The organism is Thalassospira indica, from assembly GCF_003403095.1.
Lineage (GTDB): Bacteria > Pseudomonadota > Alphaproteobacteria > Rhodospirillales > Thalassospiraceae > Thalassospira > Thalassospira indica.
The window spans coordinates 285,660-341,715 of sequence record NZ_CP031555.1 but is presented as its reverse complement, the minus strand read 5'-3'; the positions used below and the strand labels follow the sequence as shown (position 1 = coordinate 341,715).

The following is a 56,056-nucleotide window of genomic DNA, read 5'->3' as shown; positions in this document are numbered from 1 at the left end:
CAAACCGGATTGCGGCCTCGTAATCACCGCTCATCCCCATGCTTTTTATTTTCAGACCATGACGATCGGCGATCTTGCCCAGCAGGGTGAAATGCGGGGCCGGTTCCTCATCGACCGGGGGGATACACATCAGGCCAATGACCGGCAATTTAAGCTCTTCGCGGCACATCGTAATAAAATCATCGGCATCCTTTGGCGCGATCCCGGCCTTTTGCTCTTCCTCGCCGGTATTGATCTGAATAAACAGATCCGGGCAGGTGCCGGTTTTATCTCGATGCTTGGCCAGCGCATTGGCAAGCTTCGGGCGATCCACCGTTTCGATCACATCAAACAGCGCGACCGCATCCTTGAGTTTGTTGGTCTGAAGCGGCCCGATCAGATGCAGCTCGATATCGGGAAACTCGGCGCGCAATCCAGGCCATTTTCCCGCAGCCTCCTGCACACGGTTTTCACCAAACACCCGCCTGCCATCCACAAGCGCCTTACGCACATGATCGGCATCGTGGTTCTTGCTAACACAAACCAGCGTCACATCACCCGGATCGCGATCGGCGGATTCGCATGCCGTATTGATATTGCTCTGGATTTCGGCAAGCTTGGCGGCAACATCGGTTTTGTCAGATGACAGATCATGACTGCTCATGGAGGGTGGTCCTTCATCGGTAACGCATTCAGGAACGGCAGGTATAGCTGCCAAGTCGGGAGTGTATCAATGGATAAGGCCCTGTTAAAGCAGGCACGCAGGCTCAATCTGCGCAATGGTGGCCCGAACTGCCCGATTCCACCGATTATCCTGATGACCGATGATCAAAGACTGCCAGATCCGGAACCCGCCATCCGCGCCCTGCCCCGCGACAGCATGGTCATTTTTCGTCATTACGATCATCCCAAACGGGCAAAACTTGGTGCACGCTTGCGCACGATCTGCCGTGCAAAGGCCATCCCCTTTCTGGTCGCCAATGACGTCGCGTTGGCACTGAGGCTTGATGCCGACGGGATGCATTTCCCGGAATACCGTGCACTTACCGATCCGGGTATTTATCGCCAAATCCCGCAGGATTTCCTGCGAACCTCTGCCTGTCACTCCGCGCAAACACTCCGTCAACTCGCCCTGCTTCCGAAGCATATTCGCCCCGTTGGTGTCCTGATATCCCCGATTTTCCCGACCCAAAGTCATCCGGGCGCAAATCCGATGTCACTTTCAGATATCCGCCAAATTTCAAGGATGTGTCACATGCTCGGCATCACGCCGATTGGGTTGGGTGGGATCACCGCGCAAACAATCGGAAAACTGCGGACTTCCGTACTTGCCTCCATCGCCGGGATCGGGTTTTCTGGTGCCAGTCACACGCCATCCACTTGACCGGAGTTCTCCCGCACAATGCCCCGGGCCCCACACCCATCACGCAAGACTTTTACCCGTTTTGCCTCCAAACAGCCTTTTCAGTTTGGCCTGCCAAACGTCAGCGCAAACCTTTCCCAGACGTCGGATAACAGCCCGATCTATTTCACGCGGGCGACATCCCTGCTGCGCCGTCAAATTCTGGCAACCGCACCGGGCGTCAAGATCAAGTCGGACAGTTACCGGTTTCAGGTCGTGCCACGTGAAGACTGGTCGGAACAGGATTTTTCAAACAAATCGGTTCTGTTTCTGATCCCGGATGATGCGCTGGGCGATTGTGTTGGCATGGCGCTGTTTTTCCGGGCGCTCAAACAACGGTTTGGCGATATCCGCATCGGGGTGCTCAACAGTGGCAGCGCATCGGATATCTTTGCACTGATACCTGATATCGAGATTTTCCAGTTGTTTATCTCATCCACCCAGCTCAAACGCTTCGATCACGTGATTGATCTCAGTGAAATGGAAGGCTGGCGTGATATCGCCACTATGCCCGTCAATCCGGAAGAGGCGCTCTGTGAGGCCTTTGGCATCCCTCCGCTCCCACTTGAGAAGCGACAGCTACCAAAGGGAACACGACTTAAAGTCGGGATTGTCCCAATGGCATCCTCACCGTTACGAACCTTGCCCCCCAAACTGGTCAGTGAAGTCACAAAGATGCTGACCAACCGAGATTGCGACGTCACCCTCGTGCTGAATGCCTATCAGGGCGTGATGAAAGCCTACAAGGCCGCCCTCGGTCCGCTTGCGGGCGACAGCATTCGGGTTGTCGATGGCTTCAAGACGATAGGCGATCTGGTCAAATTTGTCGGGGAGCAGGATTACCTCGTCGTTGCCGACAGCGGGCCCGCCCATATTTCCAAACTGTTCCAGACGCCGGGAATTGGCATTTACAGTTCCGCAGACGCCAAAACGCTGCAGGGCCGACATGCGAATTTACGCGCCTGGCAAAGTGATTTCACGGGACCGTATTGCAGTGCCCCCTGCGGGCTGGCAAAACTGCGCGCAACACCTGATGGTAAGATCGGCTGTATGGGTAGTCTTGGTCTGCCGATCAGCGCACTGCCAGACACACCGGAAAAAAGTGACCCCGAACTGGCCCGTGCATTGGTCACAACCAAGCCAGTGCCTTGCGTTGCCAAGTTGGAATCGGACATTCCAGCGATATGTGACGTGATATCCCAGGACCTTGCCCAAGCCTGATCCGACTGAATAAATCGGCTCGACAATCAGGCAAAAAGAAAGGGTGGCCAAAGCCACCCTTTCAAAGCCTTGAATAATTCCGAAGAATTAGAAGGTCAGCGCAATACCTGTAACGGCACCATAACCGTCGTTGTCTTCTGCACCTTCGACTTCGTTGTCGAACCAGAAGACAGACGATCTCCATGCAATGCCTGCACCAAGGGTGTAAGACAGGCCAAGATCAACCTGGTTCAGTTCACCTGCACCGGTACGGCCGCCTGAGGTGCTGCCATCGCCATAGTCAGCATAACCATAGGTCAGGGACACAGCTGCTGCATCCATTGCGTAGGATACACCAAGATCGAACTGGTCGGTGTCGCTTACACGTGCGGACTGACGTTCGTTACGACCATAGTCGTCTTCGGTGTGCGAGTAGGAACCACCGATGGTGAAGTTGGCAATACCAACATTCACACCACCGCCATAAAGGTTACCTTCGGCCCAGTTTTCACCCATTGCAGAAACGCCGAGCGATACACCGTTGAAGTCGCCGGAATATTCAAGACCGACAGAAGCGATGTTGTCGCCATCACCAGCGGTGTCGTCATGGTACCCGCCGATCGAACTGCCCGATACATCGGTGTCGAACGAACCATTGCGACCACTGTCATCCGCAAAGGATACACCAGCACGGAAACCACCGATGCTCGGGGTATAGTAAGTTGCACGGTTCTGGTCACCTGCACGCGAACTGGTATCGATCAGGTAAGAATCGACCCAGATTGACAAGTCGCCATCGTTGACGCCGACCGGGCCAACAGCCGGAGCTGCAAGCTGCATGGAGTCAGCTGCAGAGTCGTTTTTACCGAGTTCCAGACGACCGAAGCCACCGTTAATATACAGGTACTGTTCGTCGATCTGGTCAGAGGAAGTTTCACCTTCAAGTTCGACAACAGCACCAACTTGGATACCGTTATCTAGGGTGGTTTCACCGGTGAAGTGAATTTCAGTGTTGGACTGGAAAGCATTTTTACGCTCACCAACATCCTGGTCCGCTACACCAACCCACTGGTTCATGAAACCGCCAACCGAAAGCTGGATCGGCTCGGAAGCATGTGCGGAACCCGCAGCAGCAACAGCGACAAGCGCGCTGGAAGCAAAAAGAATCTTTTTCATCATTACCCTCGAAGAAAAACGTTTCGGGATGACAGGATCAGGAATAATCCCGCCGATCTCACGGGAATGATAAAGCCAGCGTAATGACCTCTGGTCAACAAAAGTAAATGACCAATGGTTATTTATTTCACACAGCGTTGCACAATTGCCACACTTGTTTCCATAACGCCGTTACACAGCGTTCTCCACCCATTTGCACACAGAGCAAACATATCTATCGCCATTATATGACCGGAAGTCACTTTTATGGAGAAGTAGTATATTGCACTGGTCGTAACCCTGGGCCGCTCTTGCTTGTATTCCCAATCGAGCTAATGAGTCTTGCCCCTAGTCCGGCAGAGAAACAAAAAAGAGACTTTGCGACAAAAATCAATCAGCTGCCTAGGTTCAGGACTCAAACTGCCGGCGATCAAAGGCGCTTATTATGCAAACAATAAAAAAAGGGGTGGCCAAAGCCACCCCTTTCGCCTGTTTCAAATTCCGAAGAATTAGAAGTCGAGACGCAGACCGGTAACAACACCGTATGCATCGGTTTTGTCGCCACCAGAAACGTCGTCTTCACCCCAGAAGAGGGACGAACGCCAGGAAACGCCTGCACCAAGAGCGTAACGGAGACCAAGGTCAATAGCCTGGGTTTCAGTCGGATCAAGGGTTGCGGTATCACGACCATCATCCTGGTAAGCATAGGACAGGGAGATGGAAGCGGCATCCATTGCGTAAGCGACGCCGAAGTCGAATGCATCGGTGTCACCACCGCGATCAGAAGCCGCATCTTCGGAAATACCGTAGTCATCTTCGATGTGACCCCAAGAAGAACCAACGGTGAACGCACCGAAGCCAACATTGGCACCAACGCCATACCAGTTGCCTTCGCCGCGGTTTTCACCTTCAGCCGAAACGCTGATGCTGAATCCGTCGAAGTCGCCGCTATATGCAACAGCAGCGGAAACGATGTTCATGCTGTCGCCAGCAGAATCGTCATTATAGCCACCTACGCTGGTTACAGTGCCGGTGGTCGAAGTGGTCGCGTCGAACGTACCGTTGGTGGTAGATTGGTCAGCGTAGGAAACGCCAGCCTGGAATCCACCGAAGGACGGGGTGAAATAGGTTACGCGGTTCTGGTCACCAGAGGAAGGAACAGTATCGATCAGCGAAACGCTGTCGGTCCATGCAGTCATGTCACCATCGTTCACGCCAACCGGGCCAACAGCCGGAGCGGTGATCGACATGGAGTCAGCAACAGAGTCGTTTTTACCGATTTCAAAACGACCGAAGCCACCGCTAAGATAGAGGAACTGCTCGTCGATCTGATCGGTCGAAGTTTCAGCTTCGAGTTCGATGTGCGCGCCAACCTGGATACCGTTATCAAGGATGGTTTCGCCATCGAAGTAAACTTCGGAATCAGACTGGAAGGCATTTTTCGCTTCACCGGTGTCGGAATCAGCAAAACCGGCCCACTGCTCCATGTAACCACCAAGCGACAGAGTGATCGGCTCGGAAGCCTGTGCGGCACCTGCGAAACCGAAAGCGGCCATCGCGCTACCAGCAAGAAGAATCTTTTTCATCTTTTCCCTCAACGTCTTTGCATGCGTTTTACGCAACAAATGTATTTGGACAGCTTTTACTGCCCGGTTCGGGAATGATGGAGCCACCAAAGAGCAGCGAAGTCAACACGCGCTGTTGCCGAAAAAGCACAAAACCAATCAACTGTTGTAAAAAAAACACACTCGTTTCCTTTGCCCCAAAACGAATTGCCGCATATATTGCCGCATATATTGCTGTCCAACGCGAATTATCAATTGCTAACCGGGGTAGAACAGACGTGCGTAATTCTATATTGAAACTCTCGGCACTTTGCTCACTCGTCGCTGTGCTCGCTGGCTGTGCCCCGGGCACCCAGGCTGATTATGACAGCTATCCCGGCTCCGCCCCAGGCGATCAAAGGGTCGGAACCGAAGGACGGGCTGCGACAAAAGCAGATGTAAAAGAGCGCGGTGGTCTGTTTGGCGGAGATGGCCTGAATATCTTTGGTGGAGAAGAGAAGAAAGAAGGCCCAGGATCAGGGATTGGCGTCAACAGCTTCTTGTGGCGCGCGACACTTGATACCCTGTCATTTATGCCGCTAAACTCTGCGGACCCGTTTGGCGGCGTCATTATCACAGACTGGTACACGCCACCCGAATCTGCCGATGAACGTTTCAAGCTGACCGCTTATATCCTTGGAACCGCTCTTCGTTCAGACGCGATCAAGGTTTCGGTCTTCCGTCAGGTAAGTGTCGGACCCAACCAGTGGCAGGATGCCGTGGTTGAACCGGGTACCATAACCTCCATGGAAGACGCCATCCTGACCCGCGCCCGTCAGCTGCGCATTGACAGCGCAAATGCCCAATAAGGCTGATGTCGCAAGACACACTATATATATCGCCTGAATACAACCCCCACTCGCTACAACGCGACTGGGGGTTTGTTGTATCGGCAGAACGACATGATGTTTTTGCGGTGATACCAGAGAGTCTTGCGACGATTCGCACTGCACTCTACTGCTCAGTTGTTGCGGCATCGCCACTGGATTTTTCGCCACCCCCCGCACAGCCCTGTCGGCCGGCCAAGGTCACAACCGACGAATCAGTGGGCAATGGCGAGCAACTCTATCAGGAAGTCGGGTTCGATATTATGTCACTCGCGTTGCTGGCCGATGTGCCTGCCCACCGACCCTTGCACCTGACGCAAAACAGCCTGATTGGTCATTGGCGTTGGTTACGTGACGTTTGGCGTGTGGGCTCGTCGCGCCCAAATTGTAGTGTAACCATGCCCGCCCAACAGAACGCGGTGACAGAGGCATTACGAAACGGCAAAAATAATCTCGCCATTGCCGAGTTGCGCAATCTGTTCAAAAAGGTGCAGCAGAATCCGGACAATGCCGGACTATACATTTCTTTCCTGAACAGCCTATCTCTGTTTTGCCCTTTTATCGCAACCGAACTATTGTGGCGCCAGGGCCGGATTGAGCATGATCCGATCGACCGGTCCCGGAAAAAATATAAAGAAGGTAAAGTTGAATGACATTGCGCGCGGCTCTTCCGATTCTTGCACTTGTGGCCCTGACAACGCTCGGCGCCTGCGGATTTCGCCCGCTCTATGCCACAACGGGTGATGACTACAACACCGCAGCCAATATGGCCCAGGTAAAGGTCGCCCTGATCAATGACCGTGTCGGCCAACTGACTCGCAATGCCCTGCTTGAGACCCTGACCCCGCGCGGTCAAAGCGCAACCCCGCTTTATGACCTGAAAGTTACCCTCAGCGAATCGACAAGTGAGCAAGGTTTTACCAAGGATAACGAGGCAACGATCGCCGATTACCTAATCCGTGCCAATTACGAACTGGTCCGCCGATCCGATACCAAGGTCCTGCGTAAAGGCTCGGTCCGTGCACGCACCAGCTACAACATCGTCGATTCGGACTTTGCCAGCCTTGAGGCCGAAGACGCCGCCCGTGGTGACGCCGCTCACAACCTTGCCCAGCAGTTGGCAAATCAGGTCGCAATTGGTCTACGCTCGCAATAACTGCCCTATCCAAACCAGACACGTTCAAACTGCATTCCATAGGAACCACAAGGCGCATCATGAAGCTCAAGGCAGCACAGGTTGAAAACTTCTTGCGCGCCCCGGATGCCAAGGCGCAGCTCATCTTGATTTATGGCGAGGACGAGGGCCTTGTGCGTGAACGGGCGACCAAACTGGCCAAAACCGTGGTCGAGGACCTCAAGGATCCCTTCCGCGTGATCGAGCTTGGCGCCGCACAGATTAAGGAAGATGCAAGCCGCCTGCGCGACGAAGCCGCCGCCATCAGCTTTGGCGGCGGCCGCCGTGTGATCCGACTCCGCGATATCGGTGACGCACAGGCGCCGGTGATTGCCGACTTCCTCAGTGATCCGGCCGGTGATGCCCTGATTGTCATTGAGGCCGGAAGCCTTCCGACTCGCTCAAAACTGCGTCAGGCGGTTGAAAAGGCCGGCAATGGCATCGCCCTGCCCTGCTATGCCGATGGCGCACGCGATATTGAGGCCCTGATCCAGTCGATCATGGAAGAACACAAACTGCGCATTGACCGCGATGCCACAAGCTATCTGGTCGCCAATCTCGGCTCGGACCGCATGATTTCACGCAGCGAGCTTGAAAAACTCGCCCTTTATGCGCTTAAGGACGGCCAGGTCACACTGGCCGATGCCATGGCCTGTGTCGGCGACAGTTCCGCCCGCCACTATGATGATGTCATTCAGGCCGTCTCACAAGGCAATGTGGTTAATCTTGATGCCGCCCTGACCCGCCTGGTCGAAGAAGGCCTCAACCCGGTCGGGGCTTTGCGCATGATGATCAGCTATTTTCAGAAGCTTCATCTGGTCAAGGGACAGATTTCCCAAGGTACCAGCGCCGACCAAGCGATGAAGTCGCTCCGCCCGCCGCTGTTTTTCAAGGCCGCAGATCAGTTTCGCGCCAATCTGAATTACTGGGCGGTCAATAACCTGCAGCGTGCCCTGCAAATCCTGCTGGAAGCCGAAAAGGACTGCAAAAGCGGCTTGGCGATCCCCGAAACCATCGCCCATCGTGCCATGATCAAGGTCGCGGTCGCCCGTCAGAAACAGGTCCGGCGCTAACCGCCTAATGCCTCTTCCGGCCATATGTACCGATTCGCGGCGCGACACCCTATATTCATCCAACCCCAAAAAGATAGGCATGCCGCTTCATGCGACATGCCCACTTAAAGATCAGATCTTTTCAAAGAATGACGGCGTTGTGGCTTAGAGAATCCGCTTTACCTCAACAGTTCCACGGCGTGCTTTCGCGTCTTCTTCCTTAAGATTTTTCAGCTGATTGATCTTTTCGCGATCAAGATCCTTCATGCTGGTTCTGGTTACGGCTTTTTTCCGATGCCATCCGTAACCTCCTCAAGCACGCCCTCATCGACCTCTTCCTGCTCAATCGGCATGTCGCCCTCGGGCTCGTCATCATCCATCAGGCTATCGTCCAAAGCGTCAAGATCGCGCCCGCCATCGACAACATCGGCAATCGATTCGAGCTCGCTGGTCAGCGCATCCTCGTCTTCGTTTTCAATATCATCAACCGATTCGACCTCAAACTCGTCGTCTTCGATAAACATCGAATCGAATTCGTTTTCATCCGGGCTACTCACACTCTCCTCGTCCTCAGTCATTTCCGCAGCCTTGCCATGGGTCAGGCGCTGCAGGATGTCATCAAGCTGCTCAAGCGTTTCATAGCGGATCGAGATCTTGCCCGCCGATCCGTCAAAGTCGATATTGACCGCCAACCCCAACATGTTGCTAAGGTCACGTTCCAGAGACACCGTATCTGGGTCTTTCTCGATCGAAGACCGGCCCGATGATTTCTTCGGCCGCGCAGCCTTGCCGCCATCCGTTTTCACAAGCTTTTCGGCCTGACGGACATTCAAACCTTTCTTGACGATCTGGGCCGCAAGCTCGACGGCATTATCCGCACCAAGCAATGCACGCGCATGGCCGGAGCTTAAAACCTTGTCTGAGAGCATCTGCTTGATCGGTGAAGGCAGGCCCAGCAAACGCAGGCTGTTGGCAATGTGGCTGCGGCTTTTGCCCAGTGCCTGACCAAGCGCTTCCTGCGTATGCGAAAACTCGCTCATCAGGCGGTTATAGCCTTCGGCCTCTTCCAGCGGCGACAGATCCTGACGCTGCAGGTTTTCAATCAGGGCAATTTCGGCGGTTTCGCGATCATCAAATTCGCGCACCAGCACCGGCACTTCATGAAGCTGTGCCCGCTGCGCGGCACGCCAGCGGCGTTCCCCGGCAATGATTTCGTATTTGGTTTCACCGGTCGAGGACGCACGTACCAGAATTGGCTGAATGATGCCCTTTTCCCGGATCGAGGCTGCCAGATCATCAATCGCGTCATCATCAAAATTGATGCGCGGCTGGAAAGGCGACGGTTTCAGATCAGTGATCGCAATATGCTGCGTCGTCCCGCCCGGTCCCGGGTTGGCTGCGACCGCGTTATCGCCACTGGCGGCGACGGCAACTTCTTCGTCCTCTTCCCCCAGAAGTGCAGACAGTCCCCTGCCCAACCCGCGTTTTTTTGCTTCGCTCATGCTTTCACCCCTTCGCGTTTCAGGACTTCGCTCGCAAGATTCAAATAGGCCCTTGAACCCGGGCACTTCATATCATAGACCAGCACCGGTGTTCCGTGGCTGGGGGCTTCGGAAACGCGGACATTGCGCGGGATCACCGTGCGATAAACCACATCCCCGAAATAATCGCGCACATCATTGGCGACCTGAGCCGACAGGTTGTTGCGCTTGTCATACATGGTCAGCACAATGCCCTGAATCTCAAGATTCGGGTTAAACGCCTTCTTGACCCGCTTGATGGTGCGCACCAGATGGCTGACCCCTTCAAGGGCAAAGAATTCGCATTGCAACGGCACCAGAACCGCATCGGACGCCACCAGCGCATTCAGGGTCAAAAGACCCAAGGATGGCGGGCAATCAATCAGGACGTAATCCACATCCTGCGGCAATTTGCCAAGCGAATCTTTAAGCTGTGTCTCGCGCCGTTCAAAATCAACCAGCTCAATCTCCGCCCCCGAAAGATCCATGCCCGACGGCACGATGCTCAGCCGCGGGATCGAGGTTTCCTTGCGCGCCTCTTCCAGGGTATTGCCGTTGATCAGCACGTCATAGGAACTGATTTCCCGGTCGGATGGACGCAGCCCCAAACCGGTACTGGCATTGCCCTGCGGATCCAAATCAACAATCAAAACCCGCTGGTTCACAGCCGCCAGTGCGGTTGCCAGATTGATCGTCGTGGTGGTCTTGCCCACACCGCCCTTCTGGTTGGCGACTGCGATGATGCGTGGACGATGGTTTCCATCCCCAGCCTTGGCACCCTCTGATTTCGTCGACAGCGGCAAATCAATAACATCCGTCACCGGCCCACTCCTTTTAAGATCATCACAACACCGTCCGGATCGACCAGGCTGGCATGCGTGGTTACATCAAATGTCCAACCGGCATCGCGTGCGTCCGCCAGTTCATCCTCAAAGGCACGTCCCTTCAGCAGCACATAATGGCCGCCGTCTTTCAAATGGCGCTGCCCCATTTCCAGAAGCTTGGGCAAGGGGGCAAAGGCCCGCGCCGTAATCACATCGGCCTGCCGTGGGGCTGCCGCCTCGATCCGTTCGCGGGCAATTTCAGTCTGACCCAGCACACCACACACCCGGGCGGCTTCCATCAGGAAGACCGTCTTTTTGGTGTTGGATTCCATCAGGGTAACGTTATTGGCGCCAAGAATCGCCAGAACGATGCCCGGGAAACCGGCACCCGATCCAAAATCAACGATTTTGCCGGTTGCGGCGATGTTCTGAAGATACGGCCAAAGCTGTGCAGAATCCTGTAAATGACGTCCCCAAACGTCTTCTGCCGTGCTGGCGCCAACGATATTGATGCGCGGCTGCCACTTCACGACAAGGTCTGCATAATGGTTCAGCCGATCCAATGTTTCACGTGAAACATTCAAATCCTGCTCAAACCATGTTTTTACGGGTGTGGAAATTGTCTGCATGTTTGAGTTATAGGCCTTGCCCAAAAAACACTCCAGTCTTGATTTTTATGCTTTTGTGTTTTTGGCCGCGTCGGATGCGATAAAACCGGAATAAAACACATCGAATGTTTCACGTGAAACATTTCCACGTTCAAAACGAATCTTCCCAGAACACTTTCACCGAATATTCGAGGAAATTGGTCACCTGATCCTCTGCCGAACGCCGAGTCGGATACGCCCGCGCGGTAAAACAGGCGCGACTCGGCGGAGGCTGGGTGCTGCGTGGGGATGTGAATGTAAACCTGATTACTCTGCCACTCCCCTACGCCTGGTGACCCGCGCGGGCATTTCAACGCCGCAAGCTCAATCGCATCCCATGGCGACATCACTGCCATGTCGCCAAGATGACGATGCCCGACAAGACAACACCCGGCCGATGGTCTGGCCGGGTGTTCGATCAGGATCAATTGCGTCTGGTGAGGACACTTTATATATAGTCTCACTCGGTGCTGCCCGAACGGCGGTTGATCAGGCGGTGTGGGTTACAGCCGCGCTCTGATGCTTGTGGCTTTTGATGTGGCCCAGCAATGCGGTGACAGCTGCCGGGGTGACACCCGGAATACGCGACGCGGCACCGATGGTTTCCGGCTGAATTTCTTTGAGCTTAAGCTTGATCTCTGCCGACAGGCCACCGACCTTATCGAAATCAAGACCACGTGGCAGACGCAATTCCTCGTCGCGGCGGAACGCGGCAATGTCAGCCGCCTGGCGATCGAGATAGCCTTTATACTGGGCATCAATCGACACCTGTTCCTTGATCGCCGGATCAAGCGCGCCCAACCGCGGCCAGACCTTGGTCAGGGTATCGAAGTCGATATCGGGATAAGCCAGCAGGTCATACGCCGAGCGGCGCACGCCATCCTGATTAATCTTGATGTCGAACTTGGCCAGACCATTCGGTGTTTCGGTCAGCTCGGAAACTTCTGCCTTGGCCGCATTCAATGCCGACTTCTTGGCATCCCAGGCCTGTTCGCGGGTCGATGCGATACAGCCGATATCAAGACCGCGATCGGTCAAACGTTGATCGGCATTATCAGCCCGCAGCATCAGGCGATATTCAGCACGCGAGGTAAACATGCGATACGGCTCGCGCGTGCCAAGGGTGACCAGATCATCGATCATCACACCGATATAGGCATCCGCACGATCGAGAACAAATTCACGTTCCGTCCCACCCGCAATCAGGGCGGCATTCACGCCGGCAATCAGCCCCTGCCCGGCTGCCTCTTCATAGCCGGTCGTGCCATTGATCTGTCCGGCAAAGAACAGGGCCGCGACCTTTTTGGTTTCCAGCGTATGGCGCAACTCGCGCGGATCGACGAAGTCATATTCCACGGCATAACCGGGACGGAAGATCTCGACCTTTTCCAGACCCGGAATGGTCGCCAGCATGGCCAGCTGGACGTCTTCGGGCAGCGAGGTCGAAATGCCATTTGGATAGACGGTTGGGTCATCGAGGCCTTCGGGCTCAAGGAAAATCTGGTGCTGATTTTTCTCGGCGAAGCGCACGACCTTGTCTTCGATGGACGGGCAATAGCGCGGACCGCTGCTTTGGATTTTGCCGCTATACATCGGCGCACGGTCGAGATTGGCCCGAATGATTTCGTGGGTCGCTTCTGTCGTCCAGGTCAGGTGGCAGGGAATCTGCGGCACCGTGATTTCCTTGGTCAGGAAGGAAAACGGATCGGGCGGTGTATCGCCCGGCTGTTCCTGCAAGCTGGCCCAATCAATGGTTCGGCCATCAAGACGGGCCGGGGTTCCGGTTTTCAAACGTCCTAATCGGAATTCGTATTTCGCCAGTGTTTCGGATAGGCCCGTTGCCGGGGCATCGCCCATACGACCGGCCGGCTCGGATTTTTCGCCAATATGGATCAGACCATTGAGGAACGTACCCGTGGTCAGCACCACCGCCCCGGCCGTGTATTCGGCCCCATCACCGGTGACGACGCCTTTAACGCGGTTGTTGTCATCAATGATCAGGTCCTCAACCCCGCCTTCGAGGATGGTGAGGTTTTCCTGCTCCGCCAGGATATCCTGCACCGCCTGGCGATACAGCTTGCGATCTGCCTGCGCACGCGGCCCACGGACTGCGGGGCCCTTGGAACGATTGAGCATACGGAACTGGATACCCGCGCGGTCAATCGCGCGGCCCATCACACCGTCAAGCGCATCGACTTCGCGCACCATATGCCCCTTGCCCAGACCGCCGATGGCCGGGTTGCACGACATTTCCCCGATGCGATCCGCACGGTGCGTGACCAGTGCCGTGGACGCGCCCATGCGCGCAGCGGCAGCGGCGGCTTCGCATCCGGCATGACCACCGCCGACCACGATGACGTCAAAGCGGTTATTTGGCACGTTCTGTGACATCGACTTCCTCACTCAATCCCCGCTGCTTGTCACGCGGCGGGTGTGAACCCTGTTTGGTTCGAATAGGTGTATATGGTCAACCTTGTGACGAATGTTTCACGTGAAACATTCTTGGGAGACAAGTCTAACGACTCTTCCCTAACTCTATTTACCGATACAGAAATCCCCGAAGATAATATCAAGCAAATCTTCCACATCGACGCGTCCGGTAATCTTGCCGATTTCGCGGACAGCAAGGCGTACATCCTCGGCCGCCAGTTCTGCGATATCGGTCTGCAATCCGCGATCCAGATGATCGCTGGCACTTTCAAGTGCCCGCCGATGGCGCAGCCGTGTCAGCGGCACGGGCCCGGCAAAATCGAGCCCCTCTTTTACGCGAGTCTCCAGCAGTTGCAAGAGGCTTTCCATCCCCTGCCCGGTCATGGCCGATATGGCTAAAACGGGAAGCTCCAGCGCCCGCCCGTCGACCGACGTTCCCTGCCAGCTTGCCGGAATGGCGCTGCTATCGGTCGCATCGACCTTGTTGATCAGGATCAGCGTCTTGTCATCGATCAGGCGGGCAGCCTCCGGATCGATATTCGGCCAGTCATTGCGATCAATCACCACCAAACGCAGATCGGCATTTTCCGCCCGCTCCGTCGCACGACGCACACCTTCTGATTCAATCACATCCCCGCTTTCGCGCAGGCCTGCGGTATCGACCATGGTCACCGGGAAGCCGCCCAGATCAAGATGCACTTCAATCATGTCGCGCGTGGTGCCGGCGATCTCGGACACGATGGCAGCATCACGCTGGGCCAGACGGTTGAGCAGGCTCGATTTTCCGGCATTGGGCGCACCAAGGATAACGATCTGGAACCCTTCACGCAGGCGCTCACCACGGCGGTTATCGGCCAGATGGCGCTTGACCTCGTCATTTACGGCCCGCAAATCACCGTGCACCACCGGCACGATGCCATCGGGCAAATCTTCGTCTGGGAAATCAATATCGGCTTCGATATGCGCCAGCGCCTTCATCAAACGCGCACGCCAGCCTTCATAAAGCGTCCCCAGCTCACCTGCCATCTGGCGCACCGCCTGACGGCGCTGGGCGGCGGTTTCGGCGTCAATCAGATCGGCGATCCCCTCGGCCGAGGTCAGATCCATCTTGCCGTTTTCAAACGCACGCCTTGTGTATTCGCCGGGGTCGGCCACGCGCAATCCGTCCTGACGTGACAGGCAATCCAGCACTCCTTCGATCACGGCGCGCCCACCATGGACATGCAGCTCCACCACGTCCTCGCCGGTAAAGCTTGCCGGGCCTTGGAAATAGATCGCCACCGCATCATCAAGCCGCTCATTGCTTTGCGGATCACGGATCGGGGCATAGATCGCATGGCGCGGTTTGGGCATGGTATCGCGGCCGAGCAACGCACACAGCACTTCGCCCGAACGTGGCCCGGATAATCGGATCACGGCAACACCGGCACGCCCGGCGCCGGAGGACAGGGCAAAAATGGTTTCTCGGCTGGCAATCATGGCGGATCCGTCAGTTCTCAATGTGTGCTGTTGCGTGGCAGAGGAGGATATCGTCCAGACAGCCCCAAAGGTCAACATATGGCAGAAAATAACCAACAGGGGTTTAATGAGCTTTGTGTTGGTTGCGCCGACCTTTCGGGGCGTTATTGGCACGACCATTGCCCGATCATAGACCCCCGCCTGCGCGGGGGTGACGATATTGCTGGGGATTGCAGGCGGCAGCTGGATATCGTTTCTGCTGCGGGCATCCAGCCTTATCTTAAGCCAAAATGCCTGAAAGACCCGTCATTCCCGCGCAGGCGGGAATCTATGTGCAGTAGGGCATAAAAAAACCGGCCACGCACATGTCACGGGCCGGTTTGTTTGAAATCTGTTGCCTATTGATCCGGGGTAAGCTTCAACCGTTCAACCACCTGCCCGCCGATCAGATGGTCATTGAGGATCTGATCGATATCTTCCGTCGTCTCATAGCGATACCAGGTGCCTTCGGGATAGACCACCATCACCGGGCCCAGTTCGCAGCGATCGAGGCATCCGGCGGTATTGATCCGGGTCTGTGGCAGGCCAAGTTCCTTGGCGCGCACCTTCATGTAATTGCGAAGTTTGGTCGCGCCCTTGGAATTGCAGCACCCGCGTTCATGGCCGGCGGGGCGTTCGTTCTGGCACACGAAAACATGTGCCTGATAGTAGTGTTCACGCATGATATCGGGTCTGCCTAGCCTTTGTCCTTGTCACCGGTACCGCCGGTACCCGCATTGAACTGGCCCCAGAAGGCTTTCTGAAGCTGTTCCCAGTTCTGAATGCCCTGTGGCAGCCAGGTATTGAGCATGGTTTCCGGATCCATCGCCGCCAGGTTGGCTTTCATGCGGTCTTCGATATCTTGCATCATCGCCTTTTGCATCGGCTGAACATCAGGAAGACCAAAGAAGGTCCGTGCCTCTTCCGGCGTGCAATCAATGTTCACGGTTACTTTCATCGCCCTGGTCTCCTGATCTGTTTTGTTTTTGGTCTCTGTCACTTTATGTGACTGGCTGTTTGCATGGCTGGCCCATTATCCCCACCAGAACCGCCTTCGCAATCACAATAACGCCAAGCTGCCCCTACCATATGGGAAGCAAGAGCATGCGGCGACCGCAACTTTCACAATATTGCGATAAAAGATTTCGGCCATTTACCTTTATGAATGAGACCATAACCCTTAGAATCACGCCAACAGCCTTATAAAGCATTGCCAGCACTGATGACTGGCGCGTGATTGCAGATCGCGCTACCGCAAACGATAAAGCCATCGGCTTAATGGATGGCACAGGACACAAAATGGAACTCGCACGCAACAATCTTGGTTCGGAAACCAGCCCCTATCTTGTTCAGCATCGCGACAACCCGGTGCATTGGCAGCCCTGGAGTACCGAAGTTCTCGCCAAAGCCAAGGAATTGAACAAACCGATCCTGCTGTCGGTCGGGTATGCGGCGTGCCATTGGTGCCATGTCATGGCGCATGAAAGCTTTGAGGATGAGGGTATTGCGGCCCTGATGAACGATCTGTTCATCAATATCAAGCTCGACCGCGAAGAACGCCCGGACCTTGATGCGCTTTATCAGAATGCGCTGGCCCTTCTGGGCCAACAGGGCGGCTGGCCACTGACGATGTTTTTGACCCCGGATGGCGAGCCGTTCTGGGGCGGGACCTATTTCCCCAAGGAAGCGCGCTATGGCCGGCCGGGATTTGGCGATGTGCTTAAGACCGTCGCCAAGATTTACACTGAGAAACCCGATGATGTCCGCCACAATGTCAGCCAGATTTCCAATGCGCTGATCAAAATGAACAGTGCGGCAGTTGGCGCGGTCCCCAGCCTTGAGATGATTGACCGCTGCGGCCATGGCTGCTTGCAGATCATGGACGGGGAAAATGGCGGCACATCCGGTGCGCCGAAATTCCCGCAGCCGAGCCTTTTGTCCTATATCTGGCGCACCGGTGTGCGCACCGATGATGACGGGCTGAAACGCATCGTCAAACACAGCCTGAATCGCATGTGCCAGGGCGGCATTTATGATCATCTGGGTGGCGGTTTTGCCCGCTATGCCGTCGATGACCAGTGGCTCGTGCCGCATTTCGAAAAGATGCTCTATGACAACGCCCAGCTGATTGATCTTCTGTGCGATGTCTGGCGGGTTGATCCCAATCCGCTTTATGCCAAACGGGTCGAGGAAACCATTGGCTGGATCTTGCGCGAAATGCGTATTCCCGGCGGCGCCTTTACCGCAAGCCTGGATGCCGACAGCGAAGGGGTTGAAGGCAAGTTCTATGTCTGGTCAGAGGATGAAATCGATCAGATCCTTGGCGCGGACGCTGACCTGTTCAAGAAATTCTATGACGTTTCCAAGGGTGGCAACTGGGAAGGCCATAATATCCTTAATCGCACCGCATCGGGGCTCGAGCTTACCGATGCTGCGACCGAAGAAAAGCTGGCCGAGCTTCGGGCCAAGCTTCTGACCGAACGGGCAAAACGCATTCGCCCGGGCTGGGATGACAAGGCGCTGACCGACTGGAACGCCATGACCATCGCCGCCTTTGCCGAGGCGGCGATGACCTTCCACCGCGCCGACTGGCTTGATTATGCCAAGCTTGCCTATGGCTTTGTCATCAACACCCTGATGAAGGGTGACCGCTTCCTGCACAGCTATCGCGATGGCCGCGTGCAGCATGCCGGGATGCTTGAGGATTATGCGCATATGATCCGCGCGGCCTTGAGGCTTTATGAATGCTTTGGCGAGGATGCCTATCTTAATGAAGCCATCCGGTGGTCGGCTGCGGTCGAAACCCTGTTTGCCGATGCCAAGGGTGGCTATTTCCAGTCGGCATCGGATGCCAGCGACCTTGTCGTGCGCCAAAAACCCTTCATGGATAATGCCGTGCCATCGGGTAATGCGATCATGGCCCAGAATCTGGCCAAGCTTTATGCCCTGACCGGCGATGCGCAATACCGTGATCAGGCCGAAATCACCCTTGCGGCCTTTGGCGGGCGGATCAGCGAGCAATTCCCCAACATGCCGGGGCTTATGATGGCAGCCGAAATGCTGCAAAACCCGGTGCAGATCGTGCTGATCGCCAAGGAGCGCAGCCAGACCTATCTTGATATGCGGCGTGCTATTTTTGGTGCATATCTGCCCAACCGGGCGATCACGATCCTGTCTGATGGTGATCCCCTGCCCGATGGCCATCCGGCCCAGGGCAAAACCGCGATTGACGGCAAGGAAACCGCCTATATCTGTCAGGGGCCGGTATGTTCGGCGCCCGTCACAGGCGTCGAAGAACTGACCGAAATGCTGGCAGATTTGCCAGCCACGGCGGCCTAGCCAATGCCGCAAATATCGCTCAACAGCCCTGTCGGCGCAATTACGGTTTTCGCCTTTGAAGATCAAATTGTTGCGCTTGACTGGGGATTTGTTGACGAGATTGAAAGCACACCGGTGCTGGAAGAGGCAAAAAAGCAGCTTACCGCCTATTTTGAAGGTAAGTTGACCAGCTTTGATTTGCCGCTGGCCCCGGATGGCACGGATTTCCAGAAAACCGTCTGGCAGGCGATGTGCAAAATCCCGATGGGCAAGACAGCGACCTATAAGGAACTGGCGACCATGGCCGGATCGCCCAAGGCATTTCAATCGGTTGGCACGGCATGCGGCCTTAACCCGATCCCGATCATCATTCCGTGTCACCGTGTTCTGGCATCGGGCGACAAACCGGGCGGCTATTCCGGCCAAGGCGGGCTTGAGACCAAACGCACGCTTTTAAAGATCGAGGGTGTGGACCTACCCCTGCCCAATGATCAGGGCGACCTTCCATTATAACCTTATTTTCAATTACTTAGTCTTCCGCGTAGCACACGGCTTGCAGCTTGTTGCCATCCGGATCACGGACATAGGCCGCGTAGTAATTCGGGCCATAGTGTTCGCGCAGGCCCGGTTTGCCTTCATCCATGCCACCATTTTCAAGCGCTGCTGCGTGAAAGGCATCGACCATGTCACGTTGGTCTGCCTGAAACGCGATATGGGTGCCATTGCCCCAAGTTGCCGGGCGGCCGTCTGCCGGGCTGTAGATATAAATCGTTGGCATCTGACCATCGCGCTCATACGCCAGCGGCTTTTCCGGCGGTTTTGGCAATCGCTCAAAGCTCAGCGCACCGAGAACGGCGTCGTAAAACTTCGCTGAGCGAGCCTTGTCATTGGTTCCGAGGGTGATGTGGCTGATAACCGTCAATGCTGTTTCCTTCCTTATGAACGGGTCAAGCGTGTCGCGACCAAACAAGTCTAGCAGATTGCCATGACAGGATATGTCAGGAGCAGGATGGCTGCGATCAAACGTGGCCTATCCCAAGGATATTTTCGGTATTTCCCCTGCTGCAAATCACAGGCTTCTGCCCTACACTGCCCTCATTGACGAAACGTGCGTTCCAAAACGCAGAAAGGGAGGTCTTCCATGACCAAAGCATTCCGATTTTACGAAACCGGCGGCAGTGATGTCCTGAAATTTGAAGACGTCGACGTCGGTACTCCGGGCGAAGGCGAAGTGCGCCTGGCGCAAAAGGCCGTTGGCCTGAACTATATCGATATTTATTTCCGCTCCGGCGTTTATCCGGCACCGAGCATGCCGTCCGGCCTTGGCCTTGAAGGTGCTGGTATCATTGAGGAAGTCGGCCCGGGTGTGTCCGATCTTGCCGTGGGCGATCGCGTGGCGTATGCCGCACAGCCACTTGGTGCCTATGCCGAGGCGCGCGTGATGCCGGCCAAGGGGCTGGTCAAGATCCCAGATGATGTCAGTTTTGAACTGGCCGCGGCCGCGATGTTGCAGGGCATGACCGCGCAATATCTTTTGCGCCGGACCTACAAGGTGCAAAAGGGCGATACCATCCTGATCCACGCGGCGGCAGGTGGTGTTGGCCAGATTGTCTGCCAGTGGGCCAAACATCTGGGGGCGACCGTGATTGGCACGGTGGGATCGAAGGAAAAGGCCGAAATCGCCAAGGCCAAGGGCTGTGATTACCCGATCCTTTATCGTGACGAGGTTGTTTCCGAACGGGTCAAGGAAATCACCGGCGGCCAAGGCGTTGAAGTTGTTTACGATTCGGTCGGTAAAGATACGTTTGAGGATTCGCTCAAATGCCTCAAACGTCTGGGCATGATGGTCAGCTTCGGCCAGTCATCGGGTGCCGTGCCGCCGGTAACGCTGGCCCAGTTGGCACCGGGTGCCATCTTCCTGACCCGTCCCAGCATCTTCCAGTACAACGCCACCCGTGAAGAGCTTCTGGCCAGTGCGGGTGAGCTGTTTGACGTTTTGAAATCGGGCATTGTCACGATTGATATCACCGCGACCTACCCGCTTGCCGATGCCGCAAAGGCCCATGACGACCTTGAAAGCCGCAAAACCAATGGTTCAATCGTCTTTACCGTCTAGGTCGCAAAGCATCTGATGAAAAAAGACTAGGAAGCGTCACATAAAAGCCGATAGATTGCGCGATCGGCTTTTTTCTTGTGCCTTCGCATATCGGAACCTCTGTAATGTCTGTTTCAAACGTACAACAATCTGTCATTGCCGCCTTCAAATCGGCAAAAACCTATCAGGACCCCTATCAACACTGGATCCTTGAAGACGTCTTGCCAGAAGGCATGGCAGAGGCTGTTTGTGCCCTTCCGATTGATGCGCCGTTTCTTGAAGTTGATGATGCCGGCACGCGCGAAGCCAACAATTCAAGCCGCCGTTACTTTGACCCGGAAAACATTGCGAAGTTCGAAGCCGCCAACGATATCGCGCAGGCGTTTCATTCCCGTGAAGTTGTCGACACGGTCGAGGAAGTGTTTGGCGCTGATCTGAGTGAGTCGCGCATTCGACTGGAATTCGCCCAGGATCGCGATGGTTTCTGGCTGCAGCCGCATACAGATATCGGCGTAAAGCGCTTTACCATGTTGCTCTATCTATCGAACGAACCGGGTCACGAAAAACTCGGTACCGACATCTACAAGGATGCCGACACCCATGTTGGTGCATCCCCGTTCAAGCCGAATTCTGCCCTGATCTTTGTCCCGTCCAACAATACCTGGCACGGCTTTGAAAAGCGTACCATTCCGGGCATCCGGAAATCACTGATCATCAACTATGTCACGCCGGACTGGCGTGCCGTTGAACAGCTGCCCTTCCCCGACACCTATGTAAAGTAGTCTGTCAGTTCCCGTGGGTCATCCGCACATCACGTGCAATCGCGTCAAAACGATCTGACAGGTTATCGCTGACCTCCCGGCAGGGGGCGACCACGGCTTCGGCCCAGTCGACATAGGCCAGTATCTGCCTTTCATCCCAGCCAATCGGCGTGTCGGTCAGCATCGCACCGACATTGGCGACCTTGTCGGCCAGTCGAACAAGCTTGGCCCCGTTGGTCAGGCTTGGTGCGGTTTCGATCTGTTTTGCCTTGCGCTCGTCCCTCGGCAGGGCCTTGTCGTCGCTGACTTCGAGCACGATATCGGCGATGATGTCATTAAAGCAGGCGGCGATTTCATCGCGCGTCGCGCCGCAATCCTCGATCACGTCATGCAGGATCGCAGCACACAGGATATCCTCCTCCGTGCCCGGTTCGCATTCAACAATCAGGCGGGAAACCTCGATCGGGTGATTGATATAGGGTTCCTGTGCGGCCCCTTTGCGACGCTGGTCGCGATGGGCACGGGCGGCGAAGTCGACGGATTTAAGTAGAAGCTGCATAAAGCGCGATATGATCGTGAACGGTTTGCCCAGAGTCACACGGCTTTTACGTGGTTTCAAGCTTTCATCGCCCTGCCCGGGCAAAATCACCCAAACCCGTGAAAAACCGCACCAAACACGCTACGATCAAGACAATTGATGCGACGCCATTCAGTGGGAGCCCGGAAAATGTCACAGGAAATGCGCCTGAAACTGACCTTGTGGAATGAAAACCCCGACAATCCTCTGCATCTAAGCGCCCTTGCCCCCAAGGATGGCTGGCAAAGCCCCCCGCCCAACCGGATCGAGGCCGGTGAAACGGTGGTTTGCGAGATTACAGCCGCCAACACGCTGGCGATTACGCTGAATTACGGCACCTGCCATATCGGCATTCACCTGAGTGATGACAGTTTTTCCATTGATCCCGGCACGGCCCGCCTTGATCGGCAGAAACTGGGGAGTGACTTGGCCGAAGTGGTGCTGGCGCTGGCTTAGGGCATCGTTCTTGTTTGGGACCTATCGCGGGTCAATTGCGTAAGGCACGCAACCCGTCAATCAATAACCGCCCGCCAATCAGACCAAAAATTGCCCCAAACGACGCATCAATCACGCGGAAAAAGCGTTGATAGGTCCTTACAGCAACGCCGGTTGAAAACAACACGGCATAGGTGCCATACACCATCATCGCCGAAATCGCCGCCATGCCCCCGATCAGAACCAACGCAGAATGCGCCCCGTGTGAAGAGGCCAGAAACATCGATACGGCCACCCACATCATTGCTGCCTTGGGATTGGTCAAAACCACCAGAAGCCCGGTTCGATAAGAAACGCGACCAAGCCTCGGTGTTGTCTCGGCCCGCGAACCTTTCGGTTGATGATCCTGATTTTTCAGGCTGCTGCGCAGTGATTTCACTGCAAGATACAGAAAATAGGCCCCACCAAGCAGCTTCATCACTGTCACGGTTTGCGGAAAGGCATCAATGATCGTTCCGATACCGAAAGAAAACAGAATTGACCAGATGAAAACCCCGGTCGCAATTCCCGATGCCGTCAGGACCCCGGCGCGTCGGCCACCCGAAAGGGCTGCGGCAGAGACCGCCATCATGTTCGGACCCGGTGATATCTGTGCCAAAGCAATACCAAACATTACCGTGCCAATTTCCAAGCCCGTCATTGCGATCAGTCCCCAATATTTTCCGACATGGAAGTATGGCCGGGAAAAGTGACCGCGCAAATACAGTTTCATGTGAAACATTGCCCTGATCCAATCGACAGGCACAAAAAAAACGGGACTGCAAAGGGCCCCGTTTGTTTTTTACGATCCAGTGCACCGGGCCCATCAGGCCCGGGCGGACTTATCCGTTCATGGAATCGAAGAAATCGTCGTTGTTTTTGGTCGATTTGAGTTTGCCCAGAAGGAACTCCATCGCGTCCTGCGGCCCCATCGGGTTGAGGATACGGCGAAGGACCCACATCTTGGACAGAACGCCCTTGTCGACAAGCAGCTCTTCCTTACGGGTACCCGATTTAAGGATATCAATCGCCGGGAAGATACGTTTGTCAGACAGTTTACGATCCAGGATAAGCTCGGAGTTACCGGTTCCTTTGAATTCTTCAAAGATGACTTCGTCCATGCGCGATCCGGTATCGATCAGGGCAGTTGCGATGATGGTCAGCGAGCCGCCTTCTTCGATGTTACGTGCCGCACCAAAGAAACGTTTCGGACGCTGCAGCGCGTTGGCATCGACACCACCGGTCAGGACCTTGCCCGAGCTTGGCACGACGGTGTTATAGGCACGCGCCAGACGGGTGATCGAGTCCAGCAGGATGACAACATCATGCTTGTGTTCGACCAGACGTTTGGCCTTTTCCAGAACCATTTCGGTGACCTGAACGTGACGCTGGGCCGGTTCATCGAAGGTGGAGGAAATAACTTCACCTTTTACCGAACGGTCCATGTCGGTCACTTCTTCCGGGCGTTCGTCAATCAGAAGAACGATCAGATAGGCTTCCGGATGGTTTTCCTCGATCGCGTGCGCAATGTTTTGCAGCATCACGGTTTTACCGGTGCGCGGCGGTGCGACGATCAGGGCACGCTGACCTTTACCAAGCGGCGAAACCAGTTCGATCACGCGGTTGGTGGTGTCCTTGTTCGTCCCTTCCTGATCGGATTGACGCTCCATCTTGAGCGGTTCATCAGGATAGAGCGGGGTCAGGTTATCGAAATTAACGCGCTGACGGACTTTTTCCGGCGCATCGAAATTGACCTTATCAACCTTGAGCAGGGCGAAATACCGTTCGCCTTCTTTCGGCGAGCGGATCTGACCTTCAACGGTGTCGCCGGTCCGCAGGCTAAAGCGCCTGACCTGGCTCGGACTGACATAAATGTCATCCGGTCCGGCAAGATAGTTTGCCTCGGGGCTGCGCAGGAAGCCGAAACCATCGGGCAGAACTTCAAGAACGCCTTCGCCAAAGATGGCATGGTCGTTCTCGGCCAACTGCTTGAGGATCGCGAACATCAGCTCCTGCTTGCGGAGCGTGCTGGCGTTTTCGATTTCGAGTTCATCAGACAGAGCAAGCAGCTCGGTCGGAGATTTCTTTTTAAGGTCCTGAAGATGCATATGTGCGTTTAATGATCTGTGGTTGCCGAAAGGGCGAAGATTTTATGGAGATAGAAAAGAGAATGTGCGGTTGACCGTCAGGCAAGGCGCTCAGGCTTTTGCTGGGGCGTGCGGACGGTTCGAAACCTTGGAGTTGCAAGAAAGGCAGGTCTTTTCATGTTTCTGGATCGAAACACCCCCGATTGATACCCTTGAAAATCGCAATAGTCAAACCGTGATTCGTTGAGATCGGCTATTTTTGCAGTCGGGGTTGTACAAAAAACACGGTTTTACCGTGCAAAGGCCCTATATCAGGTTGCCAGTTACGGAAATAAGGGCCTAGGCCGGACGTTCCCGAACGATTTCAAGCATTCGGTTGAGCTGATCCTCGCTCAGGCCGGCGATGCGTTCCGACAGCAGGTTGGCCAGTTCGGTGGCCTGCGGTTCCAGCCCGGCGGTATCAACCGTGATTTTCGGATGCGAGAGCTGGGCCAGACGTTTGACGTCATCGACCTCGTCCCAGACCAGATTGAAATAGCCACAGATTTGCTGCACCAGACCGGGGCTGGGCCGTCCGCGATGACCGTGTTCAAGCGCGGACAGATAGGCCGGTGACAGTTGAAGCGCAGTTGCCATATCGGTCAGCGTCACGTTGTTGCGCGCACGGAGTTCCCGGATGCGATTGCCAAAAGGTGTCACGGGCGTCTCCGTTTCAACAAGACATAAAAGGCCCCGGCACCACCGTGCTGGATCTGGGCCTGATGGATGGCAAGGATGCGATTGCGCAGGTTTGGCGCACTCAGCCATTGCGGGGTGCGTTCGCGCAAAAGACCGGTACGGCCATACTCATCAGCGCGCGATCCCTTGCCGGTGATTACGAGAACGCAACGTTTTCCGGCCCGCCAGCTATCCTCGATAAAGGTATTAAGGGCATTAAGGGCGACTTCCTGGGTCATGCCGTGCAGGTCGATGCGCCCGTCAATCGACATCTTGCCCTTTTGGAACTTGTTGGCGGTTGATCGATCAATCCCGTCGGTGACACCGGGTTTCAGTTCGGAAAGGTTCTGTTTTTTGATCTTTGGGCCACGATCGGCATGGCGGGCCGAGGGCAAATTGCGCGCAGCCCGGCTTTGTTCGGACTGTTCAAGCTTTTCACCAAGATTATCGGGCAAGGTAATCGCGGTATCGCTGGTGTGGATATCATCATCAGACGCGACAACGTCATCGCCAGCCTTGCGCCTTTTCTTGCGCAAAGGTTTGACGTCACGGGTAAAGACCTCCCACAGGGTCTTTTCGTCATCCGTGACGGTGCGGCGTCGCTTATTTGGTTTCTTCTGACTCATCGACCAAGACAATATGCAAGCGGCGCGGTCCATATACGCAAGGCTTTATCGTCCATTCGATATCACCTGTTTGCAACAGCCCGGTCACCCAAAGGAATGTTCGCGGCATATTGCCGTGTCATTGCTTTTCGCGCAACCGCGCCCATCGCGCATTTCGCCGTCACGGCAACAATATGTTTACTGGAAAAACAGGCCAGACCGGGAAAGGTGGCCAGACTGGGTTGTGTTTCACGTGTCGATGTCGGTCAGATCAACACAGGTGATCCCGTTGTTATCAAGATCAAGCATCGCCTTGAGAAACGAGCTGTCCATATTGGTCGACAGCCCGTGGGCACGGCGGTTTTCAACAAAGAAACCATTGGTCTTGAAGGTATCAAGCTGGTTTTGCAGCCGTGTGATATCGCCTTTGGGAACATCGCCACTGATGGCGATATAAAGATAGCAGGTGCGATAGGGCATGGTGCCGACCACCTCGGGCAAGGATGTATCGGGCTGCTCACTTCGGACCTTATCGACATAGTGACGCAGGATATTGCCACCAATCGCAATCATATCAACGCGATCAGCCATCATCATCGGCAAAAGAAGTTCTTCGCGCGGGACCATGACCAATTGGCTGGCACCGCGATCACGAAGATATCCCTCGCGCGCCGAGCCCATCAGAACCCCGATCCGGGCATCGCGCAAAAGGGTGTCAAACGCCATATCTGTCCAACCACTATCGGTAAAACCATACAGGTTCCAGAAGGTCCGGCTGACCGGACCCACCCATTGGAAAACATCTTCGCGATGATCAATGCGGGTTGTCGGATAAATCACGTGGCCGACTTCGCGTCCGGCCAATTCCATCTGCCGTTTCCAGGGCATTTGTGGCACGATCTCAACAGCAAGACCGGCCTTGGTAAACAGTTCGATGGCAAGCGTATCGAAATAGCCGGGCTCCGGCCGACCCGATGACTGAACCCGCGTGCTTTCAGACAAATGGATGATGTAAGTGCCGTTAAATGGGCTTTTGGCGGGGGTGTCAGCCTCAACCGCCTCGTCGGCCTGAACAGCACCGGTGCCAACAATCAGAACACATGCAAGGATCAGGACCGCGAGAATGTAATCAGCGCGTTTTTTGAAGGGCAAAGTTAAGGAACGCAGTGCAGGCCACTGCCCTTGTGCCATCCTAGGCATCTTGCCTTGTCAGCCAGAGCGCGTCTTTGACTTTGGCCTCGATATAGGCGCGGTGGGCGGCAAGTTCTTCGTCGCTGATCACATGCGGCCTTGGTTCCAGCCGGTTGCCCCGCGGGCCCAGAACCCGACGCCCGCTATTTGCCCCCTCCTGATCACCGTTCAGGGCATTGGGATCAAGCGACAGGCCGTGCTGACGGCCGCCGAGAAGTTCCAGATAGACCTGGGCAAGAAGGTCGGAGTCAAGAAGTGCGCCGTGAAGGGTACGGTTGGAGTTATCGATCTTGAACCGACGACACAGCGCATCGAGGCTGACCGGGGATCCCGGGAATTTCTTGCGCGCCATCTGAACGGTGTCAAGGGCGCGTTCCATGGCAATGCGCGGCTTGTTAAGCCATTCAAGTTCCGCATTGAGGAACTTCATGTCAAAGGCGGCATTGTGAATGACCAGAACCGAATCCTCGCCAATGAATTCGATGAAATCATCGGCGACCTCGGCAAAGACGGGCTGGTCTTTGAGGAACTCATCGCCCAAACCGTGAACGTCGAATGCTTCCTTGGGCATCGGGCGCCGGGGATTGATATACTGGTGATACTGCCGCCCCGTGGGCATGTGATTGATCAGTTCGATGCAGCCGATTTCAACCAGTCTGTGGTCTGCATAGGGATCAAGGCCGGTGGTCTCGGTATCAAGAACAATCTCACGCATGTAGTCGTTATCCAGTCATCAACTGAGTTGGTCGATAATACCCTGAATATATTGAAAAGTGACCGCACGCCCCAACCCGGTCGGGATGATGAAATCAGCGCGCTTTCGCTTTTCGATATCTGGCATCTGTTTGGACAGAATGGCGGAAAATTTTGTCTCCGTCATCCCTTCTCGCGAAAGAACACGCTGGCGTTGTATGAACCCTGGTGCCGATACAACTGCAACATGATCACAGCGCTTTTCACCGGCTGTTTCATATAAAAGCGGGATGTCGAGAACAACCAGCTTGCGCCCCAAACGCCGTTGGGTGGCAAGGAATCTGTTCTCAGCTGCGCGCACCAGCGGATGCAGGATGGTTTCAAGCGTTTTTAGAACATCCGGATTGGCAAAGGCGATCTTGCCCAATGCCTGTCGATCAATCCGGCCATTGTTGATGACATCGGGAAAGGCCTTGGCGATCAGGTCGAAGGCAAGGCCATTTGGCGCCATCAATTCATGGGTCGTGGCATCGGCATCATGGACCGGCACACCAAGGGTGCGAAACATCGCCGCCGCGGTTGATTTGCCCATCCCGATAGAGCCGGTTAACCCAAGAATTTTCATGATAAGATTACCATTCAGATCTTAATCTGGCGAAAGAACAAAATCGCGCAGTTCCTGGGTGACTTCGGGATCGATCCCGAACCAGCGATGGAAACCCGGTCGTGCCTGATGGAGCAACATGCCAAGCCCATCGACAATCGGATTGCCACGAGCTTTGGCCTGCACCAAAAGGTCGGTCATCAGCGGCGCATAGACAATATCGGTGACAAGGGCAGTTTGCGGCAAACCGGACAGATCGATCTCAAGCTTGGGCTGGCCGACCATGCCAAGGCTTGTGGTATTGACGACAAGCGACGCGTCCTCAAGGGCTTCAGGTGCAACCGGCCAGTCAATCACCTTGATCCGCGGGTCCTTGATTTCGGCTGCGACGTCTTCGGCGCGTTTGCGGGTCCGGTTGGCCAGCCGAATTTCCGGGCAGCCTTCATCAAGCAGGGCGACCAAAACCGCACGGCACGCCCCGCCTGCCCCAAGCACCACCGCCGGACCGCTGGCAAAGGCGATATCAGGGGCTTCCTGGCGCAGGTTTTCAAGGAAGCCAAACCCGTCGGTATTATCCCCCAAAAGACGACCATCCTTGGCAAAGGTCACGGTATTGACCGCCCCGATGCGACGCGCACGATCAGACAGTTCGTCACATTCGGGCATCGCCATTTCCTTTTGCGGAATGGTGACATTAACCCCGGAAAATCCCAGATTGCGCAAGGAAATCAAAGCTGCCTGAAAGTTTTCCGGCTCCACGGGCAGTGGCATATAACAGCCATCAATGCCGTATTTCGCCAGCCAATAGCCATGCAGGCGCGGCGATTTCGAATGCGATACCGGCCAGCCCATCACGCCGGCAAGGCGCGATGTGCCCGATAGGGTGCGATAAGGATTTCGCGAAGTCATTGCGTGTTGTTTCCTGCCTGATGCGTTTTTGATGCATTATTATGTTTATGCCTTGAGAACACCGTGATCGCGCAAGAAGCCAATCAGCGACAAAAGCGGCATGCCCAGCACGGTAAAGTAATCCCCGCGCACCTCGGTAAAGAGCTGCGCACCAAGGCCTTCAAGCTGATAGCCGCCCACACAGTGATAAATCTCTTCTCCGGCGGCATCGAGATATTCTTCGAGCCATTCATCGGTGAAGTTGCGCACGGTCAGATGGGCGGTATCAATCGTGCCCCAGATGCGCGAGCCTTCCTTATATATAACAGCGGCCGACACCAGCTTGTGACTTTTGCCCCGCAGGGCCAGGAGTTGGGCGCGGGTATTGTCACGGTCCATCGGCTTGTCAAACCAGATGCCATTGCATTCAAGCATCTGATCGGCGGCAATCACAATCGCATCGGGTTGCTGGCGATACATGCGCAGCGCCTTCATTTCAGCCAGGGTTTCCGCGGCCTCGGCCGCCGTCGCACCCTCGGCCTTCATCGCCTGTTTATAGCCATCCTCGTCAATCATCGAGGCGACGGCTTCGCAATTGACACCAGCATTGGTCAGCATGGCATGGCGGGCCTTGCTGCTGGATGCGAGAATAAGACGATGGGTGCTGGGCATATGTTTATCCTGTTGGTGCAGCTTAATGACCGCGGCGGTCATACATGGTCGATAAAATAATGGCGGCGGTTTCTTCGATGGACCGGCGGGTCACATTAATGATCTTCCAGCCACGTTCGGTAAAGTATCGCCGTGCCTGATGGACTTCATCGCGGACTGCGACCGGATCAACGTAATCGCCGCCCTCGCCGCGTTCGATCTGGCGCAGGCGGTTTTTGCGGATCGAGACCAGCTGATCAACATCCTTGATCAGGCCAACCACCAACGGTTTTTTGAGCTGATCAAGTTCCGGCGGCAATGGGCAGCCCGGCACAAAGGGAATATTGGCAGTCTTGATCCCACGATTGGCCAGATAAACCGATGTCGGGGTTTTGGACGTGCGCGAAACACCGACAATCACCACATCGGCGTCTTCCAGATCCCAGCCCGATTGGCCGTCATCATGGGTCAGGGTGTAATCAATCGCCTCGATCCGGTTGAAATATTCCTCGTCCATTTTATGGAGCGCGCCGGTCCGGCCGTGCGATTGCTGGCCCAGATACCCGGCCATCATGGTGACCGTGTTATCAAGCACGTGGCTGTGCGGGACCTGCAGGCGGCGACAGCCTTCTTCAAGCTTGCGGCGGATGTCGCTGTCAAAAACGGTGTAAAGAACGATGCCGGGATTGCGTTCGATATCGGCCAAGACCCGCGCCAGCTGGGCATCGGTTCGGATCAGCGACCAGACATGTTCATGGGCACGCACATCGGGAAACTGCGCAACACAGGCGCGCGCAATGCCATCGACCGTCTCGCCGGTTGAGTCCGAGACCAGATGAAGATGGAAAATTTTGTCCGTCCCGACCATGCCTGTCCGTTTCTTTGGCCAATTTTTGATCACCAAGAGGAATCTTATCCACTTTTTGCCGACCAAACGATTTTTCTAACTTTATTCAAACAACGTTACGGCTGTTCAAAATACCGATCACTAACCGGATGGATAAGAGTTTTATCGCAACCCGAAGTTAGCGGATCGGAGTCGGCCCTGTGGATAAATGTGGATAACGGGTGCGACTCCGGCCCGATTTTTTCCACAGGAATTATCCTCCCGCTCATACAAACTTTCTCAAGTGCTCTGTCCCGAGCGGGATAAGTGCCAAATTTTTCCCGTAATAACAGGGATAAGAATGCAAAAACCAGACTTATTCACCTTATCCCCATTATTCAAAAACGTCTTTTCCCAAGGCAGAGTCCGGGAGTCGTTCGGAGTCGTACACAGTTTTCCCCAAGGCCGGTTGAGATGAATCATTTTTCCCGAGTCGGAATGTGAATAAACTGTGCGTGAAATTTAATCCCTGTTATCCACAGGGAACCACTCACAAACAACATCCTTTTTTATTAAATAAGGTTTTGTTAGGCAGAACGTGGAAAACGTCTTGGCAAAGGCCCCAGGGCACATTTCACGAAATAACAAAGCCGGTTCTGACAGGTGGCCGAACGCCGCGTGTCGGGCCAAAGATCAAAAAAGCGATCGGGAAGAGAAACAGGAAACCAGATGCCTAACACCCAAAAGACCTTCTTGCGTGCCCTTGCCGGAGAAACTCTTCCGGTACCGCCGATCTGGCTGATGCGCCAAGCTGGTCGCTATTTGCCAGAATACCGCGCAACCCGCGCAGAAGCAGGCTCTTTCCTTGATCTTTGCTATAATCCCGATCTTGCCTGCGAAGTTACGTTGCAGCCCCTTCGGCGCTTTGACTTCGATGCGGCAATATTGTTCTCCGATATCCTCGTTATACCGCAGGCACTTGGGCAGCATTTGGCCTTCAAGCAGGGAGAAGGCCCACAGCTTGAGGCCATCCGCGATGCTTCAGGCCTGGGCAAGCTTTCGCTTGAAGGCATTCATGACACGCTTGGTCCGATCTATGAGACGGTTTCAAAGCTTTCACACGCCATTCCATCGAGCACAGCACTGATCGGCTTTGCCGGTGCACCCTGGACCGTTGCGACCTACATGGTCGAGGGCAAGGGATCCAAGGACTTCCCGAATATCCGCCGCTTTGCCTATGGTGATCCCGATGGTTTTGCCAAACTGATCGACATTCTGGTCGAGGCGACGACGCAATATTTGCTGAAACAGGTTGAGGCCGGTGCGGAATGCATTCAGCTGTTTGAAACCTGGGGCGGGGTGTTGTCCGAGACCGGCTTTAATCGCTGGGTGATCGAGCCGACCAAACAGATCGTTGCCAATTTGCGTGCTGTCCACCCGGATCTGCCGATAATCGGCTTCCCGCGTGGCTGTGGCTTGCATCTGGTCGATTTCAAACAAAAAACCGGTGTGACCGCGGTTGGCCTTGATAGTGGAGTTAAACTCGACTGGGTGGCGGAAAACCTTCAGAAACTGGGACCCGTTCAGGGCAATCTGGATCCGATGCTGCTGATTACCGGCGGTGATCCGATGTTTGATGAAACCAAGCGCATCCTTGATACGCTGGGCAAAGGGCCATTCATCTTTAACCTTGGTCATGGCATCACGCCGGAAACCCCGCCGGAACATGTTGGCCAGCTGGTGAACTTCATCCGCGATTACAAAGGGTAAATGTCGGCAATTGCTGCATTTTATTTTGTGATTTTTGAAATCAATCAAATCGATTGAAAAATTCAATGCGTATGATGGGCGTTGCCTGTTGCGCTTGGGTCCGGTTTAACCAAAATAGGTGCCGGAGCGCGACGGGTTTACATCATTCCCGGTTTGTCGGGAACCGGTCCAGACACGATCTGACATGAAGGATAGCCAAATGTCCGAGACGACGCGCAAGAAACGCGCCATTGTTCTTTTCAATCTGGGGGGGCCGGACTGTCCGGCAGCTGTTGAGCCGTTTCTGTTCAACCTGTTTAATGATCCGGCGATCATCAGCCTGCCCAATCCGTTCCGCTTTTTGCTGGCAAAGCTGATTTCGCGTCGCCGCGCACCAATTGCGCGCGAGATTTATGATCATATCGGTGGCAAATCGCCGCTTCTGGAACTGACCCAGGAACAGGCAGATGCGCTTCAGATTGCGCTCAATGCCGAAGATGACGGTTATGAAAACCGTTGCTTTATCGCCATGCGCTATTGGAAGCCGTTTGCCGATGATACCGCGGCCGCGGTCAAGGCATGGGGGGCGGACGAACAAATTTTGCTGCCGCTTTATCCGCAGTTTTCAACCACCACCAGCGGATCGTCGGTCAAGGACTGGAAACGGGCCTGTGCCAAGGTTGGCCTGAGCTCTCCGATCAAAACGGCATGCTGCTATCCGACCAATCCGGGCTTTGTTGAAGCATCGGCTGAGATGATCAAGGCGGGCTATGAGCGGGCCCTGGCCAAGGCCACGGAACTTGGCATTGATAAGCCGCGCATCCTGTTTTCCGCCCATGGTGTGCCGAAAGCGGTGATTACCAAGCGCGGTGATCCCTATCAGTCGCAGATCGAAAAAACATCGGCCGCGGTGGTCGAGAAAATGGCGATCGAAGGATTGGACTGGAACGTTTGTTATCAAAGCCGGGTCGGCCCGATGGAATGGATTGGCCCCTCGACCGAGGACGAGATCGAACGTGCTGGCAAGGAAAACAAGGGCATCGTCGTGGTGCCGATTGCCTTTGTCACCGAGCATTCGGAAACCCTGGTCGAGCTTGATATCGAATATGGGGAACTGGCGCATGAAAAACATGTGCCGATCTATGAGCGCGTGCGCACGGTCTGTTCCCATCCGAAGTTTATTGCCGGACTTGTTTCGGTTGTAAAACAAACCCAGGACGAGCTCGATGAAAAAGGCCCGGATGACTACACGGTCGAAACGCGCGGCTGGTGGTGCCCGGATGAACATTCCTGTGCGGTCGCCAAGCAGCCATCGCTGAAACCTGCCGGGGCCTGAACTGGCCTAAAGCGCGACGCGCTTTAGATCACAGTTATAACGCCAATCGGGCCGGTTCTGTTTTTGGATCGGCCTGATTGCTGTTATGGTCGGAAAAATTCAAAAAATTCCCGCTTGCGCGGTCTTAAACCTGCCGACCCTGACCGTCACATCCAGAGAAGAGAGAGATGGATAGTTACAGCATTATCAAATCCCTGCATGTCATCAGCGTGATCGCCTGGATGGCGGGTCTTCTTTATCTGCCAAGGCTTTATGTCTATCACTGCGAAGTGGCGCCGGGCTCGGAAGCCAGCGAGAAATTCAAGGTGATGGAACGCCGCCTTTTGCGCGCCATCATGAACCCGGCAATGATCGCGACCTGGATTTTTGGCGGCTATCTGATCCATGCGGCCGGTGTGATGACCGAAGGCTGGTTCCACGTCAAACTGCTGTGTGTGGTTCTGATGACCATCGCGCACATGATGATGGCGCGTTACCGCCGGGCGTTTGAGGCGGATGCCAATACGAAATCGCAGAAATTCTATCGCATTTTCAATGAAGTACCGACGATCCTGATGATCATTGTCGTCTTCATGGTGATCGCTCGGCCCTTCTGATCGGCTCGGTTTGACGGCCCATCAGCGGAAACGTTTCGATTTTAAAATAAAAAGGCCGCCAAACTGGCGGCCTTTTCTTTGTCATCGTTTTGGTATCGAACCAAAATCCGATGAATGAGGTCAATCAGGCGTTGCCAGCCGGCTGACCTTCCATCTTGGATGCGAATTTCTTGCGGAAAAGATCAGCAAAATCAATCTGCTGCATCATCAGCGGCGGGAAGCCACCGTCTGCGGTCAGGTCTGCGACGATTTTGCGGACATACGGGAACAGCAGGCGCGGAACTTCGATCATCAGAACCGGCAGGCGATGTTCGTCAGAAACATTCAGCGTCACAACGCAGCCATACTGAAGTTCGGCGATGAAGGCCACCTTGTCGCCAACGTCGGCTTTGACGTTGATCTTGATGGTGACTTCATGAAGTTTCTGGTCCTGGGTGGTGCGGGCCTCGACATCAACATCGATATTGATTTTCGGCTGCTGCTGCAGGGCAACGCTTTCCGGTGCGTTCGGGTTTTCGAACGACAGATCCTTGATGTACTGGGTGTGGATCGTGATCGGATTTGCGGCCGGCTGCTGCTTCTGTTCTGCTGCGCCTTCTGCACCGGTGGTATTCTCGGCCATTAAAGTCTAGCTCCCTTAGAGGTCATTTCGTCTTGATCAGAAAAAAGCTTTCGGCTTGAAGGCTTTGCCTTGGCTGAAATGCTTATTACTGACGCCGCCCCGTTGCGGCAGATAAATTGGACTTGTTGGCCTAGCACGTCTGGCCTGCACGGGCAAGCCAATCAGAGCGGGTCAAAGCCCTTATCAAAGCCCGTATTTCCGGGGGTTTGGTTGTCCTGATTATTGCCAAAGGCCTTTGACTCAAAGAAGGCTGACCGGGGGTGTCGGTCAACCTTCTGATTTTGTGATTTTCGTATGAATTCAGCGCGTCTCGTCACGCGGCGGCAAATTGCGCGGTGTTTCGGGATTGTCGCCCGGATCATTGCTCCTGTCGGTGTCGTTTGACGGATCATTCGGGCTGACATCTTCGAAATCGCCATCAATGATCGGCCCGGCCCCGCGCGGCCGTGCTCCGCCATGTCCACCGGCGCCATGTCCACCGGCGCCATGTCCGCCGGGTCCATTCGGTCCGCGCCCGTTTGGCCCACCGTGCGCACCGCTGGAATAGGTCGCACCGCGGAAGTTTGTCCGGATATTGCCCGACTGGACCAGCTTCATGATGACCTTGGCCCCGATCAGCTGGCGCAGCGGCGGGACAAGCAACAGGAAGCCAAAGGTATCGGTGACAAAGCCAGGCGTCAGCAATAATACACCGGCGATCAGAATGCAGATGCCGTCAAACAGGGCACCAATGGGCATTTCGCCCTGATCCATCTGGCTTTGCGCCTTGGCCAGGGTTTGCAACCCTTGGGCACGCATCAGCGACGTACCGATGATGGCTGTCAGAACAACCACGCCAATGGTCGGCCATAGCCCGATCAGTTCGCCGGCCTGAATGAAGACCGCGATTTCGATGATTGGCATGGCGACGAATATCGCGAGAAAGTAAAAGCCCATTGTTTCTCCGTTTACTGGCGATGAATTGCCTGTATGCGCCGCAAATGTCGTATTATCACATGCATTTTACGGCCAAAGCTGACGTCTTGCTGAAACTATTGCAGAAAACAACTTGGTTTTCAGCGATTTCTCATTAATCTGCACACTTAAGTTCGTTGGTTAGTTGGTGGGAACGCTAATGTGACAACGCGACAAAAATGCGGCAGATCGTCATCTTGGCTTTGCCCCGGCGCATATCGCACCGGTGAAGGGTGAAGATGATCACATCTTGCCGGGTAATCGGCAGTTGCCCTTGCATTTGGTTAAGTTCATACCATCTCTCCACCACGGTTGTGATATACAGACAACCAGTTTGAAACCATTAGGATCACGAGACCGTCTTGCAGTATTTCGATATATTCTTATTCGCTCTGATTGCGGTTTTCCTTGTGCTGCGTTTGCGTGGCGTGCTTGGCCGTCGCACCGGCAATGAAAAGCAGGGGCCGTCCGATATCTTTGGCCGTCAGACTCATGACAATGAAGGCCAGAAAGACGCCGCAGCTCAGACCGATAATGTTTATCGCCTGCCTGACTCCGGTAACGATCAGGATGCGGCAGATGTTCCTTCGGGCACGTTTGCAACCCTGCAGGAGATCCAGAAGCACGATCCGAACTTTACCCAGCAGGACTTCCTCAATGGCGCGCGCATGGCGTTCGAAATGATCGTCGAATATTTTGCCAAGGGCGACAAGGATGGCCTGAACCCGTTGCTTTCGGCCGAGGTTTACAAGAACTTCGCCGCTGCCATTGATGCCCGCGCCGAAAAGGGCGAGCACGAGGAAACCACCCTGGTCGGTATCAAGAGCGCGTCGATCCATGACGCCAGCCTTGAAGGCCGCACCGCCTATGTGACGGTGAAATTCGTGTCCGAGGAAGTCTCGGTCATTCGCAATGCCGAGGGCGATGTGGTGGATGGCGATCCAAACAAGGTGGTTGAGGCCGAAGACCTCTGGACATTCGCGCGCAATATCGAAAGCCGCGATCCGAACTGGCAGCTGGTTGCGACCGAAACCCCGGAAGAAGAAACCGCCGATTAACGCGGGTTTCGCAAAGACCAAACATACCAAAGGCGATCCGATCAACCGGGTCGCCTTTTTTCATGCCTGCGCCTGTTTGGGCTATCGCCAATTATCGGCTTGTTAAGCATGTCAGGGGCAAGATCAGATTTTCGTAGAACTGTTCTGAAAAACGGATTCCATCTTGAAAAGACGACTGGTTTTATCACGCAGCCTGTCCCTTGTTTCTGTGCTGGTCGGCGCGGCTGCCGCCCTGATCTGGATGTTTTGGCCACAAATCACCGGACAGATCGAACCCCCGGCCGAGGTGGAAGACAAACTGACCCTGCGCCCGGCGACGTTTGCTGATCTTGATGGCTGGCAGACCGATGATATGCGCGGCACCGTGCGGGCCTTTGCCCGGTCGTGCCAGGCGATGCTAAGACGCAGTGATGACAAACCCGTCGGGCCTGACCCACGCATGGGCACGATTGGCCAGTGGCGCGATCGTTGCGAAACCGCGGTTTCCCTTGATGTTGAGAGCCTTCGCAAGGAAGACGCCCGTGCGTTCTTTGAAAGTGGTTTCAGACCCTATCTCAGTGGCAATCGCGATACGGCCGAGGGCCTTTTTACCGGCTATTACGAGCCGGAATTGCAAGGCCAGCTGACCCGTGGCGGGGCATATCAGACGCCGCTTTATCTTAAGCCAAATGACATGGTCTCGATCGATCTTGGCGATTTCCGCGAGGATCTGAAAGGTACCAAGCTGGTCGGGCGGATCGCGGGTGATGCCATCAAACCCTATTACGACCGTGAAGCGATCGAGGAAGGGGCGTTATCGGACCGCGATCTTGAACTGGTCTGGGTCGATGATGCGGTGGATGCCTTTTTCCTGCAAATTCAGGGGTCTGGTCGGGTGGTACTACCCGATGACAGTGTACTTCGGGTGGGTTATGCCGCGACCAACGGCCATCCTTACTTTGCCATCGGGCGCGAACTGATTGCGCGCGGGGTGCTGACGCGCGAAACCGTATCGCTGCAATCAATCCGTAAATGGCTGCATGACAATCCGGGCGAAGCCGATGCGGTGATGAATACCAACGCATCCTACGTGTTTTTCCAACCGCTGAAGGTTGATCCGAATGACCCCGAAGCGGGGCCGCTGGGATCGCAAGGGGTGCCGTTGGAGCCCGGCCGGTCATTGGCGGTGGATCGCAGGTTCCATGCCATGGGGGTGCCGGTCTGGCTTGAAACCAGCGATCCGATGAATGCGGACCGTACATTTCGCCGCCTGATGGTGGCCCAGGATACCGGTGGGGCCATTCGCGGGCCGGTGCGCGGTGATATCTTCTTTGGCCCGGGCGAGGACGCGGCTCTTTATGCCGGCCACATGAACCGGGAGGGCCGGAAATATGTCCTGTTGCCCAACAGCATCGATCCGGCAAGCTGGCAGGATGCGGATACTCAGACAGGGGGCACTTCATGATCCGTCACATTGTGTTGCTGCAGATCCCAAGCCACATCGCGCAGAGCGACATCGACACCATGATCGGCGAACTTGAAAAAGTTGCCTTTTCAGTGCCGGGTGCATTGGCCTTTAGCGGCGGACCAAAGATGAGCGGAAGCGGCCTTAGCCAGGGATTTACCCATGCCATTACCATTGATTTCACCGATCTGGCGGCGCGCGACACCTATGTGCGCGGCCTTGATCAGGACTGGATCGGCATTCGATTGTCTGAAATGACCGAAGGCGGCCTTGGCGGTATTCTTGCCATAAGCGTCAATGTTGATGACATCCATACACCCGACAAGGGATCGGACAAGAAGCCGGAATTACGCTGGATCTGAACTAGATTATGTCAAATGATCTTATAATTAAGATCAAAATACCGACCAAGATCAAACCGACGATCTAAATCGCGCTTTTTGGGACGTTTCGGCGCAGGGACCTGAAACAGGGACAGCGCAAAGAAAAACACCGGACGGCAAGGCCATCCGGTGTTGATCGATTTTGGGACGTCGTTGATGCCTGACTTACTGGGCGGCGACGATGCCTTCGTTGCCGGCATCCGATTTGCCACAACCTGCTGCGTCACCGTTGCTGCCAACGCGTGATTTGCGCTGACGCTGGCTTTCGGATTTGAGCTGCCCACAGGCGGCCAGAATATCGCGGCCGCGCGGCCAGCGGATCGGCGCTTCGTAGCCGTTATCAAGCAGGATTTGCGCGAAGTTCTTGATATCGTTGGTCGGCGTGCATTCGTAATCCGAACCTGGCCATTTGTTGAACGGGATCAGGTTGAACTTGCAGTGAACGCCCTTGACCAGCTTGGCCAGCGCACGTGCATGTTCGGGTTTGTCGTTCACGCCTTTAAGCATGACATATTCCATGGTGATCGGACGGGCATTGGACATACCCGGATAGTTCCGACACGCATCCATCAGTTCTTTGAGCGGGTATTTCTTGTTGATCGGCATGATTTCGTTGCGCAGATCATCATCAGGCGCATGCAGCGAGATCGCCAGACCAACGCCAAGGTCTTCGCCACAGCGCACGATTTCCGGCACCACGCCAGAGGTCGAAAGCGTAATACGGCGGCGCGAGATCGAAATACCTTCGCCGTCCATGGCAATGCGCAGGGCATCGCGGACGTTTTCATAGTTAAACAGCGGCTCGCCCATGCCCATCATGACGATGTTCGACAGACGGCGGATGCCATTGGCCGGGGTCGGCCATTCGCCGTAGCTATCGCGTGCGACCATGAACTGGCTGACGATTTCGCCCGGGGTCAGGTTGCGCACCAGAAGCTGGGTACCAGTGTGGCAGAATTTGCAGGTCAGCGTGCAACCCACCTGCGATGAAATGCAGACAGCGCCACGATCTTCATTGCGATCGGGGATATAGACCGTCTCGGCCTCGTTGCCGTCATGGAACTTCATCAGCCATTTGTGGGTGTCGTCAGTGCTTTTTTGATCGGCTGTCAGAACCGGACGCCCGACATAGAAATCCTGAGCCAGGCGATCACGCAGCTTTTTGGAAATGTTGGTCATGTCCTCGATGTCGGTGACACCGCGGTTATAGATCCAGTTCCAAAGCTGTTTGACGCGGAACTTGCTTTCGCCCATGCCAGCCATGAGTTCGGTCAGTTCTTCGCGGGTGATGCCGACCAGATCACGACGCCCGTCGGCAGCCTGCCCATTGGCGGCGCGCGAAACGAAGTCGGACAGCGACGGCCCATCCTGCTTGGCAGGGGCATCGGTCAGGGGTGCGTTTTCGGTCAGGACGTCGGTCATCCCGGGCTCTCTCTTTTGCGTAGTGTGGGTTTGCCAGACGGTTTTTGGCCGTCTTGTTCTGGCGTCAGCGGGACTATACCAGAAATGATGCAAAAATGCTTGGCCCCGCATATAGCGGGGCCGGGTCGATTTAGAAACGATAAATTTCACATTGCAGCTATCACAGCACTGCAATCACGGTTGCAAAGCACGCTGTGACGGCCCCACCAACCGGTTTGATCAGATATGGATCAGTTGACCGGCTTGGTGTTGCAGGCCTTTGAAATCGCGTTATAGGCGTTGGTAAAGCCCGACAGTGAATAGGTGTCGGTGGTCTTGGTATCGCGTGACGAATAGCCAACCACAACCATGGTCGATCCGGCTTTCATCGCGCTGACCAGTTTGCGGTCTTCTTCGCTGTTTACCGCCCAGGCGGAATCATCATGGGTGAACAGCTTGAAACTTTTGGAATCGATTCGAAGATCGACCTCGCTACCGGATTTGTAGGTATAGCCGGTGATGAAGCTGACTTCATTGAGCAGCTTGAGTGCCGGGCGATGGGTGACCATGACATAGATTTTGCCACGCTGGGTGTAGTCGCCTTTGGCCGAGGTCGGCTGGCTGCCCATATAGCAGACTTTCTGGCCATCCTCGGAATAGGTGTAGGCTTCCCACTTGCCGTAAACATCTATCAGCTGCGGGGAGTTCTGGGCCTGTGCCACGTTGGTCGCAAAACCAAGCGCAAGCAGACAGGCAACCGCGCCAAAAGCGGCGGCAAACGAATTTCTGACGAGACGATGGGCGTGTTTTTTCATGAGGTCGCGTATCGTGTCTGAAGTTTCGGGATCGGTCCGACCGGACCACGTTAGGACGCATAAAATCCAAAGGATATGGCAAATTTATGAGGTTCGTTTTCCGAGATTGCCGCCAAAAGGTAAAGATTAAACCAAGGAATGCGTCCAACCGGGTGCGAACAGGCAAATTTTACAAATTATTCTGTGGATGGCGCCGGATGATCGCCATGGGTGGTGATGCGCTTCTTGACGGGATTACCGGTAAACCGTTGTCACACCACTAAAAATGATTGGCAGGTGTCAGCCGCGTGCGAGATTCTTTTTGACCACCTGATCCAGGCAATCCTGAACCGTGATCGGCTGATTTCCGCGCCGCATGCGCGCCAGCATGTGACGGAGTTCACGGGGTGCGCCTTCGGTTGCCGGGGCGAAGAAGGCATCAAACGAACATTGATCGGATCTGTATTGCCACACGCGGATGTCGCCTTCGCCGCGGATCATTTCCGGTTCGCCGATTTTGGCTTCGACCTCCGGCTCTGACAGACCCTTGAGCGATGCGTTGGGTACCGGCTTGAACGGGATGGCGGCCGTGGTGGTACGTGATTTAGAATTTTCCGGCCGCCTGCGGGCTTCGGGCTGGGTCGTAGTGACGTTGCCCTTGGTATTAAGCTCGCCGTAATTGGTGTTTGTCGAACCCGGTGGCACTGAAGACCCGCCGCCACAGGCCGAAAGACCCATGGCAATAAGCGCCAGAAGCAAAATCACCCCGAATGGACGGGTGACGTCTGTTCGGGGTGAGGTTTGGGTCAGAGCAATCATGCGCGCTAAAAATCAGGAATCGTCAGATTTGCGCGGGATGGTGATTGCGCCGGTGCTGCCGCCGCGGCTTATACCGGTGTCAGCACCTTCGACATATTCCAGCTCGCCCTTGATGCGTGCACCATTTTCGATCTGAAGCGCGCCATAGGTGATCTTGCCGCTGATTTCAGCCGAGTGGACGACAACCACACGGCCAGCCGTCAGTTCACCTTCAAACTTGCCGCTGATTTCGGCCTCATCCACCTGGGCAGAACCGATGAAGCTGCCGCCTTCGGAAACTTCGAGGCGCGAGCATTCCTTGATCTGGGCTTCGACAACGCCTTCGACGACCAGAACGTCACAGGAACCGATTTCACCTTTGAGCGTGATGTCACGACCAACTGTCAGTTTCTTGCCCTCGGAGGAGTGGCTACCCGATCCTCCCGGGCGACCGGAACTGCCGCGGGTCGGGATTTCAAGCGGGCGCTTCGGGATTTCCGGGCGGAAGTTGGTGGAGTGCGGTTTGCTGGACATTTGCGGTTCATCCTTTGTGCGCGGTTGGGTGAAGAGCCGCGGCTCTGTTCGTTTTTCTGTTTTTTCGAACGTGCGGGTTTCGCTGGATTTGTCAGATGCAGCATCAGAGGCCGAGGTCATCGTCCCGGAAAGCTTGTCTGATCCATCCAGGCGAGATGTATCTGACGAAGTCGCACTTCTGTCGACTGTTTTGTTGGCTTTTTTCTTTCCAAACATGGGATGACCAGATCCTTAGAGTTGCAGTTTCGATGTTGGTCTAGGGTGTATCGGCCTTGCGGTTACCGGTCAGGCGGTCTCGGGCACATAGGTGCCAAGACGCACAGAATAGTGGACCATAAAGGCGGTGGCGATGATCGGCGCGACCAGATTGACCAAGGGAATGGTCATCAGGAAGGTCAAACCGACCCCGGCAATCCAAAGCTTTTTCTGGCGGCTTTTGCGAATGGCCTCAACCGTTCGCGCATCATAGCGGCGTGCGGCAACCAGTTCAAAATATTCACGCGACAAAAGATAGCCATTCATCCCGTAAAACGCGATGACATAGAGCGGGCCCGCCAGAAGAAGCGGCAAAATCAAAATGTTAAGCGCCAAAGCCGTCAGGGCGAATTTTAGGCCGCTGATCAGCGCATCAATGATCGGCTGCGGACGGGTGTCGGGCAGGGTCGGATAGTGCTTGTCTTCGACCGCGTCGGCAATCTGATCGAGCAGAAGGCTCGAGATCAGGACCGTGGCCGCGGGAAACAGCAACAGCACAAGAAGGGTCAGACCAATGCCCAGAAGCCAGTCCACGGCGGTTTCAAGCCAGCCACCATCAGTGAAGAAGGTGACGGAATTCAGACCGAACCAGATCAGGACCCACAACCCGACAATGGTTGCCAGCGCACCGGCAACACCGATCAGCACAACTTTGCGAAAACGCGGGTCGGAAAACTGCGCAACGGATTTCAGAAAGTCATTGATCATGGAAGATGTCGGTCCTGTCCTGTCATGTGTCGAGTGTGCGGAATATATCCGCAAGGGAATCATGCATTAGTTTAGTAGGCAATTAAAATTAACAGCCTGTGAAATCAGGGGGTGGCTTTGCAGTTTTCCCAAGAATGCGACATCTATCGCAGGCATCAGGCAAAAAAAAGGCGTCCGGCCAGGGGGGAGAACCGGACGCCAGCGCTCCGATAATCTGGAGCGTGAGGAAAGGTAGGGGAGACCTTTTCCTCACACCGGGTTCCCGTCGTTTAGGGGAACCTTGTGACAGACTCACATATAGGATGCACAGGACCTCCGTGCCATGGGTTTGGGCCCGAAAAAGACGACAAATTTTGAAACTTTTCCCTGATTCCAATCCGCGGTGATTTCGTTACGAAATCACAATTACATTCACCACTTGGCCAAGCAGTTGAATCAGAAAATATTCTTGATCCGGCACCGGTTTACGGGCGGTTCAAAGACATCGAAATCGGATGGGAATTTTTTTTGGCCTAGTTGCGCTGATTTGGCCAGATGCGTTCAAATTTGAACAGTTCCGGGTCAAGCTGCATGCCCTCTTCGGTATTGAACAGGGTGACCGTGGTTTCGACCCCGGTCGGGTCCTTGACGCTCCACTGACGCAGCTGCATCGGCTTTTCGGTGAACACCAGGGTTACACTTCCGGCACCCGGATCGGATTTGCGCACCAGTTCAACGCGGACAGTTTCGGCCGTGCGACGATAATCGACAATCTTGACCTTGTCGGTCAGCGAGATGTTTTCCGCCAGAATGATCCCGGCCGGGGTTTCATCAATGTCGAAATAGGTCGGTGCGTTGATTTCCTTGTCATAATAGATGAAATCATTGCCGGTCGAGACCAGCAGGATCTGGGCCGGCGGGTTATATTCAAACCGCATCTTGCCCGGGCGTTCCATATAAAGATCGCCTTCGGCCGCACCACCATCCGATGAAATCTGAACGAACTCGGCCTTAAGCGTCGTGATCCCGGCCAGATAGTTTTCGATCTTTTCGATCATCTCAGGCGTGATCTGATCGCTTGCTTGCGCGTGGGCTGTGCTTGGCAACAGGGTCAGACTGGTGACGGCACCAAGACCGATGGCGGATGCAATGACACTTGCCGCAAGAACGGCGCGGCCTTTCTTGCCAAACAATTTCCAGCGAGTCTTCGGTTCTTGGTTCAAACGGGTCATGTGTCTTACCGGTGTTCGTAACAATTCGTTGATCGCAATCATGGCGATTGCAGAAGGTGAATGGCGGATGATAAAAATCGTGCCAAATAGTAACCACTCACTGCGAGTAACATATCGCATCATTTGGCCGGGAAGACCAGCCGGGTCAAGCCATGCCCGCAAATGACCTTAATTGGCCGTTTTGAGCCTTAATTGCAGGTCATTTGACCACCGGCAAGCAGGAGAACACGTTTAATGAGCCGTATCGTCGCCATCCAGATGGACCCGATCGAGAGCATCGACATCAAGGGGGATTCGACCTTTGTCATGGGCCTTGAAGCCCAGGCGCGGGGATATGATCTTTTGCATTATCATCCCGATGACATGTTCTATGACCGGGGCCGGATCAAGGCGGAAGTCCGTCCGATGACGTTGCGCTACGAACATGGCAACCACCATGATCTGGGCGAAGCACGGGTGATTGATCTGGCGCGCGAAACCGATGTGATCCTGATGCGTCAGGACCCGCCGTTTGACATGAACTATATCACCGCAAGCCATTTGCTTGAGGCGATCCACCCGGAAACCTTTGTGGTCAACCATCCGGGCCATGTCCGCAATGCGCCGGAAAAGATCTTTGTCACCGAATTTCCCGATCTGATGCCGCCGACCCTGATCACGCGGTCGGCAGCCCGCATCAAGGAATTCCGCGAAGAATTCAAGGACATCATCGTCAAGCCGCTGTTTGGCAATGGCGGGGCGGGTGTGTTCCACCTCAAACCCGGTGACGAGAACCTGAATTCGCTGCTGGAACTGTTTGCCGCACAGTCGCGCGAACCGTTGATGGTGCAGGCCTATTTGCCCGATGTGCGCAAGGGCGACAAACGCATCATTCTGGTTGACGGCGAACCCGTGGGCGCGATCAACCGCGTGCCGGCCGAGGGTGAGGCACGTTCGAACATGCATGTTGGCGGTGTGGCCGAGAAATCGATGCTGACCCCGCGCGAACGTGAGATTTGCGATCGCATCGGGCCGGAGCTTAAGAAGCGCGATCTGATCTTTGTCGGGATTGACGTCATCGGCGATTACATGACGGAAATCAACGTCACCTCGCCGACCGGTCTTCAGGAGATCAACCGCTTTGACGGCTCCAAACTGGAAAGCCTGATCTGGGATGCGATTGAAACGCGGCTTGGCTAGGCCGAGCTCCCCATTTCCGTGAAGTTAAAAAAGGGCAGGTGATCATCACCTGCCCTTTTTGTTGGGTGATTTTGTGGGGCTTGAGGCGGGCTTTGATCAGCGCGCCTTGACCTCGACCTCGACAAAGGTGATGGCAAAGTCATTGTTGTTGATCACGTTATGGGACACGCCGGTCTTGCGGGCATAGGATTGCCCTGCGGTCATGTCGGACGGAAACGTTGTGCCGTCATCGTTAACAATGGTCAGGGTACCAGTCGTCATCGGGACGACGACATAATCCATGCCGTGAACATGATCACCGGTTTCGGAGCCGGGCGGGAAGTGCCATTCGGTCACCTTGACGGCATCGTCATCGACCTGGACGGTGGGAATGGCTTTGGGGCGCTGTGCAGTCACTGGGTTTCTCCAATTTTTGCGGTTAACCCGTTGATGATAGCGACAAGTCCCTCATGCTGCTTGCCTTTTTTATGTCGGCGTGTTGTGTGACTTTGACGATGCCGTCGCCGTCCGGTTCCGCTAAGCTGGAACTAACGCGGCGATCAAACGTATGTTTCAAGGGTCAAGTTCACATCATTTTGGCAGGTAATAACAGCGCATGACCAGCTCCGAGGCGACAAAAATCACCGATCAGGATCTTTTCGGGCCGTTCCTGTTTGCCCGGGGTGCTGATGCCAAGACGGCAAAGATCGCCGCCCTTGTGGTTGCCGACGATGGTGCAGAAATCCCGGAATTTCGGGCTAATGGCCGTGATGTCATTGCGCCGTCAAAGCTTGCCAGCCTGTTTGGCCGAAGCTATTGGCGGTTTGATTTTGAGCTGCCGTCAAACCGGGCGGCATCATATAGTTTCGGAAACGAAACATATGAGGTTTGCACCGATCTTGGGGATGATCTTCGCATCGGGTTTGTATCGTGCAATGGTCAGGAAGATGGCGATCTGGACCGGCCGCTTGAAGACCGCAATGCGCTCTGGACGGATTTGGGCAAAGAGCACGCAAAGCAGCCCTTCTCGCTTTTGCTGCATGGTGGCGATCAGATTTACGCCGACGGCGTCTGGGAATGCCACGAGGACATCATTGCCTGGGACAAGGCCGGGCGCAGCGAACGGTTGGCAACCGCCTTTTCCGATGTCATGCACGACGCCGTTTTGAAATTCTATCTTGATCATTATCTGGCGATTTATGGCCAACCGCAGATCCGCCACATGCTCGCACGCGTGCCGTCGCTTATGATGTGGGATGACCATGACATTTTTGATGGCTGGGGCAGTCACAAGAAGTGGTTTCAGGGCAGTGCCGTTGCCAAAGGCATGTTTGCCTGCGCAAGACAGGCCTTTTGCCTGATGCAGCTTGGCTGCAAACCCGATGATTTGCCCGATATGGTCAGGGATCGTGAGGGTATCAGCCTTGGCTGGCGCACCGATTTTCCGGGGGTCAGTATCGTTGCGCCCGATTTGCGATCCGAACGGACACCAAATGACGTGATGGGCGCCCATGGCTGGCGCGATTTGCCCGGGATGCTCAAAACCGTGCCGGATGGCAATCGTATTCTTCTGATGTCGAGTGTGCCGGTGATCGGCCCACGATTATCGTTGATCGAGATGGTGTTGCATCTTTCCCCCCGTGCTCAGAAATACGAGGATGATCTGCGCGATCAGTGGCAAAGCCGCTGGCACCGGCGCGAATGGTGCCGTTTCCTTGAACTGATCGAAGAAATCGCCAACGAGCATGACCACGAGATCACCCTGCTTTCGGGCGAAATCCATGTCGCAACCCGCGGCACCTTTGAAACCAAGGGCAAAACCATCCATCAACTGGTGGCATCGGGCATCTCGCACACCGCACCACCCCCAACCTTTGCCAGGGTTTTGGGCCTTTTGGCATGGATCGGGGAGAACCCGCTTCCGGGTCGGCCGACAGAGTTAAAACCGCTGCCGGAACGCAAAGGTACCTATTGTGCGGCGCGAAATTACCTTACACTGTCACGCAACGACACCAACTGGCATGCCAACTGGCATCTCGAAGGAATTGGCTGGACGCCGGATTTGCGCGTTTGAACGCGTCGTATGGCCGACGGAAATGTGCCAATGGCAAGGGGCTTTGGATCATGATGCAGCTTTATTACGCGCCAACTTCACCCTTCTCGCGCAAGGTGCGCGTTGTCTTGCGTGAGTTGGGTCTGGAAAAACAGATCAGCGAGATCCTGATTGATCCGTGGACGGATGAGGCGCTGCGTGCCCATAACCCGCTTGCCAAAGTGCCGACCCTGATCCTTGAGGATGGCATGGCGGTTTTTGAATCGGCCGTGATCTGTGATTATCTTGACCAGCTTGCCAAATCCCAGGGCATTTCAAAGGGTGTGATCCCCGAAAGCGGCCCGGCCCGCCTCAGTGCATTGAAATGGCAGGGTTTGGCCGATGGCATGATGGCGGCAACCGCCCGGCTTTATGCCGACTCCCAACGCGAAGACGGTGATCGTTCTGAAATCGTAATGGAAAGACAGGCGCAGGCGATTACATCGGGCATTGAGGCGATCCTCGATGGCCTTCCGGCGCTTCGCACCGAGGAGCCACATCTTGGCACCTGGTCGGTGCTGATTGCGCTTTATTACATTGATTTCCGCTGGCCGGACCGGCGGTTTGATATCCCGGTGCGGGTGCGCGACTGGATGGCGATCATGTCGGAACGTGAATCCTTTACCGAGACCACCTTCCACCTGCCCCACGATGGTGATTGATCAGAAAATCCTTCGATTACCTGCGACAAACGCCGCCAGACATGCTATCGCCGCCTTTTGAAGATTGAATTGCGAAAAGCCGATGACCGAACCGACCATTACCAAAGCCATGCGTGAACGCGCCTGGGTCCGTGCTGAACGGATTGAGGGCGAAGACCCCAAGGAAGTGCGCAAGCACAAGGAAAGCGGCATCACCATGAAAAAGGCCAGTTTCGGCAAGTTCCGTAATTTCGGCTGGACCGTGGTTGATGAGGTTGCCGTGCCATGCCGCAAGGAATTCCTTCCGCCGCGCGAAACGGATGACGAATCCTCGGACTAGGCTGCTATCGCAAATGTGATGGCCGATGCCGGTGGGCCTGATTGACAAATTGGCTGATGAAGGGCGCTATGAACCGATGGTTCTTGCGCCTTTTTCTTTGCCTAGTTTGGTCTTGCCTGATGACAACCCGATCCGATGCGATTTCGTTTGGTTCGCTTGACGATATCGCGCCCGAAACCCTGATTGCCCATATGTCCGATCCGCGAATGGCGGAGCATATGCCGTTGCTAAACGGTCCGTGGGATCAGGATGACGTCGCCCGGTTCATCGCGGCCAAGAAAGGCTGTTGGCAACGTGATGGCCTGGGGCATTGGGCGATCTTTTATGATGGCACCTATGTCGGCTGGGGCGGGTTTCAGAAAGAGGGCGATGACTGGGACTATGGGCTGGTGCTGCGGCCTGAATGTTTCGGGCTTGGCATGGCGATCACGCACAAGGCGCTTGAATTTGCCCGATCCGATCCGCGTATCGCCTCTGTGACCTTCCTGTTGCCGCCCACCCGAACCAAGCTTGGCGCACTCAAACGCATGGGTGTGGTCTTTGAGAAAGCCGTTAATTATGAAAGCGAAACGTTTTTGCGTTTTCGCCTCCAGACGTCGTAAGGGCAAGGAGTTTTCCCGCTCTCTAATCGCCTGAAATTAAACCATGCGTTGCGAAATTCTTCGTAAGCGGCCAAGATAAATAACCATTGGTTTTGTGTGCGGGGGGTCCATGGCAGACTTCGAAGTTACGAAGATCCAAGCAGCTGTCCTCCAACTTAATTGGTCGATCAGGTTGTTCCTAGATCATGAAGCCTACATACCATCTATTACACTTGCAGCTGCGGCCGAGGAAATTCTAGGAAAATGCGTTGATGGTAGTGCCGCCCACGCAACACTGAAGAAACGCTTTTCTGAAGAGTTTCAATTGAAAGCGAAGTTGGTTAGCGACGAACATCTAAACAAAGTGCGGAATTGGTTGAAGCACAACCAAAATGGAGATCCATTTGAAAAAGCTTCCATTGATCTCGAGAACGAAGCCATTCAGTTTATAGCACGTGCGCTTTTCAACCTTACTTCCATTTCTCAACCGCTTCCTAGTGAAGGTCAGAGGTTTTTGAGCTTTGTCGGGATTAAGCAGCAATGACAGCGCGTGTTGCCGAAGCATGGTTTAATTTCCGGGTTCCTGAGACAGGTTGATCAGAGCCGCCAGAAGCTGCTTTGGATCAGAGTTGGCGACCTGATTTTCCAGCTGTTGTTGGGTTTCCTGCCAGATCGGGAAGGCGCGACTGAGAAGGTGTAAGCCGTCCTTGGTCAAAGCCAGCAGGCGGCCGCGCTTGTCCTTGGGGTCGGGTGTAATCTCAATCAGTCCACGCCGTTCAAGCGGTTTGAGATTGGCCGTCAAAGTGGTGCGATCCATCGCCAGAAGGTCGGCTACATCTTTCATACGCGGCGGATGCGGACGGTTCAGCGACATCAGCAGCGAATATTGCCCGCTGGTCAGATCAAGGGGGCGAAAGGCGTCATCAAACCGCCTTGCGACGGTGCGGGCTGCACGCCGGACATGCAGGCAAAGGCACGAGTCCCTTACCATTATGGTGTCGGCATAGGGGACGATCTGATCGCTATGGTTGAAATCTTTTTTTGACATGGATAAATTATGTTGATATCAACGTATTTGTCAAATGGGAAAACAAGAAAATGCTGATAAATCGCCCTTTTTGATCGTCGCCGCGTTAAATCCGTTCTGCCTGGCAAGGAGAATGCCCCATGCAGAAGATCAGTCCTTTTTTATGGTTTGATCAAACCGCTGAAGAAGCCGTGAATTTCTATGTTTCGGTATTTGCCGATGCCAAAATCGGCAAAGTCATGCGTGCAAGTGCGGCCGGTCCCGGCCCGGAGGGACGTGTTCTGACCATTGGCTTTGAACTGTTCGGGCAAAGCTTTACCGCGTTCAACTTCCCCACGGATTTCAAGTTTACCGAAGCCGTTTCCTTCGTCGTCGACTGCAAGGACCAGGCAGAGGTCGATTATTACTGGGATTGCCTGTCGGATGGCGGGCAGCCACGCGATTGCGGCTGGGTCAAAGACCGGTTTGGCGTGTTTTGGCAAATCACCCCGACCCGCCTGATTGAATTGATGAGCGATCCGAACCCGGCGATCGCCGCACGCGCGGCAACCGCGATGATGACCATGCAAAAGATCGATATCGCGGCACTTGAACGCGCTGTCGCCGACGGGTGATCAAGCCTGAGCACTCATGAAGCCAAACCCTTCGCACCACCAACGCAAGGATATGTCTGATGTCAGAAAAACAAGCCAAGGATCGCCAGGCGATTGCCGATCTGTTTGATTGTTGGGCGGATGCCAATCGCAGCAAGGATATCGATGCGATCATGGCGCTTTACCACCCCGATATCTGTTCCTATGACGCGGTTGGACCGCTGCAATTCAACGGTGCCGCAGATTACCGCACCCATTGGGAAAAATGCCTGCCCAAGGACGCCGAAATGATTGTCGAGATGCAGACACCAACCATTCGCGTCTCAGGCCATCTTGGTGTTGCGCATTTTCTGATCCGCTGTGGCATGCGCGATCCGGATGGTACCGAACATTCAAGCTGGATGCGCTCAAGCACTCAGCTTGAAAAGCGCGACGGCCAATGGCGCATCGCGCATGAGCATTTTTCCGTGCCGTTTGATTTCGAAAATGGTCAAGCCCAGTTCGGGCTTGAGCCATAGGCCGTGCCCATCAACGCAATCTTACAAAGGAAGCCCCGATGAAAGTGATCAGCTATTTGAATTTTGATGGTAATTGCCGCCCGGCAATGGAGTTTTATCAATCTGTTCTGGGGGGTGAGCTTATCACCATGTCCTATGGCGAAACCCCGATGGCCGAAGAAATGCCCGCCATGGCCGACAAAATGGCCCATGCCTGCCTTGTCGGTGATGGCTGGAACATCATGGCGTCTGACAGCCCATCCGAACATTTCGAGGCGATGAAAGGCATGAACATTTCCATTCATGCCCCGACTGCCGAAAAGGCGCGCGCGTATTTTGACGGGCTTGCGGTGGGTGGCACAGTCATTATGCCGTTCGAAGAAACGTTTTGGTCAAAGGGCTTTGGTCTGGTGACTGACAAGTTCGGCACGCCCTGGATGGTTAATACCGACATGGAACCGGCATAGGCATCGCGACCTGCCAACACCTTGTCCTTGAACGATATGTTGCCTTGATCCCCGTTTCCCGTCAAAGTGATGCAACTTGGGGTTATGGGGGTCAGGCAAATTGACAGCGCGGGTTACCACAGTTGCCTTTGCCGGGATTGAAACGATCCCTGTTGACGTGCAGGTGCAAATGGCAAGTGGCCTTCCGGCCTTTACTGTCGTTGGCCTGCCCGACAAGGCAGTATCCGAGGCCCGTGAACGGGTGCGATCCGCGCTTTCGGCCATGGGATTGGCCCTGCCGCCCAAACGCATCACGATTAATCTCGCCCCGGCCGATTTGCTTAAGGAAGGATCGCATTTCGATCTGCCGATTGCGCTTGGGATCTTGGCCGAGATGGATGTCATCGGCCATGACGATATCGAACGGTTCTTGGTGCTGGGTGAATTGGGGCTCGATGGCAGCATCACCAAGGTTGGTGGGGTTTTGCCCGCCGCCATGGAAGCCGGGATGCAGGAATGCGGCATCATTTGTCCGAACGCCAACGGGGCGGAGGCCCTTTGGGCTGGTGATCTTGAGATTCTTGCCCCCGCAAGCCTTGTAGCCCTGATCAATCATTTCAAAGGCACGCAAATTCTGCCCCGCCCGATCCGGCGTGACACCGACGAGATCAATGATTTCCATGGTGATCTGCGCGATATCAAGGGACAGGAAAGTGCCAAACGCGCGCTTGAGATCGCAGCAGCAGGCGGCCATAACCTTTTGATGTCGGGACCGCCGGGATCGGGGAAATCGATGCTTGCGGCCCGCTTGCCGGGCATTCTGCCGGATCTTGATGCCAGACAGGCACTGGAAACCACGGTTATCCATTCCGTATCCGGAATGTTACCTGAAGGTGGCCTGATCAGAACGCGACCGTTCCGCCAGCCCCATCACTCTGCCTCCATGCCAGCCCTTGTCGGTGGTGGCCATCGCGTCAAGCCGGGCGAGATTTCACTGGCCCACAATGGCGTTCTGTTTTTGGATGAATTGCCGGAATTTCAGCGCAATGTACTGGATGCCCTGCGCCAACCGCTTGAAACCGGGCAGGTATCGGTTGCGCGTGCCAATGCGCATGTGACTTATCCGGCACGTGTGCAACTGGTCGCGGCGATGAACCCGTGCCGGTGTGGTTATCTTGGGGATAATGAACTGGCCTGCACCCGCGCCCCACGCTGTGGCGAGGAATATCAGGCACGGCTTTCAGGGCCACTTCTGGACCGGTTTGATATTCAGATCGAAGTACCGGCGGTCAAGCCCGAAGACCTTGATTTACCTGCCAAAGGCGAAACCAGTCAGGCCGTGCGCGAACGGGTATTTCTGGCCCGTGAATTACAAATGTTGCGATATAAAAACGAAAACATATCGACCAATGCGCTGGCTGATGGCGAAGTCCTGCAGGATGCCGCCGCCCTTGATGCCGAGGGTCGTGGATTATTGCAGGACGCAGCGCGCCAGATGAAGTTGTCAGCCCGCGGATATCACCGGATTTTGCGGGTGGCGCGCACCATTGCCGATCTGGCCGGAAGTGCGGCTGTCAAGCGTGGCCATATCGCCGAGGCGCTGAATTACCGCCAGATGGTCTATCGGCGCTAATCCATCATCGTCGGACGACCCGGGTGTGATCAAATGCGCGACAGGCCGTTCTGTTTGCGGATGATGTTGATCAGGCCGCGCAAGCCCGGATGATTGTTGTGGCGGCTGCTGTAATACATATGGAAGGGATCATCAGATGATGCATGGTCTTCCAGCACGATTTCAAGCTGTCCGCTGGCGAGTTCACCGGCAATGCGCGATTCCAGCAAATAGGCCAGTCCAAGCCCGGCTTTTGCGGCCGAGATCGTTGTTGCCGTGTCCTGAATGGTGATGTGGCCCGGCACGCGGTAGCTTTTCTGATCGGGGCCAGCGCCAAGCTCCCAGGGAAACGGCGAATTGTCGCCCAGAAGAAGCTGCAGGCATGTGTGATTGCGCAGATCTTCGGGGGTATCGGGTTTTCCGTGTCGGGCAAGGTAATCCGGTGCGCCAGCCACGACCCAGCGCTGGGGTCCGCTGAGTGCGACGGCAACCATGTCTTCGGGGACCAGATGGCCAAACCGGATGCCGGCATCATATCCTTCGGCGACGATATCAATCGGCCGGTTTTCAACGATTATGCTGAGGCTGACGTCGCGAAAGGTTTTGGCAAATTCCGGCAATGCCGGGGCGATCAGAAGGTGTGCGGCATCGGAAAAGGCGTTGATGCGGACCTCGCCAAAGCTGGCGGCACCGGGGGCATCCAGCGTCTGGAGGGCTTCATCAAGTTTGTCAAAGCCCTCGGCAAGCTTGGTTGCAAGGTCCTGACCCAGTTCGGTTGCCACGATCGCCCGGGTCGTACGATTGATCAGCTTTACGCCAAGGCGGCTTTCCAGACGGCGGATCGCGTGACTTGCCGCCGACGGCGAAAGACCGAATTCAATCGCTGCCGCCTTGAAGCTCTGGCGGCGGACAATCGCCAGAAACAGGCGTAGATCGGCAAACTCCGCGCGGTCGATTCCAGCCAAGTTGAACTCCATTCACTTTGTGGATGATTTCAGTTCATGAAAAACCATACCACACGGGGCGGTGCAACAAGTAATCTGGCCAAAAGTCAGACAATTTAGCCGGAGGAATACGATGAGTGATATTCAGGCAGTCAGGATTCCAGACCTGATGTCGCGCCGTGTTTTGGTAACCGGGGGCTCGACCGGGATCGGAGCCGAGATTGTCAGGGGGTTTGCCGCACAGGGTGCGAAGGTTGCCCTTCATTACAATGAAAGCGGTGATGCAGCACGCGCCCTTCAGGCAGAGTTTCCCGAGCATGTCGTAGCTGTTCAGGGCGATATGAGTGAAACGGGTACACCGACGAGAGTTGTCAGGGAAGCCGCCCGGATGCTTGGCGGGCTGGATGGCCTGATCAACAATGCCGGCGGCATGCTGGGCCGTGTGCCGACGACCGAGGTTGAACCCGAGCATGTTGACCGTGTCTTTGCCCTGAATGGCAAATCGGTCTGGGAAGCCACCGTGGCGGCATATCCGTACCTCAAAGCGTCAGAGAACGGCTTTGTGGTTAACACGACATCGATTGCCGCACGCAATGGCGGCGGGGGTGGTGCTGTGCTGTATGCGGCGGCAAAATCCTTCGTCAGCAGCCTGACACGTGGACAGGCCAAGGAATTTGTGGCGGACGGCATTCGCGTGAACGCCGTTTCGCCGGGTCTTATCCAGACGCCGTTTCATGACCGATATACACCGCCAGATGTTTTGGCCGCGCAAAGCGCAACAGTCCCGATGGGCCGCGTGGGCCGCCCGGATGAATGTGTCGGGGCGTTCCTGTTTCTCGCCTCGAACGCTATGGCGGGCTACATCACAGGCCAGATCATCGAGGTCAATGGCGGCCAGTTAATGCCTTAGGAGCAAAGATATATGAACTACAGAAAATTTGGGAAGACAGGCCGCACGGTCTCGGAAGTCGGTTTCGGTGCCTGGGCCATTGGTGGCGCGTGGGGCGATGTTTCAGAGGCTGACGCGCGCGCGGCCCTGCATGCCGCCCTTGATAACGGCACGACTTTTATCGATACCGCCGATGTTTACGGTGATGGCCGGTCGGAAAAAATCATCGCCGATGTCATGAAAGAACGCGGTGGCGAACGCCCGTTCATCGCAACCAAGGCCGGACGTCGGTTGGATCCACATGTGTCCGAGGGGTACAACAAACAGAATCTGACAGCGTTTGTTGAAAGGAGCCTTAAGAACCTTGCGACGGATTGTCTTGATCTTGTGCAGCTTCATTGCCCGCCGACAGAGGTTTTCTATCGCCCGGATGTGTTCGAGGTGATGGAGGAGATGGTCACCGCCGGGAAAATCCGTAATTACGGTGTTTCGGTCGAGAAGGTCGAAGAAGGCCTCAAAGCCATCGAATATCCCGGGGTTGCGTCGGTTCAGATCATTTACAACATCTTCCGCCAACGCCCTTCCGGACTTTTCT

62 protein-coding genes (2 of these 62 only partly in view) are annotated in these 56,056 nt (G+C 55.2%); 29 read left to right on the top strand and 33 right to left on the bottom strand.

Annotated elements, in window-relative coordinates:
• Positions 1-643, bottom strand: the 5' portion of a protein-coding gene (locus DY252_RS01660) for a YggS family pyridoxal phosphate-dependent enzyme (RefSeq protein WP_064787907.1). 53 nt of this gene lie to the left of the window's left edge; the window shows 643 of its 696 coding nt (coding positions 1-643); the start codon lies at positions 641-643; its stop codon lies off the left edge, out of view.
• A 69-nt stretch (positions 644-712) separates the two neighbouring features.
• Between DY252_RS01660 and DY252_RS01655 the strand changes: the two genes are divergently transcribed.
• Positions 713-1,363, top strand: coding sequence for a thiamine phosphate synthase (locus DY252_RS01655; protein WP_064787908.1), 651 nt, complete (start codon positions 713-715; stop codon positions 1,361-1,363).
• Positions 1,364-1,381: 18 nt separating this feature from the next.
• A complete protein-coding gene (locus tag DY252_RS01650; protein WP_064787909.1) occupies positions 1,382-2,602 on the top strand; it encodes a glycosyltransferase family 9 protein in 1,221 nt (406 codons plus the stop codon).
• A gap of 87 nt (positions 2,603-2,689) precedes the next feature.
• Here the strand turns inward: DY252_RS01650 and DY252_RS01645 are convergent, their stop codons facing one another.
• Complete coding sequence (locus tag DY252_RS01645; protein WP_064788290.1) at positions 2,690-3,757, bottom strand: porin; 1,068 nt, start codon at positions 3,755-3,757, stop codon at positions 2,690-2,692.
• Positions 3,758-4,245: 488 nt separating this feature from the next.
• Positions 4,246-5,322: a porin gene (locus DY252_RS01640; RefSeq protein ID WP_064787910.1), complete on the bottom strand. Its 1,077-nt coding sequence runs from the start codon at positions 5,320-5,322 to the stop codon at positions 4,246-4,248.
• Positions 5,323-5,579: 257 nt separating this feature from the next.
• Between DY252_RS01640 and DY252_RS01635 the strand changes: the two genes are divergently transcribed.
• The 4 genes from DY252_RS01635 to holA are packed head-to-tail and all read left to right on the top strand — an operon-like array spanning position 5,580 to position 8,414.
• The gene (locus DY252_RS01635) at positions 5,580-6,149 is read left to right on the top strand and encodes a DUF3576 domain-containing protein (protein WP_064787911.1); all 570 of its coding nucleotides are present in this window, start codon (positions 5,580-5,582) and stop codon (positions 6,147-6,149) included.
• Positions 6,150-6,154: 5 nt separating this feature from the next.
• Positions 6,155-6,820, top strand: coding sequence for a hypothetical protein (locus tag DY252_RS01630; RefSeq protein ID WP_064787912.1), 666 nt, complete (start codon positions 6,155-6,157; stop codon positions 6,818-6,820).
• Positions 6,817-7,323 carry an LPS assembly lipoprotein LptE gene (lptE, locus tag DY252_RS01625; RefSeq protein ID WP_064787913.1) on the top strand — a complete coding sequence of 169 codons (507 nt, stop codon included), beginning with the start codon at positions 6,817-6,819 and terminating at the stop codon, positions 7,321-7,323. Before DY252_RS01630 ends, lptE begins: the two co-directional genes overlap by 4 nt.
• Positions 7,324-7,382: 59 nt before the next feature.
• Complete coding sequence (holA, locus tag DY252_RS01620; protein ID WP_064787914.1) at positions 7,383-8,414, top strand: DNA polymerase III subunit delta; 1,032 nt, start codon at positions 7,383-7,385, stop codon at positions 8,412-8,414.
• 257 nt (positions 8,415-8,671) lie between these two features.
• Here the strand turns inward: holA and DY252_RS01615 are convergent, their stop codons facing one another.
• The 7 genes from DY252_RS01615 to DY252_RS01585 form a co-directional block, all read right to left on the bottom strand.
• Positions 8,672-9,895, bottom strand: a complete 1,224-nt coding sequence (locus tag DY252_RS01615) for a ParB/RepB/Spo0J family partition protein (RefSeq protein WP_064787915.1) — start codon at positions 9,893-9,895, stop codon at positions 8,672-8,674.
• Positions 9,892-10,716: a ParA family protein gene (locus tag DY252_RS01610; RefSeq protein WP_064788291.1), complete on the bottom strand. Its 825-nt coding sequence runs from the start codon at positions 10,714-10,716 to the stop codon at positions 9,892-9,894. Before DY252_RS01610 ends, DY252_RS01615 begins: the two co-directional genes overlap by 4 nt.
• Before the next feature lie 14 nt (positions 10,717-10,730).
• Positions 10,731-11,366, bottom strand: a complete 636-nt coding sequence (gene rsmG / locus DY252_RS01605; RefSeq protein ID WP_064787916.1) for a 16S rRNA (guanine(527)-N(7))-methyltransferase RsmG — start codon at positions 11,364-11,366, stop codon at positions 10,731-10,733.
• A gap of 507 nt (positions 11,367-11,873) precedes the next feature.
• Complete coding sequence (gene mnmG, locus DY252_RS01600) at positions 11,874-13,775, bottom strand: tRNA uridine-5-carboxymethylaminomethyl(34) synthesis enzyme MnmG (RefSeq protein ID WP_064787917.1); 1,902 nt, start codon at positions 13,773-13,775, stop codon at positions 11,874-11,876.
• 144 nt (positions 13,776-13,919) lie between these two features.
• A complete protein-coding gene (gene mnmE / locus DY252_RS01595) occupies positions 13,920-15,293 on the bottom strand; it encodes a tRNA uridine-5-carboxymethylaminomethyl(34) synthesis GTPase MnmE (protein ID WP_064787918.1) in 1,374 nt (457 codons plus the stop codon).
• Positions 15,294-15,670: 377 nt separating this feature from the next.
• Entirely contained in the window at positions 15,671-15,994 is a 324-nt protein-coding gene (locus DY252_RS01590) for a (2Fe-2S) ferredoxin domain-containing protein (protein ID WP_064787919.1), read from the bottom strand.
• 14 nt (positions 15,995-16,008) lie between these two features.
• Positions 16,009-16,269, bottom strand: a complete 261-nt coding sequence (locus tag DY252_RS01585) for a DUF6489 family protein (RefSeq protein WP_008888754.1) — start codon at positions 16,267-16,269, stop codon at positions 16,009-16,011.
• A gap of 341 nt (positions 16,270-16,610) precedes the next feature.
• Between DY252_RS01585 and DY252_RS01580 the strand changes: the two genes are divergently transcribed.
• Both DY252_RS01580 and DY252_RS01575 read left to right on the top strand, forming a co-directional pair.
• Positions 16,611-18,650, top strand: coding sequence for a thioredoxin domain-containing protein (locus DY252_RS01580; RefSeq protein ID WP_064788292.1), 2,040 nt, complete (start codon positions 16,611-16,613; stop codon positions 18,648-18,650).
• A 3-nt stretch (positions 18,651-18,653) separates the two neighbouring features.
• A complete protein-coding gene (locus DY252_RS01575) occupies positions 18,654-19,142 on the top strand; it encodes a methylated-DNA--[protein]-cysteine S-methyltransferase (RefSeq protein WP_064787920.1) in 489 nt (162 codons plus the stop codon).
• A gap of 16 nt (positions 19,143-19,158) precedes the next feature.
• On the opposite strand, the gene DY252_RS01570 is transcribed toward DY252_RS01575, so the two are convergent.
• Complete coding sequence (locus DY252_RS01570; RefSeq protein WP_064787921.1) at positions 19,159-19,551, bottom strand: VOC family protein; 393 nt, start codon at positions 19,549-19,551, stop codon at positions 19,159-19,161.
• 219 nt (positions 19,552-19,770) lie between these two features.
• Here DY252_RS01570 and DY252_RS01565 point away from each other — a divergent pair, with 219 nt between their 5' ends.
• Together DY252_RS01565 and DY252_RS01560 are read left to right on the top strand one after the other, a co-directional pair.
• Positions 19,771-20,745 (top strand): quinone oxidoreductase family protein, encoded by a 975-nt coding sequence (locus tag DY252_RS01565; RefSeq protein WP_064787922.1) that lies wholly within the window; start codon positions 19,771-19,773, stop codon positions 20,743-20,745.
• A gap of 104 nt (positions 20,746-20,849) precedes the next feature.
• Positions 20,850-21,506: a 2OG-Fe(II) oxygenase gene (locus DY252_RS01560; RefSeq protein WP_064787923.1), complete on the top strand. Its 657-nt coding sequence runs from the start codon at positions 20,850-20,852 to the stop codon at positions 21,504-21,506.
• A gap of 4 nt (positions 21,507-21,510) precedes the next feature.
• Here DY252_RS01560 and DY252_RS01555 read toward each other — a convergent pair whose 3' ends face one another.
• Positions 21,511-22,104, bottom strand: coding sequence for an HD domain-containing protein (locus DY252_RS01555; protein WP_231959645.1), 594 nt, complete (start codon positions 22,102-22,104; stop codon positions 21,511-21,513).
• 108 nt (positions 22,105-22,212) lie between these two features.
• On the opposite strand from DY252_RS01555, the gene DY252_RS01550 reads away from it, so the two are divergent.
• Positions 22,213-22,518 (top strand): hypothetical protein, encoded by a 306-nt coding sequence (locus tag DY252_RS01550; RefSeq protein WP_064787924.1) that lies wholly within the window; start codon positions 22,213-22,215, stop codon positions 22,516-22,518.
• Positions 22,519-22,549: 31 nt separating this feature from the next.
• On the opposite strand, the gene DY252_RS01545 is transcribed toward DY252_RS01550, so the two are convergent.
• The 10 genes from DY252_RS01545 to DY252_RS01500 form a co-directional block, all read right to left on the bottom strand.
• The gene (locus DY252_RS01545) at positions 22,550-23,278 is read right to left on the bottom strand and encodes a LysE family translocator (protein ID WP_082923369.1); all 729 of its coding nucleotides are present in this window, start codon (positions 23,276-23,278) and stop codon (positions 22,550-22,552) included.
• Between the two features lie 100 nt (positions 23,279-23,378).
• Positions 23,379-24,644: a transcription termination factor Rho gene (rho, locus tag DY252_RS01540; RefSeq protein WP_064787926.1), complete on the bottom strand. Its 1,266-nt coding sequence runs from the start codon at positions 24,642-24,644 to the stop codon at positions 23,379-23,381.
• Positions 24,645-24,962: 318 nt separating this feature from the next.
• Entirely contained in the window at positions 24,963-25,322 is a 360-nt protein-coding gene (locus tag DY252_RS01535; RefSeq protein ID WP_064787927.1) for a helix-turn-helix domain-containing protein, read from the bottom strand.
• Entirely contained in the window at positions 25,319-25,966 is a 648-nt protein-coding gene (locus DY252_RS01530) for a Smr/MutS family protein (protein ID WP_064787928.1), read from the bottom strand. The genes DY252_RS01535 and DY252_RS01530 overlap by 4 nt, the downstream gene beginning before the upstream one ends.
• A gap of 228 nt (positions 25,967-26,194) precedes the next feature.
• Positions 26,195-27,136, bottom strand: coding sequence for a substrate-binding periplasmic protein (locus DY252_RS01525; protein WP_064787929.1), 942 nt, complete (start codon positions 27,134-27,136; stop codon positions 26,195-26,197).
• 1 nt (position 27,137) lies between these two features.
• Positions 27,138-27,851 carry a DNA polymerase III subunit epsilon gene (gene dnaQ, locus DY252_RS01520; RefSeq protein WP_064787930.1) on the bottom strand — a complete coding sequence of 238 codons (714 nt, stop codon included), beginning with the start codon at positions 27,849-27,851 and terminating at the stop codon, positions 27,138-27,140.
• Positions 27,852-27,869: 18 nt separating this feature from the next.
• The gene (coaE, locus tag DY252_RS01515) at positions 27,870-28,454 is read right to left on the bottom strand and encodes a dephospho-CoA kinase (protein ID WP_064787931.1); all 585 of its coding nucleotides are present in this window, start codon (positions 28,452-28,454) and stop codon (positions 27,870-27,872) included.
• 21 nt (positions 28,455-28,475) lie between these two features.
• A complete protein-coding gene (locus DY252_RS01510; RefSeq protein ID WP_064787932.1) occupies positions 28,476-29,342 on the bottom strand; it encodes a shikimate dehydrogenase in 867 nt (288 codons plus the stop codon).
• 45 nt (positions 29,343-29,387) lie between these two features.
• Positions 29,388-29,993, bottom strand: coding sequence for a Maf family protein (locus DY252_RS01505; protein ID WP_064788294.1), 606 nt, complete (start codon positions 29,991-29,993; stop codon positions 29,388-29,390).
• A 22-nt stretch (positions 29,994-30,015) separates the two neighbouring features.
• Complete coding sequence (locus tag DY252_RS01500) at positions 30,016-30,840, bottom strand: pyruvate, water dikinase regulatory protein (protein WP_008888770.1); 825 nt, start codon at positions 30,838-30,840, stop codon at positions 30,016-30,018.
• Between the two features lie 687 nt (positions 30,841-31,527).
• Between DY252_RS01500 and hemE the strand changes: the two genes are divergently transcribed.
• From hemE to hemJ, 3 genes are all read left to right on the top strand, one after another.
• On the top strand, positions 31,528-32,568 hold the full coding sequence (gene hemE / locus DY252_RS01495) for a uroporphyrinogen decarboxylase (RefSeq protein ID WP_064787933.1): 1,041 nt from the start codon (positions 31,528-31,530) through the stop codon (positions 32,566-32,568).
• Between the two features lie 199 nt (positions 32,569-32,767).
• The gene (gene hemH / locus DY252_RS01490; RefSeq protein WP_064787934.1) at positions 32,768-33,883 is read left to right on the top strand and encodes a ferrochelatase; all 1,116 of its coding nucleotides are present in this window, start codon (positions 32,768-32,770) and stop codon (positions 33,881-33,883) included.
• Positions 33,884-34,050: 167 nt separating this feature from the next.
• Entirely contained in the window at positions 34,051-34,479 is a 429-nt protein-coding gene (gene hemJ / locus DY252_RS01485; RefSeq protein ID WP_008888773.1) for a protoporphyrinogen oxidase HemJ, read from the top strand.
• Positions 34,480-34,603: 124 nt separating this feature from the next.
• On the opposite strand, the gene secB is transcribed toward hemJ, so the two are convergent.
• Positions 34,604-35,101 carry a protein-export chaperone SecB gene (gene secB / locus DY252_RS01480; RefSeq protein WP_008888774.1) on the bottom strand — a complete coding sequence of 166 codons (498 nt, stop codon included), beginning with the start codon at positions 35,099-35,101 and terminating at the stop codon, positions 34,604-34,606.
• Positions 35,102-35,401: 300 nt separating this feature from the next.
• Positions 35,402-36,037, bottom strand: coding sequence for an FxsA family protein (locus DY252_RS01475; RefSeq protein WP_064787935.1), 636 nt, complete (start codon positions 36,035-36,037; stop codon positions 35,402-35,404).
• A 380-nt stretch (positions 36,038-36,417) separates the two neighbouring features.
• Between DY252_RS01475 and DY252_RS01470 the strand changes: the two genes are divergently transcribed.
• The 3 genes from DY252_RS01470 (at position 36,418) to DY252_RS01460 (ending at position 38,919) form a co-directional block, all read left to right on the top strand.
• On the top strand, positions 36,418-37,113 hold the full coding sequence (locus DY252_RS01470; RefSeq protein ID WP_008888776.1) for a Tim44/TimA family putative adaptor protein: 696 nt from the start codon (positions 36,418-36,420) through the stop codon (positions 37,111-37,113).
• Between the two features lie 163 nt (positions 37,114-37,276).
• Positions 37,277-38,557, top strand: coding sequence for a murein transglycosylase A (gene mltA, locus DY252_RS01465; protein ID WP_064787936.1), 1,281 nt, complete (start codon positions 37,277-37,279; stop codon positions 38,555-38,557).
• Positions 38,554-38,919 (top strand): Dabb family protein, encoded by a 366-nt coding sequence (locus DY252_RS01460; protein ID WP_064787937.1) that lies wholly within the window; start codon positions 38,554-38,556, stop codon positions 38,917-38,919. The genes mltA and DY252_RS01460 overlap by 4 nt, the downstream gene beginning before the upstream one ends.
• A gap of 186 nt (positions 38,920-39,105) precedes the next feature.
• Here DY252_RS01460 and rlmN read toward each other — a convergent pair whose 3' ends face one another.
• The 6 genes from rlmN to DY252_RS01430 all read right to left on the bottom strand — a co-directional run bounded on the left by rlmN (position 39,106) and on the right by DY252_RS01430 (position 44,641).
• Positions 39,106-40,362, bottom strand: a complete 1,257-nt coding sequence (rlmN, locus tag DY252_RS01455) for a dual-specificity RNA methyltransferase RlmN (RefSeq protein ID WP_064787939.1) — start codon at positions 40,360-40,362, stop codon at positions 39,106-39,108.
• A 230-nt stretch (positions 40,363-40,592) separates the two neighbouring features.
• On the bottom strand, positions 40,593-41,156 hold the full coding sequence (locus tag DY252_RS01450) for an invasion associated locus B family protein (protein ID WP_008888780.1): 564 nt from the start codon (positions 41,154-41,156) through the stop codon (positions 40,593-40,595).
• A 279-nt stretch (positions 41,157-41,435) separates the two neighbouring features.
• Positions 41,436-41,954, bottom strand: a complete 519-nt coding sequence (locus DY252_RS01445; RefSeq protein ID WP_008888781.1) for a hypothetical protein — start codon at positions 41,952-41,954, stop codon at positions 41,436-41,438.
• Positions 41,955-41,966: 12 nt separating this feature from the next.
• Positions 41,967-42,467 (bottom strand): bactofilin family protein, encoded by a 501-nt coding sequence (locus DY252_RS01440; RefSeq protein ID WP_231959646.1) that lies wholly within the window; start codon positions 42,465-42,467, stop codon positions 41,967-41,969.
• Between the two features lie 285 nt (positions 42,468-42,752).
• Positions 42,753-43,430, bottom strand: a complete 678-nt coding sequence (locus tag DY252_RS01435) for an EI24 domain-containing protein (RefSeq protein ID WP_064780237.1) — start codon at positions 43,428-43,430, stop codon at positions 42,753-42,755.
• 512 nt (positions 43,431-43,942) lie between these two features.
• On the bottom strand, positions 43,943-44,641 hold the full coding sequence (locus DY252_RS01430; protein WP_064787941.1) for a LolA family protein: 699 nt from the start codon (positions 44,639-44,641) through the stop codon (positions 43,943-43,945).
• 234 nt (positions 44,642-44,875) lie between these two features.
• On the opposite strand from DY252_RS01430, the gene gshB reads away from it, so the two are divergent.
• On the top strand, positions 44,876-45,820 hold the full coding sequence (gshB, locus tag DY252_RS01425) for a glutathione synthase (RefSeq protein WP_008888785.1): 945 nt from the start codon (positions 44,876-44,878) through the stop codon (positions 45,818-45,820).
• A gap of 96 nt (positions 45,821-45,916) precedes the next feature.
• Here the strand turns inward: gshB and DY252_RS01420 are convergent, their stop codons facing one another.
• Complete coding sequence (locus DY252_RS01420) at positions 45,917-46,216, bottom strand: cupin domain-containing protein (RefSeq protein WP_064787942.1); 300 nt, start codon at positions 46,214-46,216, stop codon at positions 45,917-45,919.
• Positions 46,217-46,415: 199 nt separating this feature from the next.
• Here DY252_RS01420 and DY252_RS01415 point away from each other — a divergent pair, with 199 nt between their 5' ends.
• The 5 genes from DY252_RS01415 to DY252_RS01395 all read left to right on the top strand — a co-directional run bounded on the left by DY252_RS01415 (position 46,416) and on the right by DY252_RS01395 (position 49,997).
• Positions 46,416-47,873: an alkaline phosphatase D family protein gene (locus DY252_RS01415; RefSeq protein WP_064787943.1), complete on the top strand. Its 1,458-nt coding sequence runs from the start codon at positions 46,416-46,418 to the stop codon at positions 47,871-47,873.
• 50 nt (positions 47,874-47,923) lie between these two features.
• Entirely contained in the window at positions 47,924-48,553 is a 630-nt protein-coding gene (locus DY252_RS01410) for a glutathione S-transferase N-terminal domain-containing protein (RefSeq protein WP_064787944.1), read from the top strand.
• 82 nt (positions 48,554-48,635) lie between these two features.
• Positions 48,636-48,872 carry a hypothetical protein gene (locus DY252_RS01405; RefSeq protein ID WP_064787945.1) on the top strand — a complete coding sequence of 79 codons (237 nt, stop codon included), beginning with the start codon at positions 48,636-48,638 and terminating at the stop codon, positions 48,870-48,872.
• Positions 48,873-48,991: 119 nt separating this feature from the next.
• Entirely contained in the window at positions 48,992-49,474 is a 483-nt protein-coding gene (locus tag DY252_RS01400; RefSeq protein WP_064788295.1) for a GNAT family N-acetyltransferase, read from the top strand.
• Positions 49,475-49,583: 109 nt separating this feature from the next.
• The gene (locus DY252_RS01395) at positions 49,584-49,997 is read left to right on the top strand and encodes a hypothetical protein (protein ID WP_064787946.1); all 414 of its coding nucleotides are present in this window, start codon (positions 49,584-49,586) and stop codon (positions 49,995-49,997) included.
• 24 nt (positions 49,998-50,021) lie between these two features.
• Here the strand turns inward: DY252_RS01395 and DY252_RS01390 are convergent, their stop codons facing one another.
• The gene (locus tag DY252_RS01390) at positions 50,022-50,501 is read right to left on the bottom strand and encodes a MarR family winged helix-turn-helix transcriptional regulator (RefSeq protein ID WP_064787947.1); all 480 of its coding nucleotides are present in this window, start codon (positions 50,499-50,501) and stop codon (positions 50,022-50,024) included.
• A gap of 119 nt (positions 50,502-50,620) precedes the next feature.
• Between DY252_RS01390 and DY252_RS01385 the strand changes: the two genes are divergently transcribed.
• From DY252_RS01385 to DY252_RS01370, 4 genes are all read left to right on the top strand, one after another.
• Positions 50,621-51,094, top strand: coding sequence for a VOC family protein (locus DY252_RS01385; protein ID WP_064787948.1), 474 nt, complete (start codon positions 50,621-50,623; stop codon positions 51,092-51,094).
• Between the two features lie 59 nt (positions 51,095-51,153).
• On the top strand, positions 51,154-51,591 hold the full coding sequence (locus DY252_RS01380) for a YybH family protein (RefSeq protein WP_064787949.1): 438 nt from the start codon (positions 51,154-51,156) through the stop codon (positions 51,589-51,591).
• 38 nt (positions 51,592-51,629) lie between these two features.
• Entirely contained in the window at positions 51,630-52,037 is a 408-nt protein-coding gene (locus DY252_RS01375; RefSeq protein WP_063086252.1) for a VOC family protein, read from the top strand.
• Between the two features lie 100 nt (positions 52,038-52,137).
• Positions 52,138-53,649 carry a YifB family Mg chelatase-like AAA ATPase gene (locus tag DY252_RS01370; RefSeq protein WP_064787950.1) on the top strand — a complete coding sequence of 504 codons (1,512 nt, stop codon included), beginning with the start codon at positions 52,138-52,140 and terminating at the stop codon, positions 53,647-53,649.
• Positions 53,650-53,678: 29 nt separating this feature from the next.
• Here DY252_RS01370 and DY252_RS01365 read toward each other — a convergent pair whose 3' ends face one another.
• Positions 53,679-54,593 (bottom strand): LysR family transcriptional regulator, encoded by a 915-nt coding sequence (locus tag DY252_RS01365; RefSeq protein WP_064788296.1) that lies wholly within the window; start codon positions 54,591-54,593, stop codon positions 53,679-53,681.
• Positions 54,594-54,705: 112 nt separating this feature from the next.
• On the opposite strand from DY252_RS01365, the gene DY252_RS01360 reads away from it, so the two are divergent.
• Together DY252_RS01360 and DY252_RS01355 are read left to right on the top strand one after the other, a co-directional pair.
• Positions 54,706-55,482 (top strand): SDR family NAD(P)-dependent oxidoreductase, encoded by a 777-nt coding sequence (locus DY252_RS01360; protein ID WP_064787951.1) that lies wholly within the window; start codon positions 54,706-54,708, stop codon positions 55,480-55,482.
• Positions 55,483-55,494: 12 nt separating this feature from the next.
• On the top strand, positions 55,495-56,056 hold the 5' portion of the coding sequence (locus tag DY252_RS01355) for an aldo/keto reductase (RefSeq protein ID WP_063086190.1). It continues 425 nt past the right edge of the window; 562 of the gene's 987 nt are visible here — the first part of the coding sequence; it begins with the start codon at positions 55,495-55,497; its stop codon lies off the right edge, out of view.

Bases quoted from the DNA above. Each gene is read 5' to 3' on its own strand.
- DY252_RS01400 (WP_064788295.1), top strand. From the start codon at position 48,992: ATGACAACCCGATCCGATGCGATTTCGTTTGGTTCGCTTGACGATATC.
- rsmG (WP_064787916.1), bottom strand. From the start codon at position 11,366: ATGCAGACAATTTCCACACCCGTAAAAACATGGTTTGAGCAGGATTTG.
- coaE (WP_064787931.1), bottom strand. From the start codon at position 28,454: ATGAAAATTCTTGGGTTAACCGGCTCTATCGGGATGGGCAAATCAACC.
- DY252_RS01390 (WP_064787947.1), bottom strand. From the start codon at position 50,501: ATGTCAAAAAAAGATTTCAACCATAGCGATCAGATCGTCCCCTATGCC.
- DY252_RS01385 (WP_064787948.1), top strand. From the start codon at position 50,621: ATGCAGAAGATCAGTCCTTTTTTATGGTTTGATCAAACCGCTGAAGAA.
- gshB (WP_008888785.1), top strand. From the start codon at position 44,876: ATGAGCCGTATCGTCGCCATCCAGATGGACCCGATCGAGAGCATCGAC.
- DY252_RS01565 (WP_064787922.1), top strand. From the start codon at position 19,771: ATGACCAAAGCATTCCGATTTTACGAAACCGGCGGCAGTGATGTCCTG.
- DY252_RS01545 (WP_082923369.1), bottom strand. From the start codon at position 23,278: ATGTTTCACATGAAACTGTATTTGCGCGGTCACTTTTCCCGGCCATAC.
- secB (WP_008888774.1), bottom strand. From the start codon at position 35,101: ATGGCCGAGAATACCACCGGTGCAGAAGGCGCAGCAGAACAGAAGCAG.
- DY252_RS01415 (WP_064787943.1), top strand. From the start codon at position 46,416: ATGACCAGCTCCGAGGCGACAAAAATCACCGATCAGGATCTTTTCGGG.
- DY252_RS01440 (WP_231959646.1), bottom strand. From the start codon at position 42,467: ATGTCCAGCAAACCGCACTCCACCAACTTCCGCCCGGAAATCCCGAAG.
- DY252_RS01615 (WP_064787915.1), bottom strand. From the start codon at position 9,895: ATGAGCGAAGCAAAAAAACGCGGGTTGGGCAGGGGACTGTCTGCACTT.
- DY252_RS01655 (WP_064787908.1), top strand. From the start codon at position 713: ATGGATAAGGCCCTGTTAAAGCAGGCACGCAGGCTCAATCTGCGCAAT.
- mnmE (WP_064787918.1), bottom strand. From the start codon at position 15,293: ATGATTGCCAGCCGAGAAACCATTTTTGCCCTGTCCTCCGGCGCCGGG.
- DY252_RS01450 (WP_008888780.1), bottom strand. From the start codon at position 41,156: ATGAAAAAACACGCCCATCGTCTCGTCAGAAATTCGTTTGCCGCCGCT.
- DY252_RS01530 (WP_064787928.1), bottom strand. From the start codon at position 25,966: ATGAGTCAGAAGAAACCAAATAAGCGACGCCGCACCGTCACGGATGAC.
- hemE (WP_064787933.1), top strand. From the start codon at position 31,528: ATGCCTAACACCCAAAAGACCTTCTTGCGTGCCCTTGCCGGAGAAACT.
- DY252_RS01375 (WP_063086252.1), top strand. From the start codon at position 51,630: ATGAAAGTGATCAGCTATTTGAATTTTGATGGTAATTGCCGCCCGGCA.
- DY252_RS01630 (WP_064787912.1), top strand. From the start codon at position 6,155: ATGTCGCAAGACACACTATATATATCGCCTGAATACAACCCCCACTCG.
- DY252_RS01460 (WP_064787937.1), top strand. From the start codon at position 38,554: ATGATCCGTCACATTGTGTTGCTGCAGATCCCAAGCCACATCGCGCAG.
- DY252_RS01380 (WP_064787949.1), top strand. From the start codon at position 51,154: ATGTCAGAAAAACAAGCCAAGGATCGCCAGGCGATTGCCGATCTGTTT.
- DY252_RS01585 (WP_008888754.1), bottom strand. From the start codon at position 16,269: ATGAAAGTAACCGTGAACATTGATTGCACGCCGGAAGAGGCACGGACC.
- mnmG (WP_064787917.1), bottom strand. From the start codon at position 13,775: ATGTCACAGAACGTGCCAAATAACCGCTTTGACGTCATCGTGGTCGGC.
- DY252_RS01360 (WP_064787951.1), top strand. From the start codon at position 54,706: ATGAGTGATATTCAGGCAGTCAGGATTCCAGACCTGATGTCGCGCCGT.
- DY252_RS01525 (WP_064787929.1), bottom strand. From the start codon at position 27,136: ATGGCACAAGGGCAGTGGCCTGCACTGCGTTCCTTAACTTTGCCCTTC.
- DY252_RS01510 (WP_064787932.1), bottom strand. From the start codon at position 29,342: ATGACTTCGCGAAATCCTTATCGCACCCTATCGGGCACATCGCGCCTT.
- DY252_RS01550 (WP_064787924.1), top strand. From the start codon at position 22,213: ATGTCACAGGAAATGCGCCTGAAACTGACCTTGTGGAATGAAAACCCC.
- DY252_RS01395 (WP_064787946.1), top strand. From the start codon at position 49,584: ATGGCAGACTTCGAAGTTACGAAGATCCAAGCAGCTGTCCTCCAACTT.
- hemH (WP_064787934.1), top strand. From the start codon at position 32,768: ATGTCCGAGACGACGCGCAAGAAACGCGCCATTGTTCTTTTCAATCTG.
- DY252_RS01445 (WP_008888781.1), bottom strand. From the start codon at position 41,954: ATGATTGCTCTGACCCAAACCTCACCCCGAACAGACGTCACCCGTCCA.
- DY252_RS01430 (WP_064787941.1), bottom strand. From the start codon at position 44,641: ATGACCCGTTTGAACCAAGAACCGAAGACTCGCTGGAAATTGTTTGGC.
- DY252_RS01505 (WP_064788294.1), bottom strand. From the start codon at position 29,993: ATGCCCAGCACCCATCGTCTTATTCTCGCATCCAGCAGCAAGGCCCGC.
- DY252_RS01435 (WP_064780237.1), bottom strand. From the start codon at position 43,430: ATGATCAATGACTTTCTGAAATCCGTTGCGCAGTTTTCCGACCCGCGT.
- hemJ (WP_008888773.1), top strand. From the start codon at position 34,051: ATGGATAGTTACAGCATTATCAAATCCCTGCATGTCATCAGCGTGATC.
- holA (WP_064787914.1), top strand. From the start codon at position 7,383: ATGAAGCTCAAGGCAGCACAGGTTGAAAACTTCTTGCGCGCCCCGGAT.
- rho (WP_064787926.1), bottom strand. From the start codon at position 24,644: ATGCATCTTCAGGACCTTAAAAAGAAATCTCCGACCGAGCTGCTTGCT.
- DY252_RS01640 (WP_064787910.1), bottom strand. From the start codon at position 5,322: ATGAAAAAGATTCTTCTTGCTGGTAGCGCGATGGCCGCTTTCGGTTTC.
- DY252_RS01580 (WP_064788292.1), top strand. From the start codon at position 16,611: ATGGAACTCGCACGCAACAATCTTGGTTCGGAAACCAGCCCCTATCTT.
- DY252_RS01500 (WP_008888770.1), bottom strand. From the start codon at position 30,840: ATGGTCGGGACGGACAAAATTTTCCATCTTCATCTGGTCTCGGACTCA.
- DY252_RS01560 (WP_064787923.1), top strand. From the start codon at position 20,850: ATGTCTGTTTCAAACGTACAACAATCTGTCATTGCCGCCTTCAAATCG.
- DY252_RS01645 (WP_064788290.1), bottom strand. From the start codon at position 3,757: ATGAAAAAGATTCTTTTTGCTTCCAGCGCGCTTGTCGCTGTTGCTGCT.
- DY252_RS01475 (WP_064787935.1), bottom strand. From the start codon at position 36,037: ATGGGCTTTTACTTTCTCGCGATATTCGTCGCCATGCCAATCATCGAA.
- DY252_RS01405 (WP_064787945.1), top strand. From the start codon at position 48,636: ATGACCGAACCGACCATTACCAAAGCCATGCGTGAACGCGCCTGGGTC.
- DY252_RS01410 (WP_064787944.1), top strand. From the start codon at position 47,924: ATGATGCAGCTTTATTACGCGCCAACTTCACCCTTCTCGCGCAAGGTG.
- DY252_RS01590 (WP_064787919.1), bottom strand. From the start codon at position 15,994: ATGCGTGAACACTACTATCAGGCACATGTTTTCGTGTGCCAGAACGAA.
- DY252_RS01575 (WP_064787920.1), top strand. From the start codon at position 18,654: ATGCCGCAAATATCGCTCAACAGCCCTGTCGGCGCAATTACGGTTTTC.
- dnaQ (WP_064787930.1), bottom strand. From the start codon at position 27,851: ATGCGTGAGATTGTTCTTGATACCGAGACCACCGGCCTTGATCCCTAT.
- rlmN (WP_064787939.1), bottom strand. From the start codon at position 40,362: ATGACCGACGTCCTGACCGAAAACGCACCCCTGACCGATGCCCCTGCC.
- lptE (WP_064787913.1), top strand. From the start codon at position 6,817: ATGACATTGCGCGCGGCTCTTCCGATTCTTGCACTTGTGGCCCTGACA.
- DY252_RS01650 (WP_064787909.1), top strand. From the start codon at position 1,382: ATGCCCCGGGCCCCACACCCATCACGCAAGACTTTTACCCGTTTTGCC.